The 57,671-nt window shown below is 35.1% G+C and carries 44 protein-coding genes (1 of these 44 cut by a window edge); 28 read left to right on the forward strand and 16 right to left on the reverse strand.

All coding sequences use genetic code 11. The annotated features are described in order from the left end of the window. The coding region (locus B0A67_RS25455) for a hypothetical protein (protein ID WP_242670893.1) at positions 1-265 on the forward strand (265 nt) is incomplete at its 5' end. 67 nt (positions 266-332) lie between these two features. On the opposite strand, the gene B0A67_RS00200 is transcribed toward B0A67_RS25455, so the two are convergent. The 3 genes from B0A67_RS00200 to B0A67_RS00210 form a co-directional block, all read right to left on the reverse strand. Beyond that, a complete protein-coding gene (locus B0A67_RS00200; protein ID WP_072953438.1) occupies positions 333-1,520 on the reverse strand; it encodes a hypothetical protein in 1,188 nt (395 codons plus the stop codon). Positions 1,521-1,556: 36 nt separating this feature from the next. Further along, complete coding sequence (locus B0A67_RS00205; RefSeq protein ID WP_072953439.1) at positions 1,557-2,444, reverse strand: helix-turn-helix domain-containing protein; 888 nt, start codon at positions 2,442-2,444, stop codon at positions 1,557-1,559. 307 nt (positions 2,445-2,751) lie between these two features. Further along, positions 2,752-3,438, reverse strand: coding sequence for a hypothetical protein (locus tag B0A67_RS00210; RefSeq protein ID WP_123887303.1), 687 nt, complete (start codon positions 3,436-3,438; stop codon positions 2,752-2,754). A 333-nt stretch (positions 3,439-3,771) separates the two neighbouring features. Here B0A67_RS00210 and B0A67_RS00215 point away from each other — a divergent pair, with 333 nt between their 5' ends. Beyond that, entirely contained in the window at positions 3,772-5,454 is a 1,683-nt protein-coding gene (locus B0A67_RS00215) for a helix-turn-helix domain-containing protein (protein WP_072953444.1), read from the forward strand. A 107-nt stretch (positions 5,455-5,561) separates the two neighbouring features. Here B0A67_RS00215 and B0A67_RS00220 read toward each other — a convergent pair whose 3' ends face one another. The 3 genes from B0A67_RS00220 to B0A67_RS00230 form a co-directional block, all read right to left on the reverse strand. After that, complete coding sequence (locus tag B0A67_RS00220; RefSeq protein WP_072953446.1) at positions 5,562-6,176, reverse strand: HNH endonuclease; 615 nt, start codon at positions 6,174-6,176, stop codon at positions 5,562-5,564. A 1-nt stretch (position 6,177) separates the two neighbouring features. Further along, complete coding sequence (locus B0A67_RS00225; protein WP_072953448.1) at positions 6,178-7,329, reverse strand: AAA family ATPase; 1,152 nt, start codon at positions 7,327-7,329, stop codon at positions 6,178-6,180. Between the two features lie 69 nt (positions 7,330-7,398). Next, positions 7,399-8,223: a DUF6615 family protein gene (locus B0A67_RS00230; RefSeq protein ID WP_072953451.1), complete on the reverse strand. Its 825-nt coding sequence runs from the start codon at positions 8,221-8,223 to the stop codon at positions 7,399-7,401. An 886-nt stretch (positions 8,224-9,109) separates the two neighbouring features. Between B0A67_RS00230 and B0A67_RS00240 the strand changes: the two genes are divergently transcribed. Genes B0A67_RS00240 through B0A67_RS00250 form a run of 3 tightly spaced genes read left to right on the forward strand, consistent with a single transcriptional unit; the run spans position 9,110 to position 16,195 of the window. After that, positions 9,110-12,133 carry a SusC/RagA family TonB-linked outer membrane protein gene (locus B0A67_RS00240; protein ID WP_072953455.1) on the forward strand — a complete coding sequence of 1,008 codons (3,024 nt, stop codon included), beginning with the start codon at positions 9,110-9,112 and terminating at the stop codon, positions 12,131-12,133. A 10-nt stretch (positions 12,134-12,143) separates the two neighbouring features. After that, complete coding sequence (locus tag B0A67_RS00245) at positions 12,144-13,529, forward strand: RagB/SusD family nutrient uptake outer membrane protein (protein ID WP_072953457.1); 1,386 nt, start codon at positions 12,144-12,146, stop codon at positions 13,527-13,529. Positions 13,530-13,564: 35 nt separating this feature from the next. After that, positions 13,565-16,195 (forward strand): alpha/beta hydrolase family protein, encoded by a 2,631-nt coding sequence (locus tag B0A67_RS00250; RefSeq protein ID WP_084074394.1) that lies wholly within the window; start codon positions 13,565-13,567, stop codon positions 16,193-16,195. 58 nt (positions 16,196-16,253) lie between these two features. On the opposite strand, the gene B0A67_RS00255 is transcribed toward B0A67_RS00250, so the two are convergent. The 3 genes from B0A67_RS00255 to B0A67_RS00265 all read right to left on the reverse strand — a co-directional run bounded on the left by B0A67_RS00255 (position 16,254) and on the right by B0A67_RS00265 (position 18,600). Beyond that, positions 16,254-16,526, reverse strand: a complete 273-nt coding sequence (locus tag B0A67_RS00255; protein ID WP_072953461.1) for a hypothetical protein — start codon at positions 16,524-16,526, stop codon at positions 16,254-16,256. A 101-nt stretch (positions 16,527-16,627) separates the two neighbouring features. After that, positions 16,628-18,112, reverse strand: coding sequence for a MauE/DoxX family redox-associated membrane protein (locus B0A67_RS00260; RefSeq protein WP_072953463.1), 1,485 nt, complete (start codon positions 18,110-18,112; stop codon positions 16,628-16,630). A gap of 197 nt (positions 18,113-18,309) precedes the next feature. Continuing rightward, positions 18,310-18,600 carry a hypothetical protein gene (locus B0A67_RS00265; RefSeq protein WP_072953465.1) on the reverse strand — a complete coding sequence of 97 codons (291 nt, stop codon included), beginning with the start codon at positions 18,598-18,600 and terminating at the stop codon, positions 18,310-18,312. Positions 18,601-18,936: 336 nt separating this feature from the next. Between B0A67_RS00265 and B0A67_RS00270 the strand changes: the two genes are divergently transcribed. From B0A67_RS00270 to B0A67_RS00300, 7 genes are all read left to right on the forward strand, one after another. After that, positions 18,937-19,326: a plasmid mobilization protein gene (locus B0A67_RS00270; RefSeq protein WP_072953467.1), complete on the forward strand. Its 390-nt coding sequence runs from the start codon at positions 18,937-18,939 to the stop codon at positions 19,324-19,326. After that, positions 19,314-20,579, forward strand: coding sequence for a relaxase/mobilization nuclease domain-containing protein (locus B0A67_RS00275; RefSeq protein WP_072953469.1), 1,266 nt, complete (start codon positions 19,314-19,316; stop codon positions 20,577-20,579). Before B0A67_RS00270 ends, B0A67_RS00275 begins: the two co-directional genes overlap by 13 nt. Before the next feature lie 19 nt (positions 20,580-20,598). Continuing rightward, positions 20,599-22,590: a conjugal transfer protein MobC gene (gene mobC, locus B0A67_RS00280; RefSeq protein ID WP_072953471.1), complete on the forward strand. Its 1,992-nt coding sequence runs from the start codon at positions 20,599-20,601 to the stop codon at positions 22,588-22,590. A gap of 175 nt (positions 22,591-22,765) precedes the next feature. Next, positions 22,766-23,704, forward strand: a complete 939-nt coding sequence (gene gapS4a / locus B0A67_RS00285; RefSeq protein WP_072953473.1) for a GapS4a family protein — start codon at positions 22,766-22,768, stop codon at positions 23,702-23,704. A gap of 2 nt (positions 23,705-23,706) precedes the next feature. Further along, positions 23,707-24,810 (forward strand): GapS4b family protein, encoded by a 1,104-nt coding sequence (gene gapS4b, locus B0A67_RS00290; RefSeq protein ID WP_072953475.1) that lies wholly within the window; start codon positions 23,707-23,709, stop codon positions 24,808-24,810. Between the two features lie 34 nt (positions 24,811-24,844). Beyond that, a complete protein-coding gene (locus tag B0A67_RS00295) occupies positions 24,845-26,542 on the forward strand; it encodes a hypothetical protein (RefSeq protein ID WP_072953477.1) in 1,698 nt (565 codons plus the stop codon). Then, positions 26,535-27,551 carry a hypothetical protein gene (locus B0A67_RS00300; protein WP_123887305.1) on the forward strand — a complete coding sequence of 339 codons (1,017 nt, stop codon included), beginning with the start codon at positions 26,535-26,537 and terminating at the stop codon, positions 27,549-27,551. Before B0A67_RS00295 ends, B0A67_RS00300 begins: the two co-directional genes overlap by 8 nt. Before the next feature lie 7 nt (positions 27,552-27,558). Here B0A67_RS00300 and B0A67_RS00305 read toward each other — a convergent pair whose 3' ends face one another. Beyond that, positions 27,559-28,596: a hypothetical protein gene (locus B0A67_RS00305; protein WP_072953480.1), complete on the reverse strand. Its 1,038-nt coding sequence runs from the start codon at positions 28,594-28,596 to the stop codon at positions 27,559-27,561. A 170-nt stretch (positions 28,597-28,766) separates the two neighbouring features. On the opposite strand from B0A67_RS00305, the gene B0A67_RS00310 reads away from it, so the two are divergent. From B0A67_RS00310 to B0A67_RS00320, 3 genes are all read left to right on the forward strand, one after another. After that, on the forward strand, positions 28,767-29,057 hold the full coding sequence (locus B0A67_RS00310) for a DUF6965 family protein (protein ID WP_072953482.1): 291 nt from the start codon (positions 28,767-28,769) through the stop codon (positions 29,055-29,057). A gap of 311 nt (positions 29,058-29,368) precedes the next feature. After that, positions 29,369-30,550 carry a DNA polymerase IV gene (gene dinB, locus B0A67_RS00315; RefSeq protein WP_072953484.1) on the forward strand — a complete coding sequence of 394 codons (1,182 nt, stop codon included), beginning with the start codon at positions 29,369-29,371 and terminating at the stop codon, positions 30,548-30,550. 3 nt (positions 30,551-30,553) lie between these two features. After that, positions 30,554-33,610, forward strand: a complete 3,057-nt coding sequence (locus B0A67_RS00320) for a DNA polymerase III subunit alpha (RefSeq protein ID WP_072953486.1) — start codon at positions 30,554-30,556, stop codon at positions 33,608-33,610. Between the two features lie 5 nt (positions 33,611-33,615). Here B0A67_RS00320 and B0A67_RS00325 read toward each other — a convergent pair whose 3' ends face one another. From B0A67_RS00325 to B0A67_RS00350, 6 genes are all read right to left on the reverse strand, one after another. Further along, entirely contained in the window at positions 33,616-35,550 is a 1,935-nt protein-coding gene (locus B0A67_RS00325) for a hypothetical protein (protein ID WP_123887307.1), read from the reverse strand. A 145-nt stretch (positions 35,551-35,695) separates the two neighbouring features. Then, positions 35,696-36,514: a hypothetical protein gene (locus tag B0A67_RS00330; RefSeq protein WP_072953490.1), complete on the reverse strand. Its 819-nt coding sequence runs from the start codon at positions 36,512-36,514 to the stop codon at positions 35,696-35,698. Continuing rightward, on the reverse strand, positions 36,514-36,993 hold the full coding sequence (locus B0A67_RS00335) for a hypothetical protein (RefSeq protein WP_072953492.1): 480 nt from the start codon (positions 36,991-36,993) through the stop codon (positions 36,514-36,516). The genes B0A67_RS00330 and B0A67_RS00335 overlap by 1 nt, the downstream gene beginning before the upstream one ends. Beyond that, positions 36,990-39,266, reverse strand: coding sequence for a UvrD-helicase domain-containing protein (locus B0A67_RS00340; protein ID WP_207557284.1), 2,277 nt, complete (start codon positions 39,264-39,266; stop codon positions 36,990-36,992). The genes B0A67_RS00335 and B0A67_RS00340 overlap by 4 nt, the downstream gene beginning before the upstream one ends. Further along, on the reverse strand, positions 39,253-41,070 hold the full coding sequence (locus B0A67_RS00345) for an ATP-dependent nuclease (RefSeq protein ID WP_072953496.1): 1,818 nt from the start codon (positions 41,068-41,070) through the stop codon (positions 39,253-39,255). Before B0A67_RS00345 ends, B0A67_RS00340 begins: the two co-directional genes overlap by 14 nt. 532 nt (positions 41,071-41,602) lie before the next feature. After that, complete coding sequence (locus B0A67_RS00350; protein ID WP_072953499.1) at positions 41,603-45,871, reverse strand: hypothetical protein; 4,269 nt, start codon at positions 45,869-45,871, stop codon at positions 41,603-41,605. Positions 45,872-46,278: 407 nt separating this feature from the next. On the opposite strand from B0A67_RS00350, the gene B0A67_RS00355 reads away from it, so the two are divergent. The 13 genes from B0A67_RS00355 to B0A67_RS00415 form a co-directional block, all read left to right on the forward strand. Further along, positions 46,279-46,671 (forward strand): single-stranded DNA-binding protein, encoded by a 393-nt coding sequence (locus B0A67_RS00355; RefSeq protein ID WP_072953501.1) that lies wholly within the window; start codon positions 46,279-46,281, stop codon positions 46,669-46,671. Positions 46,672-46,715: 44 nt separating this feature from the next. Further along, a complete protein-coding gene (locus B0A67_RS00360; protein ID WP_072953503.1) occupies positions 46,716-47,078 on the forward strand; it encodes a DUF7222 domain-containing protein in 363 nt (120 codons plus the stop codon). A 23-nt stretch (positions 47,079-47,101) separates the two neighbouring features. After that, the gene (locus B0A67_RS00365; protein ID WP_072953505.1) at positions 47,102-47,488 is read left to right on the forward strand and encodes a PcfK-like family protein; all 387 of its coding nucleotides are present in this window, start codon (positions 47,102-47,104) and stop codon (positions 47,486-47,488) included. Beyond that, entirely contained in the window at positions 47,485-48,792 is a 1,308-nt protein-coding gene (locus B0A67_RS00370) for a PcfJ domain-containing protein (protein WP_072953507.1), read from the forward strand. The genes B0A67_RS00365 and B0A67_RS00370 overlap by 4 nt, the downstream gene beginning before the upstream one ends. A gap of 274 nt (positions 48,793-49,066) precedes the next feature. Beyond that, entirely contained in the window at positions 49,067-49,438 is a 372-nt protein-coding gene (locus tag B0A67_RS24755; protein ID WP_035690951.1) for a hypothetical protein, read from the forward strand. 149 nt (positions 49,439-49,587) lie between these two features. Next, complete coding sequence (locus tag B0A67_RS00380; protein WP_008463764.1) at positions 49,588-50,439, forward strand: DUF3347 domain-containing protein; 852 nt, start codon at positions 49,588-49,590, stop codon at positions 50,437-50,439. Positions 50,440-50,687: 248 nt separating this feature from the next. Beyond that, entirely contained in the window at positions 50,688-51,524 is an 837-nt protein-coding gene (locus B0A67_RS00385) for a hypothetical protein (protein ID WP_242670894.1), read from the forward strand. A gap of 131 nt (positions 51,525-51,655) precedes the next feature. Next, positions 51,656-52,348, forward strand: a complete 693-nt coding sequence (locus tag B0A67_RS00390) for a DUF3347 domain-containing protein (RefSeq protein ID WP_072953509.1) — start codon at positions 51,656-51,658, stop codon at positions 52,346-52,348. Positions 52,349-52,587: 239 nt separating this feature from the next. Then, positions 52,588-53,100 carry a DUF3347 domain-containing protein gene (locus tag B0A67_RS00395; protein WP_008463761.1) on the forward strand — a complete coding sequence of 171 codons (513 nt, stop codon included), beginning with the start codon at positions 52,588-52,590 and terminating at the stop codon, positions 53,098-53,100. Between the two features lies 1 nt (position 53,101). After that, positions 53,102-53,572, forward strand: a complete 471-nt coding sequence (locus B0A67_RS00400; protein ID WP_008463760.1) for a heme-binding domain-containing protein — start codon at positions 53,102-53,104, stop codon at positions 53,570-53,572. A gap of 4 nt (positions 53,573-53,576) precedes the next feature. Next, complete coding sequence (locus B0A67_RS25270) at positions 53,577-54,887, forward strand: efflux RND transporter permease subunit (protein WP_008463756.1); 1,311 nt, start codon at positions 53,577-53,579, stop codon at positions 54,885-54,887. Next, complete coding sequence (locus B0A67_RS25275) at positions 54,874-56,808, forward strand: efflux RND transporter permease subunit (protein WP_072954201.1); 1,935 nt, start codon at positions 54,874-54,876, stop codon at positions 56,806-56,808. Before B0A67_RS25270 ends, B0A67_RS25275 begins: the two co-directional genes overlap by 14 nt. Beyond that, on the forward strand, positions 56,792-57,671 hold the 5' portion of the coding sequence (locus tag B0A67_RS00415) for a TolC family protein (protein ID WP_240475519.1). 371 nt of this gene lie beyond the right edge of the window; 880 of the gene's 1,251 nt are visible here — the first part of the coding sequence; its start codon is at positions 56,792-56,794; its stop codon lies off the right edge, out of view. Before B0A67_RS25275 ends, B0A67_RS00415 begins: the two co-directional genes overlap by 17 nt.

Raw genomic sequence — 57,671 nt, forward strand, 5'->3', positions numbered from 1 at the left:
TATTATTTCTACAGGGTATTCTATAACTGAAAAAGTTTTGTGCTACTTTCTCATAGCTTTAATTAATTTATTATTGCGTCTTTCCGCTCTCGAATTTTGCAGTGAAACAACCGCCCAAATCGCTGCAGGTATCCAGCCGATTAAAGTAATCTGCAAAATAAGGCACAACAGTGCAGTCAGAATCTTTCCTCTGAGAACAAAGGAAATACACGGAAAAAATATGGCTATTAAGGTCATGCTACTAAGGTTTTATAATGTGTCGTAAATAATAAAATTTGTTACTCAATTTATTGTTTTCTCAATTGAGAATTATTTCTTTTTAAAATCATTCACTAATATGAATTTATTTTTTTAATAAGCCTTTCCAGCGTTTGTACAGCTATATCCTTGTCACGTTCCTCTGCATTATATGATTTGCTTCTAACAGATTGATAAGAAAGCTCTCTCTTAAAAGGAGTTGATAAATAAGGAACGATCATCTTAAAAAAATGATTCATAGAACGTGCTTTAACTATTCTTGACTCATCAGCAGCTCTAAGTATCAAGGCAATCTGATCTGCAGATAAATCACATTCTAGTTTATTGTCTGTTGAGTCACCCGAAAACTTAATACTAGCAACGTCTTCCTGTTCAACTTTAAGTTCAATATCTAACTTTTTGTTCAAATAATTAATTTCTTGCACAAACCAGTTTTCTACTACATTTTTTATGTTACTCCTGTTGGGGTCAAATGACACTTTTTCGTTGGAATAAATTCTGTCAAATTCTTTTTGAAAGAAAAGCAATTTCGTAATGCGATGTGCTAAAGGTTCAGTTTCTAATTCACTATTTATTTGTTCAATAATATAGTCAACATACTCTGCGCTGTTAAAATTCTTCTCAATTAAGACTTTATCAATTTCTGAAAATATAATTTCGTCATTAATACATCCAATATTTTTAATCCCCTTCAGTAGCTCCTTTTGGTACAAAAGCTGACGATAAGTTATCTTTTTTCCTGAAAATGACTTCAAAAACTGGGATAAGTTTCTAATAATAATTTTCAAAATGATGCTGCTTTCCGAAGCTTTTGTTGAAAGTTTCCTTAATTTCATTTCAAGTTCATTTCTTGATAGCATCAAATAAGTAATCGGCACTCTTTCATCAAGGCTTAAATAACTAAGGAATCTATTTTCGACCAGTGACAGAATTTCTTCCAATTTAGACCGGAGTAGATTAAAGACAATCGACAATTCAGAAGTGTCCTGAAAAATTGTTTTCTGGTTTTCAATAACTGTATCGAGTAGATATACAATTGTCGAGTGATATTTTCGCACCTGCAGACGAACCTCTCTTTTTTTGCGCAGGAGAAAAATTTCCTTTTTCAACGCGTTTTGTATATTCTTTGATTCTTTTTCTATATGTTCTGAAATAATTATAAAGTCCTGCTTAGAAAATTTTTTAAGTAACGGATTATTTATATTTAATGTTTGTGTTATCAATGAGTCAAACCATTCTAGAGGATATATTTTGTTCATCATAGTATTGTTTAATTTAAAAAATTAATACAACGAAAACTAACGATGCTTGAATCTCTCGATAGAATTCGAACGATACTCAGTTGGGGTTAAAGATGTGTGATTTTTGAAAAAAAAGCTGAAGCTTGAAATACTGTGAAATTCTAATTCCTCAGAAATTTTACTTACACTTAGATGTGAGTCCTCTAGTAGGTTTTTGGCCTCGATAATAATTGTCTCTGCAATAAGTTCTTTTGCAGTTTTACCTGTTAGTTGTTTAACTATTTTATTTAAGTGTCCTGGGGTAACAAACATTATTCCAGCATAATAATTGACATAATGTTGTTTTTTTGAGTGAATTGATAATAAGGCTAGAAATTGAATCATCAAACTTTCTTTTCTTGAAAAGTTTAATGCTGAATCTGATGTATATTTTGAAAAAATTAGCTTCAATTCATATAGAAATAAATTAAAACTGATTCTTTGCAGTTCGTAATCAAAACCATTATTTTTTTTATCCTTGTTAACAAAATAAATGAGTCTGTATATCAGAGATAAAACCAAAAACTCTTTCTCTTCAAGAGGAAATCTTATCGAAGTATTTCTAATAAAGAAATAGAACGACTCAACAAGCTCTTTTTTCAGGCAGTTTTTGATTGCAAATTCGGATGAAAAAGAAATTAGATAAAATTGAAGCTTTTTTTGTATTTCAATCAGAGTGAAATTAGAGTTTTTAGGAATCACTAAGAGATCCCATGGACATAAATCTTGAATCCCCTCCATTAACTGAATTTTAAAGTTGCCTGATTTTATTAAAAGAATTGATAAATTTTTAGTGGTGAATGTTTCTTCACTAGCTGTTCTTACTATATATTTTTTTATAACATGAATATCCAATCCATCATGTGGCACTTCATTTAAATCAATATTAATTAAATCTTTAAGCATAAGCAGTTCGAGTTCGGAATTCAATAGATTAATACGTTGTATATTTACCGCTCATTTTTAAATGAGTTTTCCATCAGAATTATTGAAAGAAAGTACAAGTTCAAAAGACAGGTCAGAAATAATAAATAGGCTAATTTTCTAGGGTCTATAACTTTTCTGCCACCTTTAATTATGTAGCCAACTATTTCATCATAACCAAAAAGCGTTATGATGAAATAAAGGCTCACAAGATTAAATATGATCAACAGTGTATACAAAATAATTCTTGGTTTCATAAAATTGTTATAAATGTTAATCAAGAGGAAAGCTAAATTAAGTTCTGCAATAGCGCGATTATGGAAATAATCGATGCATCATTTGTCGAAAAGAATTTTCTTGCAGGTTTATTTCCTGCGGATAGATCCCAGTCTTTATCTTTCCGTTCAGCCTCAGAATATAACGAATATCTGGAAATTGAAGTTATTGTCAGTATAGTTTCCGATTCATCCTCGTCAAAAGAGCTGCTGTCAATAATAGTTTCTTCGTATCCAACAATATAATTGTAGGATGTCGTAAAATCTAATTGTCTATGATTGATTAAACCTTGAAGGAAATTAATGAGAGTACCTTTTGCAGTACTTGTTAGCTGGCTATTCTGTACAATATTGATCATACAGTTATCGGGATCAGCCATTATTGATTCTACAATTGAGTCGTTAAATATAATTTTGCTTTTTTGAGTATTTTTCTTCTCAATATGCGATTTAAGATAGCGTATTTGCAAAGACATTTGATCTATTGAATTTGGAAATTGATTATTACTTTGATAATCTACCAGAACATCATAATATGCTTTTCCTTTGAAGTCAAAATAATTTCTTTGATTTTCTGGATTCATTTTGAGATTTGGTACTGTCTCATCAGAGTTTTCGATTAAAAGTGGATCGAAATCAGAATCATTAGAACACGATGCTAAAAGGCATAAAATTGCAGTAAGAAATAAAAAATTTTTCATGATAGGATTTGTTTGAAGGTTGAATGAGAATTTCTTCTCAGTCCATTTCATCCGGATAAGCAGAACTTTTTTCAGCACGATACTGAACATTTTGCTTTTGAATTCATGGCAAATCTATTCTGTTGAAAAATTTCCCGCAACTTGTTATGTATGGATTTTCCGAAAAGTATGTATGGATTTTCCGAAAATCCATACATACTTTTACGAATTTTAATACATTAAACTTCAATACTTTATATTATATTTGAGTTAAGATATTGTAAGATAATATCGCTATAGTAATTATTCTCCTACGGTAGTTGTTAATTAATTATTCTCCAAAACTCCTTATGTATGAAGTGCTATCAATTACTTTTATTTTTATTATTCTTTTCTCAATGTTTACAAGCCCAAAAAAAAGGTTTTCAAATTCCCGATTCTTTAAAAAATAAGAATTACAAGTATCTTGATGAAAAAATTGATGAGTTTGCGAAAGACAGCTCAAAAGCCTTTATTTATTTACATACTTATTTGAGAAAAGCCAAAAGCGAAAAAAACTGTGAAGAAGAAGTAACAGGTTATCAAAACTTACTGCATGCGTCGTCCGAAAAATTACGAACTGTTTATGCCGACAGCATGATATACGCAGCTAAAAAATCTGGAAGTGACATTCTAATTGGTTCTTCTTTTTTAACTAAAGGTATCGTGTACTATAGTTTGAAGAGACATAATTCAGCTTTAGACAATTATATAATTGCAAATAGCTTTATTTCAAAAACAAGTAACGATTACTTAAAGTATAAATTAAAGTATCATATTGCTTTGACAAAACTCTATTTAGGATATTATGACGAAGCTATCTCTTTATTGAAAGAATGTATATTTTACTTTAAAAAAGACAAACCAAGACCCTATTTAAATTCACTCCATTCATTAGGTCTATGTTATAATAGAAAAGGTAACTACGGATTATGTTCTGAAACTAATGCCTTGGGATTAGAAGAATCAAAAGATTTGGGGATTAAAGAAGTAGAAATTTATTTTATACATTCAGAAGGGATTAATGAATACTTCGAGAAAAACTATACATCCTCTATAAAAAACATCCAATCTACTATAAAAGAACTGAAAGAAAAAAAAGACTTTGGCAATGAGTCAGCAGGGTACTTTTATATTGGAAAAAGTTACTGGGAACTAAGAAAATTTGACTTGGCTATACCCTATTTTAAAAAAGTGGATTATCTATTTAATACTAAAGGTTACATTCGTCCTGACATCAGAGAAATGTATGAGCTTCTTATCAATTACTACAAATCAAGTGAAAACCCAAAACTGCAGCTCTATTACATTGACCAGCTATTGAAAGCTGACCGCATCTTAAATGATACCTTTAAATATTTAGTTGGAAAAATAAACAAAGAATACCAAACGCAGGAACTACTCTTTGAAAAAGAAAACATACAGGCCCAGCTTACAAAGAAAGATCAAAATTACTCAGTTCTTGTAGTGTTCACTTTAATATTGTTTCTTGGTATTCTTTTTCTTTCTTATCGGTCTATTAGAAATAGAAAGTTATACAAAAAAAAGTTTGATGAACTGATGCTGAAAAATAGTAAAACTGACTTTCTAAACAAAGCAAGACCCCGTAATGAAAAACCTGCTATTTTGGATATTAGTCCTGAAACAGAATCAACAATTTTAAAACAACTTGAAAAATTTGAAAAAGAAAAAAGATATATAGAAAAGGATTGGAATCTTACAAAACTATCAGCAGCCTTTAATTCAAATCCAAGGTATTTATCGAATATTATACGACACTACCGTGATAAAGCTTTTACAGAGTACATTAATGATCTTAGAATCGATTTTATTATTGATCTTCTCCAAACCGACAAACAAGCACGTCTATTTACAAATAAAGCATTAGCTGATGAAGCTGGTTTCAGCAGTACCCAGCTTTTTGTAAATGTTTTTAAAGCTAAGACTGGAATGCCAACAGCTTTTTTTATAGAGCAGCTCAGAAAGGAGATTATATAGTTCGTTATTAAAAAATAATTCTTTAATCGATACGAATGTTGATATATATTTTATGACAAAAGTACCTTCACTATTTTCAATTCAAAATTTGTAATATTAGTAATCTATTATAGTTTTGATAAAACAGTCAATAAACTTTGACGTAAATAATTTGAAAACTTTTCTGAAAGAACACTTTTTTCAGAAATTCCTTGCGCTCTATTAAAAGTATCAATCTCAAAATCCTTTAATTTAAAATAATTGTAGGTATAGGCACCTTTATCTTGCGTTTTAATGACATATTTATTTAAATATTTGTTTCCAACTCTATTGGTAACAATCACTAAATGGTCAGTATAAATATCTAAATTAGGATGAATAAATTTATAATGTTCAGATCGATAATAATCAGTACCCATAGCAACTAAATCGACAACGAAATCAGTTTTTTGACCTTTTGAAGTTAAATTACATTTTTTGCATGCAACATTAACATTTAATTCATCAAAAGTAATACTACGAAATCTACCCTTAGGCAATATATGCTCAACGTCTATACTAATTCTATGTACTCCATTGAAAATTGATGCACAATAACAGCATTGATAAAAATCTCCAACTAGATAATAATTCTTTATTTTAGTTCTTATTCCTACAACTAGATCATCATCCCAACCTTTTCCACCTGGTAAAAGCGCTTGATTAATCGCAACTAGTTCGTCATCTGTATAATCTAAAGGCATTTTATGATATTTCTTTTAATATTTGATCACTCATCTCTAAGACTTGGCGTAAGGCTTTCTTTTGTTCGTTATCATATGAACTTTCAATAAGCTCTAAAACTTCCTTCCTAAATTGTCCGATTCCAATTTTTTTTAAAGCTAACAAATTTAGTTTTTCAACGAGATACTCAGATAAATATCGATTTTGTGGAGCTGTTATATCAAAATATTCTTGATATATTTCCTCTACATTGACTTTCTCTTCCTTATTTAAAATAAATTCTCCATTAATACCTTTAAAGATGTTAATATCTTTTGCATGTAATTCCGCACCATTAATAATTAATGGTGAATGAGTTGCAACAACTATTTTAGGTTCAAAAAAATAAAACAATTCATCTAGCCTCCTTATATATTCAATTTGCCATTTAGGATGTAGGCTGTTTTCTGGTTCGTCAATTAATATCACAGTGGTATCATCTATTGTAGCAGTAATAAACAGAAGTGTAGTAATCAAAGATAATTCACCTGAACTAGCACCTGCCAGTGGAATCAAGGTTCCCTTCTTAGAAAGATATACATCTATTCCTTTTATAAGTTTTAAAGACTTGAGTTCTTTTTCGAATGAAAATATCTGAATTAAAAAAGAATTAGTTAAATCATCAAAATTATTTACATAGAAATTTACAGGAACAATTTTACTATTATGAAAATTTTCATCAATAAATCTATTTAAGAAAAATAAAAAAATCTCCTTTAAATCTGGTGCGAGATTTGAAGCAATAATCTTCTCTCGGAATTCCAAGTCTAGTCCTTTTATTCCAAAACCTACAATTGGATCATAACCAATATAGTCCAATGTTATTCCTATGTTTCTTAATCGCTTTGAATCGTCTTGGTTTAACTCTTTCAATGTATTTATCAGTGTCTTTTGAGCTAAATTCTTTCCTGATGATGCGCGCAAAGCTTTTTGCTTTTTATTTCTTGAAGAAAATTTGTCATAAATACTATTCGCGATTGCAATCACTTGCATATTTTGCGACAAATAAAAATACGAGATATCATTTAATAACGAACTTTTACCACTTCCATTTTCTCCAATTAATATGCTAATATCTTGGTTTTTATATTTTGGAAGCAGTAACTTAGGAGGTATTTTACTATAGTGTATCATATTTTAAACCGATTGCAATTATATACTTTTATGTCTTATAGATTAATAATTTAGGCTATTTTAAAAGTTTTAAACTTTCAGAAAACCGTCAGCTCCGATTCTCATTTCACTTTTACTCAAAATTATTCTAGCAAATGGATTCCATCCGTCTTTATGTATTATTTCATTGCTATCTTCTACAGTTTGCCTATTTTTCATTTGTTCTACTGTTATAAAGCCGGTTAATCCACCTGGGTTAAACAAACTCTCAAAATGATTATCCATATCGATTTCATCTAAATTATATAATTTGCTACCATTGACATACTGATAATTACAACATGACAGAAAACGCCATGGTCTTCCGAACGGCTTAGGATTATTGGCTGTACCTAAAGTTCCAGTTTTATAACTTTCACAATGATTTTTAATATCTTGTATAGACATAATTGCACAACCAAATTGTTTTTCATCATATTGGCCGGCACAATCATAATCTATTTTTTTATAGGTGGGACAGCCATTATACATCAAATAATAAGCATCACATTTAACTGTTCTAGAAAATTCATCTAAAGTATCATATTGTTTTCTACCTGTATTGCCAGAATCTCTATTAAGATGCATAAATCGACAATCTATTTCCATCATTTTTGCTTGCAATAAGACCCTGAAGAACTGTGATTGACCATTGTCTATATATAGCTCTAAATCACTACCCGTATTAACTTCATCTAGCGATTTCTGGGCAAATACCGTAAATGTCATATTATTTTCAATGTAGTTTTGAATTTCATCCAAAACTATAATTCTTGAGATACCTTCCTCATTCAACCTGTTGTCTCTCAAATGATTTCTACAAATTTTATCCCAAATTATTTCAGAAATGTTTTTAAAAAGGTCACATTTGCTCATAAATTAATTTTGTTACAAACATAGATAATCATTCTTGTTTTAAATTACGCTTTTACGTAAAAACAGAATATTATTATTCATTGAACTAAGTACATTATGCGATTAAAAAAAAAGATGCTAAAGCATCTCCTCTGATTATTTTTCTATTAATTTAAAGAATTCCGAAATTTTAATATTTTTCGCTTCACAAATTTTACTTAAAGTATTTACGGGAATATTATAATTGAATTGATTATTGTTTAGAGCGGTATTTTTTATTTTTCTTACGATGCTCTCTTCTATTCCATGATCTAATCCGAAGGCACGCTGAGACTTATAAGTTTCAATCCAGTTCTTATAAATATACTTACATATTATTTTACTTGTGTCGCCCATAGTAACAAAGAAAAGCTAATAGAAAAAAAATAATGCGTACGAAAATGCGCATTTTAAAATATTTTGTTATATTTGTAATGAAATACATATTTTTGCGATACTTCATAAAAAAATATTTGAAGCATTCGCTTTGAATCTTGCTTAGAAAAACTGGACACTTTTTTAGCGCGCAAGATGATAAGTGCAAATGCCTACGCTTAAAAGTGCGTGGGCTCACTTATTTGTGCGCAGGTAGTCCAGTAAATCCTTCTAAACAATAAGTCGAGTTCCACGTCACTTTATTAAGCGACGATTCTTCTTAAAATTCATAGCACCTCTTCTTTGTTTAATTTGACATTCGCTTTTAAGTCAAACATTTTAATTAACATAGCCACTGAATTAAACAATACTTTAATACTGATGTACTAAGCAATTTTGCTTCATACAAAAATAGCTCTCTATCTCGTCGCCAAACTAACATAGAGAGCTTTTAGCTAGTCAAATCCATATTTAACTAACCAATCCCAATATTATGAATTATTTTTCATTTTACAAGGATGGGAAAGCACTTTATTGCCTTATTTTAATAGGTCTCTCATTGTGTTTCTCATCAGTTTATGCCGGAAATCCAGTCCGGTCAAATACCAATAAATTGCAGCAGAATCAAATTAAAGGAACTGTGACCGATGGTTCTGGCCCTCTGCCCGGGGTAACTATTGTCGTCAAAAATAGAAGCGGAACCGGAGCAGTTACAGATTACAGCGGACAATACGAGATCTCTGCATCGCCAACTGATACTCTTGTTGTGTCTTTTATCGGTTTCAAAAAAACTTTAATTCCAGTAAATGGACGATCTAAAATTGATGTCGTCCTAAAATATGATACTACAACACTACAGGAAGTAAGGGTTAATGCAGGTTACTATTCTGTAAAGGAAAGTGAGCGCACTGGAAGCATAGCCAGAATAACATCTAAAGATATTGAATCCCAGCCTGTCACCAATGTTCTCGCAACCATGCAGGGACGGATGGCTGGAGTAAGTGTTGTTCAGTCAACAGGAGTTCCGGGTGGCGGTTTTGACATTAAAATTAGGGGACAAAACAGTCTTCGCAGTGATGCTAATACGCCGTTGTATATAATTGACGGGGTTCCGTTTTCATCAGAAGCAGTGGGATCTTATATAACAAATACCGCTTTTCCTTCGCCTGTAAGTCCCCTTAACAGCATTAATCCAGATACTATCGAAAGTATTGAAGTACTTAAAGATGCTGATGCGACAGCCATTTATGGTTCTCGCGGAGCAAATGGTGTTGTGCTTATAACCACCAAAAAAGGTCGGACGGGAAAAACCGAATTCAATATAACCGCTAGTACCGGATTTGGAAAGGTAACAAGGTTTCTTAAACTCATGAATACCCAACAATATATATCTATGCGCAAGCAGGCTTTTGTTAACGATGGTATTACTGAATATAATTCATGGGACTATGATGTTAATGGAACTTGGGACCAGAATCGATATACAGACTGGCAGAGAGAACTCCTCGGAGGAACAGCTATGATAAATAATGTTAATGGGACTGTATCTGGAGGCTCAGAAAACACTCAATTCCTTGCGGGGGGTAACTATTATTCTGAATCAACTGTTTTTCCCGGTACCTTTCTGTATAAAAAAGGAGGAGCACAAATCAGTATGAATCACAAATCCGCCGACCAGAAATTTCGCTTTAATTTTTCTGCTGTTTATAATTCACAAAATAACAATCAGCCATCTTATGATTTTACTTATGATGCACGTTCGCTTCCTCCTAATGCTCCTGCTCTCTATGATACCGCAGGTAATCTAAACTGGGAAGACAACACCTTTGACAATCCGCTTCGAAATCTTAATACTAAATTAGAGTCAGTAACTAATGATCTTACCGCTAGCGCTCTGCTCTCTTACGAAGTATTAAAAAATCTTACTTTAAAAAGCAGTTTTGGATTTACAGACTTAGGCAGTAAGGAAACACGCGTTGTGCCATCTACTACATTAAACCCTGCTTTTAATCCAACTAGTGCCAATTCATCAATATTTGTAAATAATACCGATCGCAGTTCATGGATTATTGAACCACAGATAAGCTGGGGTGATAACACCTCTATAGGGAAAATGGAAATCCTGCTAGGCTCGACATTTCAAAGTCAGACAACCAATAGACTACAGCAGTCGGCAACTGGATTTAGCTCAAATAGTCTTATTTATAATCTGGCTGCCGCCAAAACGGTTCGCATGCTCTTAAATGACGAAACGCTCTATAAATATCAGGCAGTTTTTGCCCGTTTTAATTACAACTGGGAGCAAAAATATATTATCAATTTAACTGCACGAAGGGATGGTTCAAGCCGTTTTGGTCCGGGTCGCCAATTTGCAAATTTTGGTGCTGTAGGCGCTGCATGGCTTTTTTCCAAAGAAAATTTTTTAAAAGATGCTTCATGGCTGAGCTTTGGAAAACTGCGTGCCAGTTACGGAACAACGGGTAACGACCAGATTGGAGATTATCAGTTCTTAGATACCTACACTACCTCCGGTGTTTTATACAATGGTGTTATTGGTCTAAAGCCTTCACGTCTTTTTAATGAAGATTTTGGCTGGGAAACCAATAAAAAACTTGAAGCCGCTCTTGAACTTGGGTTTATTCAGGATCGAATTTTTGTTACCTCTGCATGGTATCGAAACCGCTCTTCAAATCAGCTTGTTGGTATACCAATTTCGGGTGTAACCGGATTTACTGTACTGCAGGCGAATTTAGATGCAACAGTTGAAAATTCTGGATTTGAATTTACTTTGCGGACAGACAATATAAAATCAAAAAATTTTAGCTGGACTACGAATTTAAATTTTACCGCTTCCAAAAATAGATTAATCAGTTTTCCCAGACTTGAGAGTTCTTCCTACAGTCAAATATACAGAATAGGAAAACCGCTTAACATTGCAATGCTTTACCAGCTAAATGGAGTTAATCCTCAAACTGGCGTCTACAACTTTCAAGATCTTAATAACGACGGAATTATATCATATCCGGAAGACCGTCAAAACACAGCAGATCTTAACCCGAAGTATTATGGCGGTTTGCAAAATCAATTGGTTTATAAACGCCTAACCCTTGACTTTTTATTTCAGTTTGTGAAACAGAAAAACAGAACCTATCCAATGGGACCTGCAGGTATGATGAGCAATCAGCAGCAGCGAATAAGTAATGCATGGATGAATCCGGGTGATTCTGTTCCATACCAAATTTACACAACAGGTTATAATAATGATGCTTTAACAGCCGATTATCTGTACACAGACAGTAATGGATCCATTACTGACGCTTCTTTTATACGTCTTAAAAATGTTTCGCTCATGTATGATCTTCCGGTAAATTTAAAAGAGAGCCGAATAAGATTACTGCTGCAGGGACAGAACCTGCTGACTTTTACTAAATATCCAGATGGTGACCCCGAATTTACCTCATACGGTTTTCTTCCTCCCTTGAGAGTTATTTCTGCTGGAGTACAACTAACTTTTTAAAAAACAGATTATGAAGACATTATTTAATACATATAAATCCCTGCTGTTGTTCTTTGCAAGCTGTCTTGCATTTTCCTGTGATTCTTTTGTTGAGGTAGAACAGCCTCAATCACAATTACCAAGTAGTGCTGTATTTGAAGATTACAGTACGGCAACCGCCGCACTTACAGATATCTATTCTAACATTAGGGACAAGGGTATTCTGACAGGTTCTGCTTTCGGAATTTCAAATACTGCAGGCTGTTATGCCGACGAGATTACCAGTACCCAAAACCCCAGCAACAGCAGTCTGCCTTTTTATAACAACAGTCTTCTGCCTTCTAATACAACAATTGCTTCGCAATGGAACGGTACATACAACCAGATATATTCTGCAAATGCTGTCCTAGAAGGTTGTGAGAAAAGCAAAGTTCTAACAGATATTCAGAAAAAACAGCTCAAAGGAGAATCATATTTCGTTCGTGCTCTGCTTCATTTTTATCTGGTCAATCTATTCGGAGATATCCCCTACATCATTACTACAGATTACAAAACAAACAGTACGATGTCTAGAACGCCTGTAGAGCATGTATATCAAAAAATTACCTCCGATCTGGAAAATGCGGTAAGTCTTCTGCCTGTAAATCAGATCGTCCCACAGAAGGTCCGTCCTAATAAAACTGCTGCAGAAGCACTTCTTGCACGAATTTATCTTTTCCGAAACATGTATCCCGAAGCTTCTAATATGGCTTCAGCAGTTTTAAACCAGTCAGGAACATACAATCTTGAAAGTATAGAAAATGTATTTTTAATATCCTCAAAGGAAACTATCTGGCAGCTGCAATCAGGGGCAGCTGGACTAAATACACTGCAGGCTTCTTTTTTTACTTTTTCTAGTGCTCCGCCTCCGCTTGTTTCTTTGAATAATGACCTAGTGAATAAATTTCCAACTGGAGATCTTAGAAAAACAAAATGGGTTAAAGCTGTCTCAAGTTCTGCTGGTACATGGTATCATGCATATAAATACAAAGAAAACAATGCCACTTCCACTTCAAAAGAATATGCTGTTCTACTGCGCCTGGCTGAACAATATCTCATCCGATCTGAGGCAAGAGCTTTTCAAGGAGATTTAATAGGTGCGAAAGAGGACTTAAATCTGATCCGCAGACGCGCCGGCCTATCTGATACTCCCGCTCTATCTAAAGACGAAATTATAAATGCAGTACTTGAAGAAAGACGCTGGGAGCTATTTACGGAATACGGACATCGTTTTATGGATTTAAAACGCCTCGGAAAACTTGATAGTACCTTAAATAGCTTAAAACAAGGCTGGAATACTGATGACAGATTATTTCCAATACCACAGACAGAATTTAGCACGAATCCTAATTTGGGAAATCAAAATCCGGGATACTAATAATAAATCGATCAAACTAAATAAAATAAAATAAAATGCCAATTTCCAACCATTTTATATCCCGAGGCAGATTTTTGCTTTCATTTTTTATTTTGCCATTAGTAGGCTGTCCCCTATGGGGACAGCAATGGCAGAAAAAACAATTAAAATCCGAAGATTATCATCTGTGGAGCACAATGGATTTGCAAAAATCCTCCGAGGACGGTAATTGGATTAGTTATTCATTAAATTATGAACAGGATATAGACACATTATTCATACGCAGTGTTTTGAATAGCAAAACATACAGTTTTACTAAAGGATATAAAACCACCTTTTTGAACAACAAATATTTTGTCTGTGCGAGTGAAGGAAGTCTTAAACTGCTTAATCTTCGAAATGGAAATATCAACATTACAAAGGATGCAGTTGAGTATGTAGTCAGCCGTACCTGCAATAGATTAATAATTCTGCAGAAATCTGCTGAAGGAAAAAATATATTATTAATCAAATCTTTTTCAGGGCAAGTAATTAGTCAAATTGAAAACATAACCCAATTTGCACTAAGTCCAAAAGGACAGTATCTTCTTTATTGTGTTTCGTTTCAAAAACACAGTTATCTGAAGCTTTTAAATTTAAAGAAGCTTACTCTGGATCATGTAATTTTAGAAATAGATCAAAGCATTTCTTTTCAATCATCATGGCAGAAAGACGATAATGCATTTACTTTTATAACTGTACCTGACGATAGATCACCTCATGTACTTTATTATTATAATCTGCACAACCGCGCTCTTAAAAAATTTAATCCTTCAGCTTTTTCATCGTTTCCTGAACACACTAGCCTAACAGCAGATAATTTCCGAAAAATTCTAATTTCAAGGGACTCAAAGAGAATATTCTTTGCAATAAAAAAGGATAAAGTAGTAATCGAAAATCATAAGAAAAAAAATGTTGAAATTTGGAATGCAAACGATAAATGGATTAATCCGCAGCAGAATAAAGAAGGCAGTTTTGCGTACATGACACAGCTTGCTGTCTGGCTGCCTCTGGAGAATCGTTTTAGCCAGCTCACGTCCAAGGAACTGCCCCAAATAATGATTAGCGGAAAACAGGATTATGCATTGCTCTCAAATCCAGAACAATATGAACCACAGTTTGACTACAATGGTCCCAGAGATTATTTTATTATGGATCTGAATAACTTTGAAAAGAAACTTTTTCTTAAAAAACAGGAGGGTGAAAATGCAGTTGTAATTCCTTCACCAGCTGGAAAATACATCAGTTACTTCAAGAATGACAACTGGTGGATATATGACATATCAAAACAGACTCACCTTAATTTAACTCAAAAAACTGGTGTCAAATTTAAAGCAAAAGAGATTATTCTTGCGCCCGAATCTCCATGTGGAATTGCCGGATGGACAGCCGACGATAAAGAAATAATTATTTACGACCAATATGATTTATGGTTCTTTGATTCCTCTGGAAAAAACTATAAGAGACTAACACATGGCAGGGAGTCAAGTACGGTTTTCCGTGTCGCATCTTCATCTTCGAAGTATTTAATAAACAACCTTTATGACGGGTTAAATTCATCAGTTATATCAATTTCAAAAGATATTTATCTTACTGCGGCAGGTCAGGATGGTAAAACAGGATTTTACAGTTGGACTACTCAAAAAAGTGAAGAGAAATTATTTTATAATGATAGTTATACAGATCAGTTTAGGACAAATGATGATGGAAAAATTTTCTTTTTCAGTGAAGAGAAATTTAATCTTCCTCCCCGTGTGATAACTTTCCGAAATAAAAAAGCACAGATTGTTTTTCAAAGCAATCCGCATTTTGAAAAATATCATTGGGGCAGGTCTGAACTTATAGAGTTTTATAATTCTAAAAAAGAGCGTCTTCAAAGTGTGTTATTATTTCCGGCGAATTATGATGCCACCCGAAAATACCCCATGATTGTTTACATTTATGAAAAGCAGTCGCATCTTGTGCACAGGTATAAAAATCCTTCCGAATTTAATTTAAATGGTTTTAATCCTTCTGTTTTGACATCAAAGGGCTATTTTGTACTTCTGCCTGATATTAAACTCGAAAAAATGCGGCCTGGAATTTCGGCACTAGACTGTGTTACTGCGGCTGTTAAAAAAGTAGAATCAATGAATATTGTTAAACAGGACAAAATTGGACTTGCAGGCCATTCTTTCGGGGGCTATGAAGCTTCCTTCATAGTCACCCAGACACCAATGTTTGCAGCTGTTGTAGCAAGCGGAGCCATAACTGATTTAAACAGTTTTTATTATACTGTGGGACAACAATCAGGAAAACCAAATATGTGGCGGTTCAAAACCTACCAGTGGAATATGGATAAAGCACCTTACGAAATTCCTACACAATATGATCAAAATTCACCCATCAGATTTGCCGACAAAGTGCAGACACCTGTACTTTTATGGACTGGGAAAGATGACCAGATAGTAGATCCAAAACAAAGCATTGAATTTTATCTGGCCCTGAGAAGGGCATCAAAAAAAAGTATTATGCTTTTGTATCCGAAAGAAAACCATCTGCTGTCCATTCCTGAAAACCAGAAAGATATTACCCTTAAAATGATGCAGTGGTTTGACTACTTTTTAAAAGATGATATTTCAACGAACTGGATTAAAGAAGGCATATAAAAAAAGCAGTGCAGTATCTGTACTGCACTGCTCTTTCTCCTAATTTGAGAGCCCTTATTTAAGGACGATACAGCGGTTGAATACAATTATTATCGCTGTCTTTGTCGTAGGCAATAGCTCCACTTGTACCGTTTACACGGCAAAGAAAAGCGCTCAAATTGTCACTACATTGAACTTGAACATCTGTACACTCGTTATTGTTATCAGCTGGATAACCAATTTTAGGTGCTGCAGAAGATACTTCCTGCATAGATGTTGTGAAGAATGCACCTGCTACTGCTAAAACAACTGCCCCGGCGCGGGCAGTTTTGTTTAAAAATACTGCTTTCATAATGTAATAATTAATTTGTTTGTATGATCTACTCTTTTCTACAGGTTTTCGATCTCACTCCTGTTACCTGCGCTGGTATATTTTTAATATATTCTTTCAACTTAAAGTTCCTTTATAAGGATTGGCTGCAATTCGTAAACCACCAGATCTGTTCCTATTATTGCATATAAATAGTTAGCCGATACATGAAGATAAATCAACTTATCAGACTTTGTTTTATAAACGGGAAAACTCATCAGATAGGTTTTCTTTTCTAAATCGTAAACATCTATTATAAATGATTTCTTCCAGAGTTCATCATTCTCATATTTTCCTTTAACCTGCGAGTTTACAAAAAGAAGATTTCCATTTATAGCTGCATGGGCATTCACAGCCTGTGCAGGTGATGAAATTTCCCTTACAGAACCATTCTTGGTGTAGGCCACTTTTAAATTTACTTTCGAAATTGTATCTATTGTATGATTTCTTGATTCGAGATTTCCATCTGGGTTAATAATAAAAAATTCATTTCTGTAATAATAAAGATATATTCCCTTGTTCATTTTTCTGCTGTAAAGCAACACACCGTCAGTATCAAAAATCCCATCAATCTGTTTCTGCAATAATTCTCTGTAATATTTTATCTTACTATCAGATTGTGTGTAGATTCCCAGAATATTATCTAATGTTTTAGGATCATTTGACCGTAAAAATATTCCGCCTGAATTCATTGGTGCGTACGTAGTGAAATATGACATTTTTTTATATTCCTTAGTAATTTCCCAGTCAATAGTTTTTCCTTTATAAAGCTTTGCAATTGACCCGTCTGACAGATAAAATAAAGAATCACACACTAAAATTTTTACGGTATTAAAAAGCACATTTTTTTTAGGATTGAAAACTATTTTTATTTTCTTCGAAGATTTCAGTTCTGCATCAAATTCACTTAGATATAGCGGAGTGCTGTAATTTCCCAAATACAATTTATTACCAGAATTGCCCGCAAAATAATAGGAATTGTATTTTAGGTCATACGAATTTTTAAATACCGCCGGGTGGTTAGGAAACCTTCTTGTAAATGGATTTTCGTAATGCATTATTCTCTCAGACTGAAGATATAAAATCACCACAATAGCAGTACTGGAAAGTACAGGAATAATAATTTTGAGGACATTCTTTTTATATGTATTTTGCTCTAAAACAAGTATTGCAATTAAGGCAAGCAGGATAAAAATTATATTAAAAACCAAATGAGTATTCCAGCTCATTTTTTCTAATACACCTCCGCATGAACAGGGAATGAACGAACTATAATGTAGAATAATAAAAATGTAGACGCTGAACATAACCATAAGGTTCAATGCCATATATAATCCTGTTTTTTTTAAACGTGGCAGCAGCAGCAAAGCTGCAATTAAAAGTTCTGTTGCAGGAACAAATCTGGCTATCCAAAATGCAAATGCGCTGAGCAATGGCGATTTGCCTACCTGCACTTCAAAGCTTTCCAATTCAATAATTTTACTGACTGCTGCATAAACGAAAAGTATGACATGTGCGATACAGACAAATTCAATAAAAAAATTTTTAATACTACATTCCGATTTCATGCTACTTTATTTTATATAGTTCAAAAAAATCAAACTCTTACGATTAACATACAGCAAATTTAGGACGCGATTTTTAAACAGCAGTTATTAGAATCAAGCCAAAGTTTTATAAAATCAGGCAATTTTTCATACAAAAAAGCAGCTTAACAGATATATCGGATATTTGTTAAGCTGCTCTCTTTCTAACACATTGTTTCTTATTGCTTAGAGGTATCTCCTAGAAGGTTAAGCTTTTCATTCAGCTCCACCAGACCTGCTTTTTGCAGACATTCCTCTGAGAGGTTTTCAAGCTCTGAAAGGCTCTCTTTAGAAGTGCCTGACAAAAGACTTATGCCGTCCTTTTCTGCAGCAATTCCTTCTTTAATAACATGGGAAAGCAATAGAACATTCTTTCGCGAAATCTTTAAATCTATCTTTACCGTTTCTCCCATTCCCGGACTACTCAATACCGTATCGAATATCCTTACTACATCATTTTTTGTAAACATAATTTCAGCGTTTTTGATTAATACTAACACTTTGTAAAAATAAAAAGTCCCTTTGAAATTATTCGCTTCAAAATCTGGTGATGATTGTCTGCTGGCTCTACCTTTATTAACTTCGTCTAAGCAATTGAAAAAAAAATTGTCTTTATCTGTTTTAAAGGTTAGTTAAATAAAACTGTTTACATAATTATTTTAAGTATCATAAAGACTGCCGTTTTTGTGCAGTCGGCCAGATGTCCGGTTGTATCACAACCGATATCTGGCTGCCTATTCGCTCGGAACTCGCTGGCAGAGACTTTTTAAGGATGAAAACTGTGTTAGAAATGAAAAGGATAAAAAATGAAAGAGAAAAACACCAACCGGACCAAATGGATTCATCTGCGTCTGACACCTGACGAAATGAAACTTTTAAAAGACAGATTTAATAAATCACTCTGTCCAAAACTTAGTGATTATGCCCGTAAAAATCTGCTTGGAAAACCTGTTATTTTAAAGTACCGCAATCAGTCCGTAGATGATTTGGCATTGGAAATCTCAAAGCTTAGAACAGAAATTAATGCTGTTGGAAACAATTATAATCAGGCAGTAAAAAAACTGCATTCGCTTCAGCAGATTTCTGAATTTCAAAACTGGATTTTGTCATCGCAGGAAGATAAAAACAAGTTGTTTGAATCAATCGAGACAATAAAAATATCCATGCACAAATTCATTGAAAAATGGTTGCCGTAATTAAAACAGGACAGTCAGTTCGTCGTGTTTTTCATTACAATGAGAACAAAGTTTCCGAGGGCACAGCAAGATGTATTGGTGCTGAAAATTACCCGGCGGACCATGATAAGATGACCTCGTCATTTAAAGTAAATTATTTGGTTCGTACACTTGAATTAAACGAAAATGTGAAGCGGGGAAGTGTGCATATTTCGCTCAATTTTCATCCATCGGAAAAAGATCTGAACGCTGAAAAATTAATGGATATTGCCCAGAACTATATGTCTGAAATCGGCTTCGAAGAGCAGCCTTATTTAGTCTATCAGCATTTCGATGCTGCGCACCCGCACATTCATATAGTTTCTGTAAAAGTAAAATCAGACGGCAAAAGAATTGATATGCAGAATATCGGAAGAAACCAGTCAGAAACTGCACGTATTAAAATCGAAAAAGACTTTAATCTCATAAAAGCACAGGGCAGGGAAAAAGAAATATATAATGAGCTCAAGCCTATTGATACAGTGGGTGTACAATATGGTAAAATACAATCAAAAAAAGCTGTTTCAAGAGTACTTGATTTTGTTCTGGACAATTATCAGTTTAAAAGTCTTGCCCAGCTAAACGCAGTGCTTAATCTTTATAATGTTTCTGCTAGTCGAGGCTCTGAAAAATCAAGGACATTTAAGGCCGGCGGTCTTATTTACAGGATAATCGACAGCAATGGAAAATATAGCGGGGTACCGATAAAAGCAAGTGATTTTAACAATAAGCCGACACTTAAATTTCTGGAGAAAAAGTTTGAAGAAAATAAACTAAAAAATAACAGACCTGGTATTCGTATTAAAAATGTCATCAGGAATATTTTCCAAGATGATAGGCCTACTCTATCCCAGCTTGAATCTGAATTGGATAAGATAGGCATCAGTATGGTAAAACGCCTTTCAGCCGAAGGATCCTTATACGGACTTACCTATGTTGACCATATTACAAAACATGTTTGTAACGGAAGTGAGCTTGGAAAAGAATTCTCTGCCGCAGCAATCTCTAAGAACTGCAGTACATCAGAAAATGAAATTAAAAACAGACCACATTCACCCGAAGTAAAAACACTTTTGGAAATACAGGAAATACTTCACTTGAAGAAAATTTCTGTAAATGGTCTGCAGGACCTCATACAAGTACTCACTGAAAAAGAATTTTACTCTGGACATATACCGAAAGAATTCAAAAGAAAAAAGAAAAACAGAAAAAGAAAAGGTCTTTCCAATAATTAATCATTTAAAATTTACAGTTATGAACACAGGGGAAAATGAACAGGCACTGAGAAAAATTTTAGATATGTCACGCCTTATCAGCATCATACTTTTAGGAATTCATTTTTATTATTACGGCTATCAAGTCTGTAAGCAGATTGGTCTTGTTTCACAATTCAGCGACAAAATTCTTGAAAATATTTATAAAGCGGGATTATTCAGTTTTTTTCACAAATCAAAACTGCTCGCGCTCCTATTTATTTTTATATCTCTTTTGGGGGCAAAAGGGAGAAAAGACGAAAAACTGAAACTTAAAACAGCTCTGCTTTTTCTCATTGCAGGAATACTTTTCTATTTTGCGAGCTGGTTTATTTTGCAGGTCCAGTACAATATAAAAATTGTTTTTCTGCTTTACGTGATAACAACATCTTTGGGCTTGCTTTTTATCATTACTGCAGGCACCTTACTTACAAGGATTATAAGGCGAAGTTTAAACTCACGTGATATTTTCAACAAGGAAAATGAGACCTTTCCACAGGAGGAAAGACTTCTTGAGAATGAGTATTCCGTTAATCTTCCAGCCCAGTATTATCTTCGTGATAAAATCCGAAAAAGCTGGATCAATATCATAAATCCTTTCAGGGGAGTTCTGGTCTGCGGATCACCAGGATCCGGAAAATCTTATTTTGTTATACGTCATATAATCACCCAGCATATCGGAAAAGGGTTTAGTATGTTTGTCTATGATTTTAAGTTTGATGACCTGACCAAAATCGTTTACAATGCCTATTTAAAAAATAGACATTTATACAAAGTGATGCCTGAATTTTATGTAATTAATTTTGATGATCTCACCCGCACACACAGGTGCAATCCCCTCGACCCTGCATCCATGACAGACATTACCGACGCGGCAGAATCTGCTCGTACAATTCTCCTAGGGCTTAACCGCGAATGGATTAAAAAACAGGGTGATTTTTTTGTTGAATCGCCAATTAATTTCCTTACCGCAGTAATCTGGTATCTCAGAAAATTCAACGATGGCGAATTCTGCACCCTGCCCCATGTGATTGAACTTATGCAGCTGGATTATAAAATCCTCTTCACCCTTCTGCGTTCTGAAAAAGAAATTGAGGTGCTTATCAATCCATTTGTCAGTGCATTTTTGAACGATGCCTCTGAGCAGCTTGAGGGACAAATTGCGTCAGCTAAAATTTCAATGGCAAGGCTTTCTTCTCCCCAGCTTTACTATGTGCTTTCCGGAAATGATTTTACACTTGACATTAATAATCCCGACGCTCCAAAAATTGTCTGCATGGGAAATAATCCACAGAAAATCCAGACCTATGGCGCTGTACTTTCGCTCTATACCAGCCGGCTGATAAAGCTTGCAAACCGTAAAGACAAATTAAAAAGTAGCCTGATTTTTGATGAGTTTCCAACCGTATACCTCAACAATATTGACAGTCTAATTGCTACTGCACGAAGCAACAAAGTAAGTACAACTTTGGGCATACAGGACTTCAGCCAGCTGAAAAAAGATTACGGCCGTGAGCAGGCAGATGTGATTATGAACATCACTGGAAATATTATTTCTGGACAGGTTACCGGAGATACCGCCAAACAGCTTTCTGAACGTTTTGGGAAAATAATGCAGGATCGCGAAAGCCTTTCTATTAATAGTTCTGATACTTCTATCAGCCGTTCCAGACAGCTCGAATCCGCTGTGCCGGCATCTAAAATAGCATCACTTAGCTCAGGCGAATTTGTAGGTATGTGTGCTGATAATCCTGATTGCAAGATTGAACTAAAAACATTCCACTGTAAAATTTTAAATGATCATAATGCGCTGCAAAAAGAGACAGACAGTTACAAAGAAATTGAGCCAATACGAATTCTTGACGGTGTACGCATCAATCGAAATTATACACAGATCAGAGAAGACATTACTGAACTGTCTGAATCTGAAATGGACCGCATTTCAGAAAGCATTCACCTAAGACACCTCATCATCAAGAAAAAGAAATCTTAAGTCACCTAAAAACCAACAGCTTATTAATTTCTGGATTTACTTTACGGAAAACCACATTGTTTTCTAAGTATAAGTTTACAAATACGTTAATAACTTTCTCACTTTAAACCTATTTCCAGTGCATAAAAATTACAATATTGGCTTAAATTAGCAGGCAAACAAAACACGTAAAAGAATGGGAGAATGGTCAAAAACAGTTGGCGAAAAAGGTGAAAAGGTAGTGGACTTTTTCTTCAAAGATATACTTGGGTATAACTCGGTAAGTTCCAATGAGACAATCGGCTGCATAAAAGGAACAAAACATAAATCCAAAACAGCAAAAGGAGATAAAACTACTCATGGCATTGATGCCCTAATAAGCGTAAAAAGTCCGCTTGAAGACAAATTATTAGATATTGTGGCTATCTCTTCGAAATATACTGCGGATGAATATCCCAAAAACCCGAAAGCTAAATTTAAAGAACATTTCGAGGACTTAGCCTTTACATTGGAATGCTTCAAAAATTCCAAATTATATGCAGAAACAAACTATAAATTTGGAGGAGTGACCAGAACCGAAATCACTGGCGTTCTAGTGTGGCTTTCAGACAAGAGTCCCAAAGACTATGAACTTATTCCTAAAATTTCAAATGTACAGATTGATACAGATCTAATCTTTGACAAAATTATAGTCATAGATAATGACAGGATTAATTTTCTATACCAGACAATATATAGGGCAAAAGAAGTTTTTGGTGTAGAAAATGTAAAATTTGTATATCACAATAGCAGTTTAAATGTCATTGGGCTAAATTCAATGAGCTACGGAGATTTCATGCCGATACAATATGTATTCTCCGATATTATCCCCTTAAGAATTGAAAAAGGATCTGATGTGGAATTCATTATCTTCTGTAAAGACGGTTTTTCCAGTGATAATCTTTCCAAACTGCTTTCTTTTGCAAACAGTTTTGATCACTTGGCCTCGGCGAAGAGGACTATCTTATCATTCCCTGATTACAATGAACTGCATCATAAAAGCATAATTGAAAGCGAGCTATTCAAATTCCCAAAATACAACTTTAATCAAAATCTGCTGGTTAATTTATATCCATCTGATTTCAGAAATAAATAAAAATGGAAAAAGATTTTTTACCGCAAGGAGACCACGTAAGACAATTGCTTGTCAACGCTACCATAACGACATCAAACATTAATAGTTTACTAAGAGATAAAGGTGTTTTTCTGGGACACATCGAGAAAAATAATTCTATTCCTCTATTAATGAAAACCCTCATAAGCCCATCAGACTTTCGAGATTTACATGAGGCCCAGAAGAAAAAAGAAGATACGATTAAATTCAGAACTGCTACAATTAAGTGTACAAGCGAAGTTGATCTTTCAAAGGTATTTTCTAATTCTGTAGACTTAGGAAGCAAAATAAAAGAGGCGCATAAATATGAACCCAATTTTAAGCTGTTAGGAACACCAACTTTTTATTTAGAAGATGATACTGCTGTTTTTGACTACAAGATTGAACGAGATAACTATCTGGAAAATTGGACCAGCAACAAAACAGAACATGCGGGAAAAGTATTCGTTAAAAAATCGAAAGGGGGAACACTTGAATTATCAGTTGAGCAAAACTCAACATCTAAGGAAACCATTCTTATAAATGAGCTAATAGTTGGGGAGGTAAAAAAACTTCTGAAAAATGAAAGTTTTATTAAACCGGATGAGGATTTTATCCGAATCAAATTTAAAGACTTTACCAATGCGCAAAGAATTCAGTTCTTTTATTCCTTTACTAAAGATTTCTGCATCTATCTAAAGTTTCTATCCATAACTGATATTGACCTTTATCTGGACGAAGACCAAGAGTCCCACAAAGACATCAAAGCATTGGTTGATGAAATTGATTCATTGAAGATTAATGGTCGAGGGCTTCAAAACAATCCTCTCCTGAAAAACAATCTTTACCATGACAAACTAATTGTTGCATCAATCTCGCTAAAATTTAGTTTTGATATCAGGGGCGTCAAAGGTAATGCCAGTTTAATAATAGCATTTCCAGATTACATCTCGAAAAAATCGGCAGATGCAGAACTTCAGATTTCTTTAAATTTTACGATTGAAAAGGAACATAAGCGCAGTACGACAGAAACGCAGTTAAGAAAAGAAATTTATGCTTTCGTCGAAAAACATAAAATAGCAAACTATACCTTATTCAAATCATCTTAAGCCATTTAATTGAACCCATTAAAAAAAAGGTAAAATGATAAATATTAACCAGCTGTTAGAATTCAAAGATGTATTTCCTGAGGAAAAGCCTCAGCAAGTTGTCAATTATTTAAAAAAAATTTCGAAAGAGACATTGCTTAAATCTATCGGTTTCTTTAATACAAAGCCTCTTCCAAATTATGATAATTTTTTCAGCAATCCTGGCATTCATAAGGAAATATCCATCAAAGTCAACAGTTATATATTTATAAACCGAATCAATAAAAAACCTCATGTCCTTAATAAAATAAGTGCCTTAAAATTTGCAGAAATTGTCTTATCCAATTCTCAAATGCTACTTGAAGACAATACCAATGATTCCCCTGATGACGACGAAGTAAATTTATTCAAAGCATTTCTCTGCATCAATACAGAAGTTATAAAAAAACAGGTGTTGGATAATGTAAATGATGAAAACTTTGAAAAAATAGTGGATTTCAGCATAATCTTTACCTTTCCCTCTGCTGATTTGGCCATTACTGAAAATGACGATTTGGAATTTTTACATTTGCTTTATGCCACTTTTTATAAGGTTGAGAGTCTTTTCGCCTTTCTTAATTCCAAACCCGAATATGCAAACATAAAAGAAGGGTTTATTAAATCTTTTAATGTTTCAACTGAAGCGGAATTTATTGATCAGATGACATTTCTCTTCGGGCAATTGATGCGTTTGAAAGGAACCAACAGCTATTTGTGGAATGTCGAAGATAAGGATGCGCAAGCATTTCTAGACTCAATGGTATCAGACGATATCGCTCCGGATGAAGATTTCACGCACATAAAAAATAGTCCGATCTATAAGGCCGGTGATAATCTTTACTCAATTGTCCATTACTTTTTCGTAGTGGATAAATTTTACAAAAGCGCAAAATTCAAACTTAAAGAATTGTATGAAAAGGATCTACCTTTAAAAGCTTCGCATGGCAACTTCTTCAGCTTTTTTAACAGTGAATTTTCTGAAAGCTTTCTAATGAAAAACATCTTGGATGAAATATTTTCACAAGAACATTTCATAAAAAAACCGCAGAGAGAAAAAGAACTTCCTGGAGAACCTGATTATTATGTTCGCCAAGACAATGAAGTTTTTATTTTCGAGAATAAGGACGTGTTAATTGCGAAAGGCATAAAAGCATCGGCCAATATAGAACAGATAAATGCTGTCCTAAAGACAAAATTTTTAGCTGACGGCACAAAGAAAGTAGGTATCGGCCAGCTCGTCACAACAATTGCTGAGATTGGCAGCGAAAAATTTAGGTTCGATGATTTTGTAAATTCAGCAAAAGCACTTACCATATACCCTATTTTACTGGTCCACGATAGAATTTTCCAAACTTTAGGAATTAACTACAGACTTAATCAATGGTTTAAGGAACAGTGCGCAAGCAGACTCGGCGGTCTGAATGAAACTTTCAATATTAAAAGTCTTACTGTTTTAGATATAGACACTTTAATTCTCTGGCTTCCCTATTTTCAGATAAAGGATGAAAATTTCAAGAAAATGCTGGACTTGCATTTAGACAAAATGAATTACACAAAGGAGGTGATTAATGCTAAAAGCCAAGCTGAATTGCTGCATCGAGCGAATGAAAATATCACGGAACAGCTATCCCCAATTTCTAGAAGAATAATTTCCTATAAAATGGATAAAGAAAAGTTTATTGACAGATTCAGAAATGTATTTAAAAATGAATAACCCAAAGCGCATTTTAAGGATTTTTTTCGAAGGATTCTCTACAGTGGCCAAATCATACAGTAAATGCATCCTTTTGATGCGCGAATGCGATTTTTCAAAATCATACCTTTATGAAACCATTTCCAGCAGAAACTTCGTTGTGTGCTCTGAAATAATAATTGATCTTCTTATTGAATCCCGATGCGAAGAAAATGGCGGAGATTTATGGAAGGCATACCTAATTGCCAATAATGAGGGATATTCTTTTCAAAGTTTTGAAGAACCCAGATTTTCAAAACTGTATTTCTATGATATTCCCCGATTTTCTGAGTCCGATTTTGAAAACATTATTGAGCACTTTGGCGGAAGCAAAATTGCAGAAACTACATCTATGACTCCTGATTTTATACTTGGAAATATTGCAATTGAACTAAAGGACCTGCAAAAGGAAAGCCTGTTTAATGATGACAGGAGGACAAGCATTGCGAAAATCTTCAAAACTGACAGCAGATTTTCTATAAACATTAATTTTTCAAACCTTGACCCTGAATGCCAAAAAATATATAAGCGCACAATTGCAAATTCAATAAAAAATGTAATAAGCAAAGCCTCGAAACAAATAAAAGAATTTCAAAAAATTAAATCGATAGACTCTTCTGGCGTATTTATACTTAATACCGGCTATTTTAGCCTCGATCATAGCCTGCTCAAAGAAATTGTTCAAGAAACAATTTCAAAAGACACAAAAACTATTAAATTTGCCTATATTTTCACGCAAAGCGTTTATCATAATGCCGTAGGAGATTTGCAGACAGATTATAAACAGGATTTAATCGGCATAATGCCAGATAAGCTTGACGGTATATACGAGGCATGTCTTAAGATTATTAATCAAAAAATGTCAAGCATATTTCAGGCAGCTAAAAACAGCAGCCCTACGGCAAGTCCGCAATATCCAATATCTTTCTTTGCCGACAATAAAATCTTTTATTGGACACCTCCCCGCATTGAACCATCCATAAAAATATGAAAAAGAATTACTCATTGGAAAGAAATTCCCCCCTCTCGTTAAAAAGAAAACTATAATGCCCCATCTTTATCTCTTGCAGAACTTTTAGATTATGGTCGTTAAGCTCTACTTTAATTGAAATATAGTGATGGAGTAAAAATGATCGATCCTCAATAACAGTCTGCTCCTCTTTAAGTTCCCATAAAGGCGGAAGCTGCGCAAAAATTGTATATTTTCCTTCACCATTATCTCTAATTAGAGATTTAAAAGCAGGTCTGTTTTTTAAATTAATATTTATAGCATTTAAATGTGCGATAATTTCACGAATCTGGTAACTATTAAGGGAGCCTTTTAATTTCCTGAGATCGTTCCACACATTCAAAGAACCGCGACAGTCGTCTATTACTATAATCATACAGAAACTGCCTATACGTATCATCGCAACCTTACCGTAAGGTGTATCAATATAGTCAAATAAATTATCATGCTCAAAATCTGCGATAGGAAAAATAAGCATTGTACCGTAGACTTCAGGTGAAATTTCAGCTCCCGTATAAAAGCTTCTAATTAGACAATGGATATGGTGCATATCCTCCCAGTAGTGATGGTCCCCAATTTTACCATCGTTAAATCTTTTATCGCGATTCATTTCCAACGTTCTATCCTTCAAATGCGTTTTAAAAAAAATCAAAGCAAGCCAATTGAATAAAAGGGCGGCCTTTTCCCGATCATCAGATAGCTCTTTTCGTATATCTACAAAATCTTTTTTAAGTAGTTCACTTATTGGAACTTCAAATGTCTCCCCTAACTTGGAATTGCAATCTTTACAACAGGGTATTTTATACTGCCCGTAATTGAATTTAGTGCCGTTTGGAAGGGTAATTCTTTTTTTGTGCAGTCCAAATCTATGCAATACCCAGTTGGGAATGATATGTTCATCATTAAACTCTTTTGAAGACGCTTCTGCTCCACAAATGAAACAGCAATTTCCTTCTACTATTTTTGCCTTAAAATCCTCGAAGGAAAAAAAGATAGTTTTCTCTTCAGTGTTTATTACTGTTTTCATTAAATTAATTAATTATGCTGATTTCTTTTTAGAAATAAATATTGGCAATTGTACAAAATTTAACTCATTTTTCTCACAGTCAAGGAATACTTTATTTATATGTTTTTCTATTCCAACCTGAAAGCTCCAAAGTTTGCCTAGTGTCCGGCTTTTGTCTAATTTTGGTCCCTATGAATCATGAAGAAATTAAACGTTATTTTGAGGCCAGTCCTCCGCCGAAAGAAGTCCAATTGACACCGTGGGCCAACATTACCGATACCCAGGTTTTTCTAAAGAGCTGCTACAGCACTATCAGAAACTTTAACGGACCGGTGGACCGATGTCCGGCATGGTGGCACCTTAGGGATTTTTATATTCTCATGAAAAAATCCGCCCAGAAGGCTACTGTGGAAAAAATAGAGGAAACCCCATTTGAAGAAATCTCAGGTGAAGAATCTTCAGAAACTGAAACCGCTGTTTAAAATTATTTATTAAGAGACTACCGAATAAAAGACAGCCCCGCATTATTGCTGCGGGGCTGTCTTTTATTTATCTGATTTATAACTCCAAAACAGCAGCATTTAAATTCTATTTAAGGATTGTATTAAAAAATAACTTCATAAAAAATGACGATGCGTAAATTCTGAATAAACGATTTCCGGCTTAAAAAAGCACTCTTTTCAAATCCCTGAAAAATAAGGATTTTAGAATTTTGTTATTATTTATAACATTAAAATAAAAAAATTTGATACAATCTGTTACTAATTTTGATTTGTATAAAAATGAACAGATGATGAGCAGAGCAATTGTACATATCGACATGAACACGTTTTTCGTATCCTGCGAAAGACTCACCAATTCCGAACTTAACGGGATACCGCTGATCATCGGCGGTGGGGAAAGAGGCGTAGTGGCTTCGTGTTCGTACGAGGCCAGAAAATTCGGTGTTCGGTCCGCCATGCCCATCCACATGGCAATGAAACTTTGCCCGCAGGCCAAAATAATGAAAGGGGACATGGAACTGTATTCCCGCCTGTCCCATGACATTACCGAAATTATTCAGGAAAAAGCGCCGGTGGTGGAAAAAGCCAGCATCGATGAATTTTATCTCGACATTACCGGTATGGACAAGTTCTACGGCAGCTACAAATGGACTGATGAACTTGCCAAGCGGATTACCACACAAACAGGTCTGCCCCTCACCTTTGCACTTTCTGTCAATAAGACCGTATCGAAAATCGGAACGGGCGAAGGCAAACAGAAACAGAACCTGGAGATTCCCGAGCATCTGGTACAGCAGTTTTTAAACCCGCTTTCCATCCGCAAAATTCCGATGGTTGGGGAACAAACCTTTCAGACGCTCTCGCGGATCGGAATCCGAACCATCCGCACGCTTTCAGAAATGCCTTCTGATGTGCTTCAGCAGATGATCGGCAAAAATGGCATAGAACTCTGGAAAAAAGCCAATGGCATCGACAACAATCCAGTGGAACCTTATACAGAAAGAAAGTCCATTTCAACCGAGCATACCTTTACGCAGGACACAATTGACATTCCTAAACTCAACAGGATACTTTTGGGAATGGTGGAAAAATTGGCTTTTCAGCTTCGCTCCGAAGAATGGCTTACCTCAACGGTAACGGTTAAAATCAGATATGCCAATTTTGATACTGAAACAAAGCAGTGCCGGGTGCAATATACCTCAGCCGATCATATCCTTACCAAGACCGTTCAGGAACTTTTCGATAAGCTCTACCAGCGTCGTATGCGTCTTCGCCTTATAGGAGTGCGTTTCAGCGGACTTGTAAGGGGTACTTATCAGATCGATCTCTTTCACGATACTGAAGAAATGCTGGCCTTATATCAGGCTATGGACCGAATGAAAAGCCGTTATGGTTTTGATGCCGTAATGCGGTGCGCTGGTGCTTCTTTCAAACCCAATACTAAAAATGAAATTTTAAAACGTAAACCATAAGTCATGTACCTTAACTGTCATTCCTTCCACTCCTTGCGTTACGGCACGATTCCTTTGGAAGAATTGGTCGAGCAGGCAGTTTCCTTCGGTGTTAAAGCTATGGCTCTTACTGATGTAAATACTGTTACAGGAATTTATGATTTTATTAAATCCTGCCAGCAGGCAGGAATCAAACCTTTGATAGGAATGGAATTCCGTTGGGGATTTTCGTTGTGCTATGTTGGACTTGCTAAAAATGCAGCAGGTCTGGCGGAAATGAACCGTTTTCTGACCCGCCATAATTTTGACAATACACCCCTTCCTTTTCCAGCACCTGAATTTAAGGATGTATTTATAATTTATACTACTGAAAATCTGCCAGACGTTTTAAAAGAAAATGAATATATTGGCATTCGTCCTGAAGAATTGCAGAAACTGATTTTGACTGACCTCAAAAACAGGATTGGTAAAATGGTGGTGCTCCAGCCGGTCACATTCCGTACCAGGACAGAATATAATCTGCACAGAATTCTTTGCGCAGTTGACCGCAATATAATTCTTTCAAGACTCTCACCTGATGACCACTGCCGGGAATCTGAGGTAATGATTGCCTCTGATACTTTAGCTTCTTATTATGAAAATTACCCGCAGATCATCTCAAATACAGAGAAAATTATAGAACAGTGCAATTTTGAGTTTGATTTTAAAACACCCAAAAATAAAAAGTATTACACCAGCAGTAAAAAGGATGATATGAAGCTGCTTAACACTCTCGCTGAGCAGGGCCTTGTATGGCGCTACGGCAGAAATAACATTAAAGCAGAAGCAAGAATGAAAAAAGAATTGACTGTAATTGACCAGCTTAAATTCAGTGATTATTTTTTAATTACTTGGGATATTATCCGCTACAGCAATTCTCAGGGATTTATGCATATCGGAAGAGGAAGCGGTGCAAACAGCATTATTGCTTACTGCCTTGGGATTACTGACATCTGCCCTCTGGAACTGGATCTTTATTTTGAGCGTTTCCTGAACCTTAACCGCAAAAGCCCTCCTGATTTTGACATTGACTGGTCATGGAAAGAACGTGATACCATACTGGAATATATTTTCTCACGTTATGGCTCTGATCACGTCGCCTTTTGTGGTACAAACGTGGAATTCAAATACCGGTCAATCTTTAGAGAGGTCGGCAAAGTTTTCGGTCTTCCGAAGGAAGAGCTGGATGCACTCGCTAAAAACCCTATGGATCTGCACCCTACAAATAAAGTAGTCCGACAAGTGCAGCAGTATGGTATGCTGTTGGAAAAATACCCCAACCAGAGAAGCATGCACTCCTGCGGGATATTGATATCTGAAGAACCTATTACCAATTATACGCCTCTTGAAATGCCTCCCAAAGGTTTTCCTATTGTGCTTTTTGATATGCATACCGCTGAGGACATTGGACTTGAGAAATTTGATATTCTATCCCAGCGTGGTATTGGGCATATTGACGATACGGTAAAACTTATAGAGAAAAACAAAGGTATCCGTCTGAATATCCGTGATACATCCATTTCGAAAAACGAAAAGAGCTGCAATGATTTTTTAGGTATCGGAAGAACTATAGGATGTTTTTACATCGAAAGTCCTGCAATGAGAGGGCTGCTTAGAAGACTTAAATGTGACAATTACAAAACCCTTGTAGCTGCATCGTCAATCATACGTCCTGGTGTTGCCCAGTCCGGTATGATGAAAGAATATATTTTCCGTCATAATAATCCGTCGCGTTTCGAATATTTCCATTCTGTTTTTGAAGAGCAATTGGGAGAAACCTATGGCATTATGGTCTATCAGGAGGATGTTATCAAAATTGCACTTCATTACGGAGGTCTTCCCGCGGCTGACGGCGATATACTGCGCCGTGCTATGTCTGGAAAAGGACGCTCCAAAGCTGCGCTTCAGAAAGTCAAAGATAATTTCTTTGAATGCTGCCAGCGTCAAGGACATCCTTTGAAACTCAGCGAGGAAATATACCGCCAGATTGAGTCTTTTGCCGGATACTCATTCTGCAAGGCACACTCTGCATCTTACGCTGTAGAAAGCTATCAGAGCCTTTACCTCAAAGTGCATTATCCCGTAGAATTTATGACTGCAGTAATAAATAATCAGGGTGGTTTTTACCGTACCGAGGTTTATGTCCATGAAGCAAAGATGTCTGGAGCAATAATTCATAATCCTTGCGTAAATAAGAGTGAGTATGAAACCACACTTTACGGCAGTCATATCTATCTGGGTTTTATGCATCTTCAGGGGCTTGAAGCCAAAATTGCCGTTTTCATTCAGCAGGAAAGAGAAAAAAATGGGGATTACCTTTCATTAGAAGATTTTATAAACCGTGTTCCTGTCGGTATTGAAGGACTCCAGATTTTAATTTTTATTGGTGCACTGCGCTTTACAGGAAAAACAAAAAACCAGTTGTTGATAACAGCAAGGCTGATAATGGTCAATTTTAAACCCGAAAACAGAAATTTAATGCTGCTTCAGGAGCCTATAAAGAAATTTGAGCTTCCGGTTCTGGAGCGCTCCCCTTTTGAAGATGCCTTCGATGAAATAGAGCTCTTAAGTTTTCCTGTATCCTGCTCCCCTTTTGATTTATTGCAGACAAAATTCAGAGGTGATGTAATGGCAAAGGATTTATTGATGTATCATAAGAAAACTGTCCGTATGCTCGCCTATCTCATCTCACGCAAGCACGTCCCTACAAAGATGGGGGCTATGTATTTCGGAACTTGGATTGATGCCGATGGAGAATTTTTCGATACTGTACATTTTACAGACAGTCTTGCGAAATATCCATTTCAGGGAGGAGGCTGTTATTTATTATTAGGGAATGTTGAGATAGATTATCACTTCCCTACTATTACTGTAACCAAAATGGCAAAAATGCCCTTTATTGCTGACCCCAGATATTCAAATACCAATGACAGACAATATAAAGTGCATGAGCAGATTCGTGAAGATGTAAGTATGACGCATCGTAAACCTTATCCACAGGAACATGAGATTAATCTGCCGAGAAATAAAATGAAAAATTAACGTTATTAAGCATTTATCAGGTTCAAAGTTTTTGCATGCGCTTCGACCCTTAAATCATCTTCTATTTTTAAAATGAGCAAAACCATTAATTTAAGCAGTATGCGATAGTCATTTTTTTGCTCCTCCTCATCATGGCTGTTTGTCGCATGTACATACTTATTTCGAAGCCAAAGACCATTAGAGAACCGGTTATTTAAATAGTAATTGAAAAAATCACGCTCAGCTTTAGTGAATAATGCTCCAGAAAAAGCAACAATTTTTAGCTTTTCCATTCTATCTATTTCTTTTCTGATATAATCAGGAAAGTGATAATAGTTTATAACATCGTTATTGTCCAGAATTCCTAGAACAATAAAAAAAGTGTAATTTTTAGGTTTTACCACACCATTTAAATCAGCTATCAGATAGTCATCAGCAATGAATTTATCTATAACTTCTTTTTCATAACTGTCAAAATTTTTTATCATCATATTTTCTGAAATAATCAATTCATAGAAACAGCTGTATTTTTTACCATATTTTTGATAATCAAAAAGAATACTGCTTGTATTAAAAAAATAATTTCTAAGTTTTGAATATTCATTTCCTTCAGGGTATACATATTTTTTCTTTACCCGCGAAGGTATCTTTTCAAAACCAGAAGTTTTGGTAGTAACCTGTAAAAGCTCATAGTCAATACTACCTTCAAGAACAAACAACCGGTATTGCTCAATTAAAGACTCAAACTCAGGCACTATCAACCTGATCTTTTCCAGTGGAGTGCTTATTGAATTGGGAAGGTATAATCTAAAAGTATCCACTTCAAACTTTGAATTAAGATAATCATTTACAAAGTATTGAAGAACATCTTCTATACGTATATCAATGGATTCCAAGAAATATCTATAAAGCTCAAATTTCAATTCTCCTGTTAATGTTCTATCACGAAAATCAAAACTTATTAGAAATTCATTTTTAGATTTCATAAAAATCCTATCGAATGTATCAATTCTTGACGATTTAATTACCATATCAATACACCCCTGAAAATCAATAAAACCAAATATGTTTCTGTAATTCTTGAAAAGATCCTCCTTACCTGTTTTTTCCCTTAATTTCTTAACACTGTAAGAGTAAATCTGTCTTTCTCCTTCCATGATTATCTTTTCTATTTCAAGCTGATCTTCGCTAAGACATGCTCCTTTTGCAACTGTCGTAACATGAGCCTTTTTAAAGTGTTCAGCATTAAGTTTTTTTGAGAGCCTTTTTGCTTTAAGCCTTAATTTGTCACTTATTTTAAGAAATTCAGAATCTTTACTGCTTTCAACCAGACGGACATAATTTAGATTTACATCTTCTATATCCAGATACTTGTCTATTAAAAGCTCCCGATCGTGAAGACTGAAGGATTTGGGAAAATATTTTTCCTTCTGCTCACGGTCATGCTCCTGTTCGTAATAACTTAAAAGATTTTCAGCATTTTTTTCATCAGCTAGCAGATAAGCTTTTATTTCTGGCTCAAAAAATGCTACGATTCTGCTACAGTAAAGAATATCATTGATATCAAATCTTCTTTTCTTAAACAAGGTTAGAAGATCAGCTGTCGTAATTTTTTCATAAATCTTAAACTTGTTAACAAGCATCCAGAATGATTCATGATAATCATATTTAATATCATCATAAAATGAAACAATCAATTCTGATGTAAGGCCTGTAAAATAAAGATTGATTTGCTTTTTAAATTCCTTAATCAGTTTTTTGTACATTTCTGTCTTCTTATCATCCCAATCTTTATGAAAAAATCCATTATCAATATATTCACAGATATGCTGAAGTTCAAGTACATCATTTATAGTATAAAGTGATTTAATATGTCTTCCATTTTCAAGAAATTCATTTATTTTGCCCATCATGGGATAAGATGCAAGGTCTTCTCTTGAAAAAAATATTATTCGTTCCATAAAATTGAATCTTATTATTATATTAATGGTATTGCTGGACAACATTTTCGTATTCAGTTTAGTAAAGTACGAAGATTTTATATTTTTTTTTCAGAAAAAACAAATTAAAAGAGCTTTCAAAATCATAAGTTTAATTAAAAAAACATTAAAAAGGCAGGTCAATTTCATCAATTACTGCATCAGTAGAAAGACTGCTAAATATTTTAGGGTTTAATGATCCTATTTTATTTATATTAACTGAATTATACGCAGTGAAATTTATTAACCCGTTTTCAAAGAGATCAAAAAACAAATTAACACCGTATCTTTTTTCAAGGCTATGTTTTATTTTATCTGTATGAATATTTCCTTTTCCTGAAATCATTAAAGAAGGCGACAAATGCTTAGGGGCTTCAATATGCCATCCCTTTGATAGTGAATGGGATTTTAGTTCGTTGAATAGTCCTATAAAATTAAAAAGCAGTTCTGGAAAAGGAGTAAAGTTCTTAACTTCACAGAAAGTCTGGAGATCTTTATTCGCTACGTAACAAAACTTCTTTGTAGAATTTTTTACCAGATAATGGTCATTCTCTGAAATTATTGAATCTTTATTTATTACCGAAATATCAGGAGTAAGATATATGTCATCCTGAAAGCCAGACTGAACGGTTAAATTATGGTGAATTTCAAAACAAATCTTCATCTGAAAATTTTCATTATCTACAGGACAAGATATTTCAAAAAATGAAAAATTTTCGGGATAACCGTTGGGCGAAAGTTTATACTTAAACTTTCTTGCGATAAGATTTTTTACTTTAAGTTCAAAACCATGATTCTGGTAGTACCTTACAATATAATTGTAACAGCTCATTTCAAAATAGTCACTTATCCTGCTACCCTGATTAGAAATGAAAGTTTTATTTCTTCTTAAAAAATCATTTATTTCATTCTCAAAATCTTCTACTTTTTTAAATGGATTTGGCATTATTCTATTTTGTTGTTATCATCTTCAGCATTATTGTGAGTATTGTTCGCTTCATTGTTGTCAAGGTGCCATTTTAAATTCTTTATTTTTCTCAATAAGTCTTTCGTTTCTACAGTAGTTAAAATATCATGTGTGAGGGAATATTTTTCCAGCAATACATTAAAATTTATCACTATTGCAGCGATACGATTCTTCTCTGCTTCTGTTAATTTATAAGTCCCTATTTTTATTGCGTCCGCTTCACTGTTCCTGAAAACAGTCCCTGCAAATTTGACAGCGCCGTCCATATTTGAAATTACCCTTTTATAAAATATTGCCAATGCAACTACTAATTCGATGGTTTTTGAGAAAGAAATAAGATTTTTATACGCATCTCTGTTCTGGAGTATAAAGTTAATCTCCCGCATTCTATTATAGTATTCATTATACATCGGATTGGATATTTCTCTTGGCAATCTGCTGCAAAATTTTTCAATCATATTCTATCTATATCAATTAAATCATCGATTATAACCCAACCAGCTTCTTTAATTTTATCAATATCATTTTTTATATTTTCCTTTAAAACTGCAAAGCATAATAAATGAGTTGGCCTTGAAAAACCAACATACATCATTTTTAATGCCTGTTTAGCTCTGCTATCTTTACCAACCCGATAAGAATGAAACTCATTAAATAATGGATTTGGCAATAATTCTTCTTTTTTAGTTTTTGTAGCCAATTTTGAAGCAACCTTTAACCTTTGTGTCTCATATTCATGATATGATGATTCAATGTACATTGTTGCACAATGAGTCTGTCCTTTTACTGCGTGGATTGAAGACAAATTAAATTCATTAATTGAATTTTTATTAGATTTTACTAAATAATCACCCTGCCCAATTACATGCTTTGTTTCAATAAACTCTTTTGACTTAAGAATCGATCTTGACTTACTAGTATCGAAGTTATCCCAATTTAATTTTATAAATTCAGATTCTATAAACTTTTTAATTTCTTGATACACTAAATCAATGTCATTATTCGAAACAATTTTAAAGCACCATAAATATAAATTTGATTTAAACCTATTATAATATTCATCGCCCTGACTTTTCATAAAGTCTATAATATTAGACTTTCTAAAATATCTTTTCTTCTCAAAGTCAATATAAATTCCTTCTAACCTTAATATTCTTGAAAATGCATTCAAAATGGATTTTCTTATAGCCTCCATGGTTAACTTTTCTCTGTCAAAGAGCGTCAAGTGCTTATACAAAGAATCAAAATCTTCTTTCTTTTGCTTTGTTTCTTTTGAATAATTTGGAAAAATATCTTTAAGTCTAATTTTCTCATTTCCGATATTTTGTTCATCATTATTCCATTCTGTACTCCAACTAATTATATGGTAACCATTCTTTGATGCACTTGAAGTTTCATTAAGTTTAAAATCTTTAATTAGCTGTGCAAATCTATCTTCAAGTTTATCTTTTGATTCGTTATTAAAAATTATCAAGTGCGGTTTGATTGGAGTATTTAATTTAGCCAATCCGTTAACAACAAATTTTTTAGTTCCATCTTTATCTGTATGTGGATCTAATGTATAATAATTAACAATATTGGCTATCTCTTCCGTTAAACGATTAGATCCAGTTAAATAAATCGGATTCCTGGGAATCCAATCACAATTATCTTTTATTATCTTACCTGAGCTATATATGGATTGATTAATATCCCCAATTCTTTGGATTACAGTATTTGAGCTCTCAGAAAAAAATATGCTGTCTATTAAATCAATTTGGTATCTTTCTAGATCCTGCATTTCGTCTATAAAAACATACTTAAAACGCAATTGAAGTATTTCTTTTATCTGAGGGTTCTTATGAATATACCATTCTGCAAAAGAAAATGAATCTTTATATCTCAAAGAACCTTCTCTATAAAGTATTTCAAATAATTCAAGTAAAATTTTACCTGAATCTGTATTAAATCCTAAAGAAGTATTTTCGTAAATAAACTTTTCTTCAAGAAAATTTAATCTATAAATTAATCCTCTTGAATGTTTTTCTAAATTAACTGAGTCTAATGCTTTCTTATTTACACTAACGATTATACTTTTTAGTGCCTCAGAGATTTGATCGTTATGCGCAATATCCTTGCATTTTTTATAAATCAGAACATTTTTATTAGTTAAAATATTAATAGATTTAAGATTTTTTATTATCTCAAGAGCCTCTTTCTTTTCAATATGAAGTTCGTTTATTAATAAATTTGTGCTTATTAATGCTTCTCTAGAATATATTTGATTAAAGAAATTACCATATAAAGTATTTTTAAAAGGCAATTTTTTTGATAAACTAATTAGTTTATCTGAAGGAATATCATCTTCATTTTTCCTTATGTATGAACCATACTTCTCAAAACAAGCTTGATTTGCTAAAAATCGGTTCGTAAAACTTTGCACAGTACCTATAAAATTGGGATATTCGAAGAGTTGATGACAGTCTTTTTTAAGTTTTTTTTCAATCTCATATACGGCTTGATTGGTATGTGCTAGAACTAGAATCCCTGAACCGTCTACAAAAGGCATATTTTGAGCTATACAATACAGTTTTGCCATTAAAGCTGTAGTTTTGCCACTGCCGGGAACTGCTAGTAAATCACATGTAGTAAAATTTTTTATAAATGGAATTCTCTCTTCATCATCAAAATCATTACCATCAATAAAAATATCTTGCGCTAATTTAATATGCTCATCTTTAACTTTTACCATAACTGCATGCATGTTTAATAGCGTCAATTAAGTATTTCAAATATTCGTCAGTTTCATTAATGGCTAAATGTTTTTGTTTAATTATTCCATTAGCTAATTCAGATGCAATTTTCACCTTTTCAATTCCACTTGTACTATCTTCTTTTTTTAATTTTGAAATTAATTTATCTTGAAATTCAGACTTAAATATTCCATTTTTATCTTTTCTAAATTCTTCAGTTCCCGAATGAACAAGACTGACAGCCTCCTTGAAAAGTTCTGATAAAGTAGATGATTTAAACAAACACCATTCTAAGGTCCATTCTTTTGCCAACTCCAAAGTTATGTTGGTCTTCTCTAATTCACTTTTCAATAAAACTAAATTTTGATTTTTTGTTTGCACTCTTTTATTTTCTTCATTGATAGGCTTGAAAACTCCTTTTCCATCCGGTCTATTATCTAAATCTGTTACAATAGCAACTGGCACTTTCATTTCTTTATCATCCTTTCTTAAAAATATTTTCGCAAAATGTAAATAAGCAGTTGAAGCTACGTTAACAACCGAAACTTCTCTTGCTGTCAAGTCATATCCCATTTTCTGTGCAAGCGCCGGTATCAAAATTTCTTCCGACCAGCCTTCCACTAAGATGACTCCTTTTGCAAAAAACAGATTTGATTTAGTAGTATCTAAAAACCTTTCTAAATACTTATAATTATCTTTTCCTAGCTTAGTGTAATTATCTGCCAGAGGAAAAACAGTATTATCTTTACATATTATTAATGACTTTAAATGAAGCTTTGACGCTATATTTGGACTGTGAGTAGTCAAGATAAATTGAATTCCATTATCAGCTTCTTCACTTAAAGCCTCAATAATTTTCATTTGTGCCTGTGGATGAAGATGAGCTTCAAGTTCTTCAATCAAACATAATTTCAAACCCTCCCATTCACGTTTCAAATGTAATAACTCTGCCGCCATAAAAAGTCTATTCATACTCCCTAAGCCAAGATTATTTCTATCTACAATACCTAGATTAAGTTTCTCTAATATATTCTTAATCTCAGGCTTCCCTAATGAAAACAAAGAAATAGTTTTATCATCAATAAATTTTTCTAAAAAATTATCAATTGTTGCCTTTATCTGTAAGTTATACTTTTTATCACTATCTGTTCCCTTGAAACGATTTTCAATCTTCTTATTAATTTCTTTGAAATCAGTTTCAAACTCATGGTCAATTCCTTTTTCTTTATAAAACAGTTTATGCTTTTGCAATATTTCAGAAAGTCTTGAATTCTTTTTGGCGGTCAATTCACTATCTGCATCTCGTAAAGCTTTTAAATATGTACATTTTAAGTATTCTCTGGCTTCGGCATTTAGCAAATTACCTATACCATCCATTCCCGCTTTCACATCTGATGGAATTACTCTATTATCTCTAACTTCCGCTTGATAATTTAGAATAAGTTTTGGTCTTATCTGCTTAACCATTTTACCGTTAATATCTACTTCTTCTTCTCCCCAGCCAGACCATTCTATAAAATGTTTTCCTTCCTTATCAGAAATACCGGAAAAATGGATTTCAATTTTTAATTTATCAGTCCCTTGATAAAAATCGCTATCCTCAACCTTTATCCATTCATATGCATGAGTTTTTAAAACCAGTTTAATTGCATCTAAAATGGTAGATTTACCAGAATCATTCTCTCCGATTAAAACATTTAAACCTTTATTTAATGAAACCACTAAGTCTGCTTCTCTATTTAAATCAGAAGATTTTGTTCCGTACTTTCTAAAATTCCATAATTTTATTTCACTTATAAACATTTATATTTCTAGATTAGATTATAAATTACCTGTTTCCACTACAATTCTGAGCAAAACAGAACGTCTACACAAATATGAATTATTATTTTAATTCCTCTTTACGGAAAACCGTATTATAGAACAAAATTCAGCATATCCAAAAGTAAAAAATTAGTAAAAACTTGCTTGCACGTACATATACCTAATTTATCAAATTGGCTTTTAAAAATTTTAAAAAAAATGACAATTACTCATTAAAAGTGTTATCAGAAAATAGCACCATTAAAACAAGTTGATTAAATGTTTAAATCATTATCTAATGCATCATTTTACTCAAACAAATAATTTTGAATAAATCAATAGAGTCGCCTTTGAAGAAAATAATTCTGTCAAATATTGCCGTAAGGCCTATGTAATGCATCAAACTTTAAAAACTGCCCATCTTCCTGATGTTTTCACTTCCCTTTCCTCCTTGCTGTATTTTACAACATTCTGCATCCTCTAGATATGCCCTTTATTCCAGCTTTCTTTTTTCGTTTATTTCATAACAAACTTATTCCCTATAGATTTCAAGTGATTGGAAAACCGGAAAATTTTTCAATCCGCTTTCAGCATGAAGGTCACGCATATTATTTATATTCCCTAAACTGAAATTGCGTTCTCCCCAGATTCCCCACACCAAAGTGCAATTCTTAGAATTCAGAAAATTATCTAACAAATCCTTTCGGATATAAACCAAATTGTATTTGTTATTATAGTCTTTATTATAATTGATTTCCTGTGATGCTAAACGGTTATTAGAGTCTTTTAGGTTAAATGTATCCGGTTCATTAACTAGCTCAAGCTTTTTAAACAGCTCTTTTGAAATAACTGTTCTATGTCCTGAGCTATTTGCGCTGCTATCACTTGAAAATGCATATTCCATAACCGGCAGAAGAATTTCAAACTTCTTTTTTATCTGCTTGGTAACTTCAATTTCTTCAGGATATTCCATCTCGAATGTATCAAAATTAAATTGCGGATTATAATCTGGATGATCTTTTTTTACCGTGTACGTTTTGGTATCTTCAATAAAAGATAAATCAACATAATTGCCATATACTGCGCCATCGAAAAGATACATTTCACCAGCAAAACAATCGTGGTTTTCCCTTTTCTCCGGAAGCCATCTTCCTCTGAAATTCTGCTTATCCAGCCTTAACAAAGCGTCATCCAAATCTTTGTTTTTTATTATAAGTGCCCTGATGAATATAAAGCGCTCCCTTTGGATTTCTTTATCTTCCTGGGATATGAATCCATCCATACAGATCCATTCGCCTGGTTCTCCGTTTAGGCCCTTAACTTCAAGATATTTTGTGACATCTGCACCTCCTCCACTTCTATACCACTCCATCAGACTACGATTCCTATCACCGAGATAATCCGTATCAACAAATTTTGATTCATCATCTTTCAAGTCTTCAGGAAAACTCAAATCAATATCAGGATTGATTATCCTGAAATCTCCATATTCGTTTTTAAGCAGCCCCTCATCATCCCTTAAGCCGGCAAGCTCATAAAAAGCAATCCATGAATACTTTTTTCCGTACCGTTCTATTTTAGCTCTTGTTCCCCTGCTTGTATGTTCCATTCTTTGTATCCTGCTGTCCATTTCTTTGAATATCAGCCCATCCCATCCAAGCTGGAAAATACGCCAGTAGATCTGTCGGCGTACCTTCTTCTTACTGTCTGGATCATCATAATTCCTTCCGTCATCTACGATCTGCCCGATAGTATAGTTGCTGAAATCCATATAAATAGGATCATTGAAATTGCCTTTTTGCTTTTCATAATCAAATTCACCCCAATCTCTTATGCCTCCTGTCTTATAAGGTGCTCTCATGTTATTCTGTTCTGACTCATTAAGCAGATCAGGAAAATATTTCAATGCAGTTTCAATGCTCATAGCCGCATAGCTTCGGGCAAGATAATGGGTAGTCCCATGTGGTGCATCTTCTGAAAAAATTAGACTGTACAGCATTTGGCCTACAGGTTTTAAGTGCTGTTCTTTAAATTTACGATCCATGTTGTTATGCTCTGCAAGTATCACTCCATACATTGCTCCAAGAGTTCTTTCCCATACATAAGGGTCGTTTACAGCCAAAGAATAGGAAACAAGTTCGGTAAACTCCATTGGAAATCGTCTGCCGTAATAATAAAGTGCCCTTGTAGCATGATCACGCATATCTCTGTTTGTAACTGTCAGCATCCACATCAGCTTTCGAGCAGCAATATGAACACGATCCGATATAACCTCTTTTTCTCTTATTGATTTTTCTATATGATTAATATAACTGTAGTAGTTCCCTTCTTCCTCAGGATAATAACTGCCTCTGCACTTCTCGGTCCAGTAAATATCTCTAAAGGCTACATTCATAGAGCGAAGAAGATCGGATAGAAACAGGAAATTTAGCGGATGCTCGATAACTAGTTCAGTAGTGTCAAAAAGGTCGATTAAAGACCATGTTCTCGAAGTATCTTGAAAAGCTGTGGCAACCATTTTTTTTGCCAAGGTCTCATATGGCAGAATAATATCAGCATTCAAATCAAATAAGGCTTCCACTGTATATTTTGAGAGCGAATAAGATTCACTGATCAGCGATTCTAGTCCAAAACGCTTGATTGCCAGTATGCAGAAGGAACGCAGAATATCATCATATAGGGCATGTTTACGATTTTCTCCAAGAAGTGAAATTGCAAATTTTTCACTTTTTATAAGAGCCTTAACTTCAATGCCGTCCTTGACAGTTTCTAAAATGCTTTTGGCAATAAGATAACCGTTAAGCAGATCATAGGTAAATGCCACAACTTCCTTTCCATCCCAATCCCTGAAGATCAGTAGATCTTCACCTTCAAAAGCATGTAGGGTCTCAGTATCAAGAACAGCAGGTACAACATCTTGAAGCGGTACATCCCTTTTATCACTATTCCAAAGTACGTCAGAAATTTTATTAAGTATATCTTTTGTAAAAGATTTACTGTAGCGGAACTCACGGCCAAGCCTCCCAACAATATTTTCATTGCATTTTTGGAGATATTCCTCAAAAATATCAAACATATCTTCATTTTGAAATGACACAGTTTCTCCCTTTTTGGCTTCACAAAAAATTGTGAGATATAAAGGTTCTGTGAAATGGGATATCCTATCTGAATTGTTCTGCAGCGTAATACCGTAATGATCAAAATATCTTTCCGTAGCTTCGTTGACATTGTAATTTGTAAAGCCATCCACCTCCACCTTCAAACTCCACTTTCCGTCGGGATAGGACAGATAGCCTTTAGGAAAGAGCACTTCTTCATAAGAGCTGCGATAGGTGGCTATCAAAAGAATATTAGAAAAATTCAGCCTGATTTCGTTAGCCAGCTCTTCTATGCCTGATACCCAAATATCTTTCCAATAAGCCGATTCATTAAGACCGTCAATGGCAAGTACAAGTTTAGTCTTATGCACACGTGCACATATTTCAAGTGCTCCAAAAAAATCCTTTACATTCCAGTCACTTGGAATATCCAGCAGCTGTTTCATCTGTTCCTTCACAGGAAGATTAGACCTGAACTGGCTGCCAAAAAGAAAAAGTGCAGGCTTTCCGCCATCTATCTGCTTGCGCACCGTATCAACTGCTAGATGGGTTTTTCCTTTTGAGGCATTTCCCGAAATATAGGTTTCAGTTTCATTCACTGATTGAAGCATCGCAAAGATATTTATGTAAGCATCAAAATTTCTAATTGTAAAATACGGCCCCAGCAGACAGTTTCGACAGTCGCGTATTTTTTGTTTAATTGAGTGATCCGATTCTTTACGCTCAGCATCCCAGCTTATATCCGCAACAGCTTCATCTCTGCTAAGGATAGAATATTCATTATAATAAACTTGAAATTCCTGTACAAAATTGTCTATCTCTTTAAGCAATGAATTAAGTTCGTAACGTTCCTTCTCCTGTAAAATTATAACAGCAGCTCTAAGCAGTACATTTCCTCTTTCTATTAACGTTACGTGGCTGTCAACAAGTACAAATTTGCTTATCTTTTTTACTGTCTTCTCAAAACCAGTAGAAACATCGTACCCCCTGATCTTCTTAATATCGTCTTCATAATCAATTTTAAATCTATCGATATCCAGATGAGCAGCCCTATCCAGTATGAGTTCAGCTAAAGAATTTCCTCCTATAAACCTTGAAATTTCTTCGTCAGCTGAACCGTTAATGTGAAGTTTCTCTAAATATTTTGATTTAATAACCCTTGATTCTCTAACGATATCAAACTTTTCTTTGAACCAATCGTAATCAAGAATTTTATCGGCAAAAAAATATCTTTGAACATTAGGATATTTTCTTAAGTAATTCAGTATTTCACTGTCTCCCCAATGGATCAATTCTGGATTGCATAAAGATGATAAAACTGGTTTTCCTTTGTATTTCAGTTCCCCGCAACTATCAAACCATAATTTCTCCGAAGGTGTCATGGAAAGCTTACTGCATAAAAACCATTTTTTTAATCTGGAGCCATGTACATCAGCAGCTTTCTGCAGTGATTTTTTAATCTGTTCCTGTCTTCCGCTTTCACTAAAACGTCCGAAAAATTTACACTGCCATCCCCAGATATCACCGTTTGCAAACTCCAGATAGAATTCAACTCCATCTCCGCCGCCGCTGTCATCAATTGAATTTAGTCTTGCTTTAGAGGAATACAATTCAAAGACAATTTGATAACATAATTCTTCAAAACTTTTCTTTTTATCGTCCTCGTAAGGTTTAAGGTGTTCCCAGTTAATCAGGTTGCTCATTGACTGACTATAATTTAATGGTTAAATAAAATGGAGTGCTTAGCTACTCAAATATAATTATTGGCTCCTTACAAAACTACAAAATTGGATTACAAAAAAAATTAATCAGTGAAAAAGAACGATAATTTATTACAGGCCTTATTATGATATGTAAACATTGTATACATATTATGATTTTCAATTCAAAACGGGTTAAAAGGGCAGCCAAGATAGTGCCCGCCGTATGCTGCATGCGCATAATGGCGCCGCTTTCGCTTGCCACCCTTCGGGACTTATAGCACTCCGCATCCTCATAACCGGTCACTTGATTCTTGCTTTCTTTTTTCCCGTTTTTTCTTTTGAAAACAATTTTTAGGAATGCAGGGAGAAAGAAATTTTAAACAACAGTAACGCTAAAATTTAAAATCATGGAAATCACAGGACGTATTACAAAAGATGCTCTAGCCCGCAAAGTGGGAAATGAAAAACAGGTCGTTAACTTCTCCATTGCCATCAATGACAGCTACAAACCCAAAGGAAGCACCGAGTACAAACACATTACAACCTTTATTGACTGCTCCTATTGGCTCAATGCAAAGCTTGCCCAGTGGCTTAAAAAAGGGGCGCTTGTTCAGCTGTTCGGGCGTGTGGGGATTAGCACCTATATCGGTCACGACGGCTCGGCTATGGGGTCTTTGACCTTTCACATCAACAGTCTTAAGATTTTGGCTTTTGCCAAAAAAGAGGATGGGTCTGCGGGCGCAGTTATCACGCCGAAAAAACAAAATTCATCAGAAGAGCCTGATGACCTGCCTTTCTAAGGCAGGGTTCTAATTGTATTTATAAACGCCAAAAAAATCACATTATGAAAGCCTTAGACAAAAACGAGTATACGGACTACGATGTAAGCCATGTATTCAACGAAATCATTTTAAGCCATTTGGATAGCTATAACGGAAAGAAAAAACAGCAGTTGAAGTCTTTCCTCGAAGACTTACAGAAAGGGGGCTGTATCAGCGGTATGATAGGGGAATTTATCTACCACAACGACTGCAAAGCTTTTTACATCAAACACCTTGAAGATTTGGAAGGAATTAGGAATGATTTGGAAGAAGTATTTGGAGAGCCTGTTGCCAACCGCTATAAACTGCCCCATTACACTTTTTTATGCTGGCTCTGCTTTGAGGAGTACTGCTACGGCATTTACAGAGACGTCTTTGAACAATAGCTATTAATCAAACTTTTTCCATCATGAAACCATCTGAAGACTTTAAAACTGCTATAGAGAATTATCTCAATACAACTGCGCAGGGCGATTCAGCCTTTGCCCAAAGCCTTGCCAAAGAAACCAAAAACATCGAGAGCTGTTGCAGTTACATTTTTGGCGAGGTCAAAAAAACAGGATTGTGCGCCTTTGACAATCAGGAAATCTTTGATATGGCGGTCAAATATTACAGCGATGACAGTATTGGTGCGCCTGCACCTATCAACTGTAAAGTGGTCGTAAATCAGCCCGTAAAGGCTGATTTATTCAACTCTGCTCCTGCAATGAATCCACAGGTCTCAAGACCCGAAACTGTACCTGTACAAACAACAGTAAAACCTGCACAGAAAACCTTAACGCTTTTTGACTTATGAAACCACGTACAGCCATAGAAAAACAGATAGTCGCACTAAGCGAATCCCTTGCACCCATCGCCCCAGAAATGTACTCTTGGGCTGAGCAGTCCATTTTTCTGAAATGGGGCGTTTTATCACGTGGAAAGTTCCACTGTCTGGACTGTGGAAACGCTTGGAAACCCGAATCCGAAAAACAGTCTGCGAAATTTACGGCTTGCTTAGCCTGTAAAGGAAAACTTAAAATGCACGGTTGCAATCAAGTGCATTTCAAGGAAATAGAATACAGCGCAGTAGTAACTTGTCTTTCGGATTTTCAAATAGTGCGCATCATTTGTTCGACCAAACAGATGAAGAAGAACTGTCTGCCCTCCTATTCCCATACCGAAGTGATGCAGCATTGGATAAACCCAAAAGGCGAAGTGCGCACCATGTCACGCAGTACAAATGTTTTTTCGCACGCATACGATGCATGGCAGTATTATTCGCCCCTTGAAATCCGCCCAAAGGATTTTCAGGACTCTCCCAAGTACCGAATCAACCCCTACAGGTTTTATCCACGCTTGAAAGTGCTTCCCGTATTGAAACGAAATGGCTTTAAGACAAGTTTTTATGAGGTAGCACCTCAGGTGTTGCTTTCATCATTATTAAAAGACCACTGTGCTGAAACTCTGCTGAAAACTAGGCAGATTTCATGGCTCCGCTATTACCTTGAATCTCCCCATCAGCATGTCCTGCGCAACTGGCAGGCCGTAAAAATATGTCTTAAAAAGAATTATACAGTTTCCGATTTTGGAATTTGGGAGGATTATATCGAACTTTTGCGTTGGTTTAAAAAAGACATAACCTCCGCCCTGCTCGTCTGTCCTGCTGATTTACACTTGGAGCATGACAGATTGGTGGAGAAAAAACAGCAGTTGCTGAGAAAAAAATATCTTGTGAAAATGCGTGCGGAAATAGAAAAAGCGCAAGGTCTGTATGCTGAGGAGAAAAAACAGTTTTTCGGGTTATGCTTTTCAGGGGCAGGAATTACTATTTCAGTATTGGAGAATGTTTCTGAATTTATGACCGAAGGCGACAGCCTGAGACACTGTGTTTTTACCAATGAGTATTTCAAAAAGATAGATTCCCTGCTCTTCTCTGCACGCATTGACAACAAACCAATCGAAACTATAGAGGTTTCTCTTTCTAAAATGGAAATAGCACAGTGCCGTGGTTTGAGGAATCACAATTCAAAACATCATAAAGCTATTTTCAGTTTGATGAAAAAAAACCTTTATCAGATTCGCTCCCGAATGAAAAAGAAGAAAGCAGAACAATGCTAAAAGCGGAAAAACCGAAGAACTTTCGGTTTTTCCGCTTTATAACATTTCAGACACTGAAATTTTCCTTGCTGATTTATAGCAATCTTCCTCTTAGATTGTTCAAATCAAAAAAAAATAATTACTGTTCAATAGCGTACTGCCTTCAATGCAGACTATTAAACAGGGGAAGAAAAATCCATTTCTAAATAAACTATGAAAAAATAACAATTTTAACATTTCATTTATAAACAGAGATATTTTTATAATTATCTTTGTTTACGATTTTACATGTCTTATGAAAAGATTCCACATCATAGTAATTATTACCTTAGGTTTCTTCTTGATGCCAATGGCTACTTTTGCTTGTGGAAAACTTTCTGGAAAGATTTCTTATACTAAAGAAGCTTCCAAAAATCATGACAATGATTGCTGCTCGAAAGATGGCAGTCATTCCAAAAAAAATAATGATGGCTGCTGCGGTCATAAATGTGGGCACAAGTCATGCGGTTGTGTCTCAATCTGTAACGGAGGAATTACTTTCTTTAACCAACTTGACTTTAAAAACATCACTATAAGTGTTTTTTCTAAAAAACAAAAATTCCACAGTTCAGAAACCTCCATTCTCTCTGGTTTCTATACTATCTGGCTTATCCCTAAAATAAGCTAAATACCTTTTTTGACAGCCATACGTGTGTCAAAAAAGGAAGCCTAACTGCTTCATTTTTTTATTTTTCGCTTTTTGTAGAATAATTCTCTATACAATTCTTGTATGCAATTATTTCTCAAAAGCAATATTCACTTCAAATACATTTTAAAATGAAATCAATTCAAAAAGGATTGATGGCAATCACTCTATTGCTGTCAGTCATAGTGTTTGGCGCACCTATAAAAAATGCAAAAAACATAAATGCAAAAATTTATGGTAATTGTTTAATGTGCAAAACTGCTATTGAAAAAGCAGGAAACATCAAAAATATCGCTTCGGTAAACTGGAATGAAAACACCAAAATAGCGGCTATTACCTATGATGAGAAGAAAACAAATCAGGATGAAGTCCTGAAAAGAATTGCCTTAGCAGGATATGACAGCGACCAGTTCTTAGCTCCTGGTGACGCCTATGCAAAACTTCCACAATGCTGCCAATATGAAAGAACAAATATGGCGGCTCCAATAAAAAAATCCGAAATGGATATGGGTAAAATGGATCATTCACAGCATACAGCCGCAGTTCCTGCAGATGCACAAGAAAACAGTCCTTTTAAAGCAATTTTCGACAGCTACTTTGATGTAAAAGATGCTTTGGTGAAAACAGATGCTAAAACTGCCGCATTGAAATCTAAAGAGCTCCTTACTGCAATCAATGCTATTAAAATGGAGAACCTAAAGCCAAAAGAACATACTGCATGGATGAATGCAATGAAAAGTTTAGCTTCAGATGCCACAAATATTTCTGAAAACCAAGATGTAAAAAAGCAAAGGGAATCCTTTAAAAGCCTTTCCAAAAACACGTACGATCTTATAAAAACTGCTGATCAGCCGCAGCCGGTTTATTATAATCATTGTCCAATGGTTGATGCGAATTGGCTCAGCAAAGAAAGCGGCATCAAGAATCCGTATTACGGTTCACAGATGTTAAGCTGTGGATCAACTATAGAAACAATCAAATAATCCCAAATCAAAAAATGAAAAATATAATAACCGTTAGTTCAATGCTTGGAGTTTTAATTTTAGGGACCGTTTCGCTGTTTTCTTGCAGTAAAATGGATGATATGAATATGTCCGATCCAAAACTGAATATAAACTATCCTGCCGCTTATGTGGTCAATGGTCAGGACGGCACAATTTCAGTAATCAAATTGGAAACTAATGAAGTTACAGAAACCTTAAGCCTAATGGGCAGCGGCAACGATATGATCATGTGGCCGCACCACATTTCTTTACATTCCAATCATCTGGCTATCGGTGTACCCGGAATGGACTTCTCTGCAGGCCATACCGCAGGTATGGGAGGAATGACAGGTAAACTCCTTGTAATTGACCCAGCCAGTGGGGCAACAGTAAAAAATATCAGCCTGCCAATGATGAACCACAACACAATATACAGCCCAAATGGTTCAGAAATCTGGGTGCCGCAAATGGACATCAATGGAAAAGTTCTGGTTTATGACGCCTTAACATACGCATTGAAAAGCACCATTGCAGTTGGCATGATGCCCGCTGAGCTTACCTTTTCTTCTGATGGGACTAAGGCTTATATTGCTAATGGAGATGACAATACTGTGTCAGTTATAAATACCGCAACCAAGCAGGTTACAGCCACAGTTGCTGTGGGAAAAAACCCTGTGGGTGCCTGGACAGGAACTGACGCCAGAATGTATGTTGATAATGAAGACGGGCAATCTATCTCGGTAATCAATGTGGCAACCGATGCCGTAGGCCAAACCATTGATCTAGGATTTATGCCTGGAATAGCGTCTCACAATGGAAATAAGAAAGAACTTTGGGTAAGTGATCCTGTCAATGCAAAAGTCCATTATTGGACCTGGGACCAGACTAAGATGATGTGGGTTCATGGAGGTGTATTCACTACTGGTGCCGGTGCACATGCTATAACATTTACAGCAGATGGAAATACTGCCTATGTGACCAATCAGACCGCCAATACGGTCTCTGTTGTTAATGTATCAAACCATACGGTCTCTAAAACGATTAATGTCGGTAGAAAACCCAACGGATTGGTGCTGAAAATATAAATCTGATATAAAGGCATTTAAAAGGCAAAATAGAGATTGGATTTGCAATCAAAAAAAGAATAATTCTTATAACACTCAAACAAAGGAATGTTAGACAAAAAAACATTCATTAGAGATAAAAACTAAAAAAAATGAAAAAACTAATTTTCTCAACCCTTGTAATGGCAATTGTACTTACAGCTTGTAATTCAAAAAACAAAGAAACTGCAGCTCCTGAAGCGGCTTCCGGGACAGCTCAGAATGACTCGCAATTGTATGCCTGTTCCATGCATCCTGAAATTACAGGAAAAAAAGGAGACAAATGTTCCAAATGCGGAATGGAATTAACCGAGCCAGTAAAGGAAACGGCCGGAAAAAGTGCAGAAGTAGAAACAGCCCAGACTGCTCAAGGAACATTTTCTATAAACGAAATCGTGAGTAATTATCTGTCCCTAAAAAATGCATTAATCAAAGATGATACAAAAGGAGCTGCAGATGCAGGCAAGGCATTATATGCAGTTTTTAACAGTGTAAATCCCAATTCGATAGATGCGAAATTAAAAGCAGAATATCTTGATATTGCTGATGATGCCAAAGAACACGCAGAACATATTGGAGCTAACGGCGGAAATATTGAACACCAGAGAGAGCATTTTGCCGTGTTAAGTAAAGACATGAATGATTTGATAAAATCTTTCAAATCAGAACAAAAATTGTATCAGGACTTTTGTCCTATGTATGATGGCGGAAAAGGAGCTATTTGGATAAGCGAAACCAAGGAGATCAAAAACCCATATCAAGGAAAAAAAATGTTAACCTGTGGTTCTATGAAAAAAGAACTATAGTACAGCTAAGTACTAATAAATTTATCGGGCTGTTTACATAATGACCACTCAATTTTCTCGTGACTAATGATGTTCATAATTTATTGAAATGTATCTAATTTTTTTAGACTACGCCGTGCGATACTCTTTGCTGAATATTCACTTATTTCCCATGTGTTTATTGTGTAGACAGTCCAATAGATATTTAGAAAAAAAATCAATAGCAACCTATTTTTTAAACAATTTAAAATATAATTAAAATGAAAAATACAATTCTTTCAGCCATATTAATGGTATGCGTAATGGTTTCTGGCAATGCGCAAAGCAAAAAAACAGAAGCAAAATTTTCAACTCAGCAAATTGTTGCAGATTATTTAGCGTTAAAAAATGCACTCGCAAAAGATGACAGCAACGGGGCCGCTAAAGCTGGCAAGGCACTGTATTCGGCTTTCAAAACCACAAATGTAAAATCGATAAATCCAAAATCCAAAGCTGAATATCTTGATATAGCTGACGATGCCAAAGAGCATGCAGAACATATTGGGGCCAATGGCGGTAATATTGAGCATCAAAGAGAGCATTTCGCTCTATTGAGTAAAGACATAAATGATTTGATCAAAACTTTTGGAGCTGCAAAAACACTATATCAGGATTCTTGCCCTATGTATGATGGTGGAAAAGGAGCTATCTGGATCAGTGAAACAAAAGAGATAAAAAACCCTTACTATGGTTCTAAAATGCTTACCTGCGGTTCAATGAAAAAACAATTGTAAAATGAAACGGTTCATCAGAAAGATTCTTTTTATTGGGTTAATTATTTTTCTACTGATGCAATTGTATCAGCCTGCCCGCAATTCCGATTACGGGCAGGTTTTACCAATTCACATTTCAAAAGTCTATCCCATTCCCAAAAATATACAAACGATTCTTAAGACTTCTTGTTACGATTGTCACAGCAGCAACACGCAATATCCATGGTACTCCTACATCCAGCCGGCACGTACCTTTATGGAAGGACATATCAAGGAAGGAAAAGAAAATTTGAATTTCAGCCAATGGGGAAGTTATTCGAAACGAAAACAGGAAAATAAATTAGACCGAATTGCCAAGCAGATAAAAGCCAATCAAATGCCTTTGGCTTCCTATACGCTGATCCATAAAGATGCAGTACTGAATACTGTTCAGAAAGAACAGCTACTCAATTGGATTGAAAAAGTAAGTGATAGTCTTTCAAAAATAAATTAAATCTATGGTACACAAATTAATAGAATGGTCCCTGCGCAACCGTTTCATCATATTACTATTATCAGCAGGAATATTTGTTTGGGGTATTATCTCTATTCAAAAAAATCCTATTGATGCTATTCCAGATCTATCTGAAAATCAGGTAATCGTTTTTACAGAATGGATGGGACGTGCTCCACAGCTCGTTGAAGACCAGATCACCTATCCCTTGGTTACCAACCTTCAGGGATTGCCTAAAATTAAATATGTAAGGGCTGCTTCCATGTTTGGAATGAGTTTTATCTATGTCATTTTTGAGGATGATGTTGATGTATACTGGGCAAGATCAAGAGTACTGGAAAGGCTCAGTACAATTAGCAGCACCCTGCCCAAAGGAGTTGCACCGCAATTGGGACCCGATGGAACCGGAGTTGGCCATATACTCTGGTATACTTTGGACGCTCCCGGCATTGACCTTGGCGAACAAAGGGCACTGCAGGACTGGTATGTCAAATTTGCTTTGCAAAATGTCCCCGGAGTAAGTGAAATTGCTTCTTTTGGAGGATTTCAAAAAGAATACCAGGTTACCATTGATCCAAACAAACTGCTATATTATAAGCTGTCTGTCCCTGAGGTTATAAGCGCCGTACGAGCCAATAATAACGAAAGCGGCGGAAGAAAATTCGACATGAGTGATATTGGCTATATCATTAAGACATCCGGTTATCTGAAATCCATAAAAGAAATTGAGGATATTCCACTGAAAAACCAGAATGGTATCCCTATAAAAGTCAGCGATATAGGAACAGTCCAGATGAGCGGAGAAACCCGATTGGGAATCTTTGATCATAATGGTACAGGCGAAGCTGTTGGAGGCATCGTCGTGATGCGTTACGGTGAAAACGCCGATGCCGTTATTGATAATGTGAAAGAAAAGATGAAAGAAGTCGCAAAAGGGCTTCCTAAAGGGGTAAAATTCAATATTGTATATGACCGAGGGCATCTGATCAAAGAGTCTATTGATTCGGTTAAGCGCACCTTAATTGAAGAGATGATTGTGGTTTCGCTTATCGTTATTATTTTTCTTTTCCATTGGCGCAGCGCATTAAGTATCATAATCCAGATCCCAATTACAATTGCCGCGAGTTTCATACTTCTAAATGCCTTTGGAATATCCTCCAATATCATGTCCCTTACCGGTATCGCACTTGCCATTGGGGTAATAGTTGACAACGGTATTATTATGAGTGAAAATGCCTACCAGCATCTCTCACAACGGTATGCACAATGGGAATCCGAACAAAAAACTGAAACAAACTCTGATGAAAAGAATTAAAAATATATTTCGCAAAAAAACACAGTGGATATCCGAAGAGGAAAGGCTTAAAGTAATTGAGAAAAGCAGCAAGCAGGTTTCTCGCGGGGTATTCTTTGCCACCATAATTATAATTACTTCTTTCCTGCCTGTATTTATGCTTACCGGACAGGAAGGAAAGCTATTCCATCCCTTGGCTTATACAAAAACTTTCATACTGATTGTGGATGCCTTGTTGGTACTTACATTAGCTCCGGTACTGATCTCTTTTTTTATGAAAGGGAAATTCCGTCCAACTGATGCACATCCCGTAAATCGTTTTTTGGAAAAAGGTTATGAGCCTATCATACGCTGGGTCCTAAAATGGAGAAAAACAACCCTTACGTTTAATATTTTGGCGTTATTGATTTCCATTCCATTATTGATGCGGCTGGGAACAGAGTTCATGCCCCCACTGGATGAGCAGAGCATTTTATTTATGCCTGTTACCCTGCCTGATGTATCCAATGGAGAAATCAAACGCATCTTGCAGGTACAGGATAAAATAATAAAATCAGTTCCCGAAGTAGAAAGTGTTTTAGGCAAAGCCGGACGGGCTAATACAGCTACCGATAATTCCCCAATGAGCATGATTGAGACCATTATCATGCTAAAACCAAAATCAGAATGGCGTAAAGGAATAGACAAAAAAGACATTATTAAGGAACTCGATACCAAACTGCAGATCCCGGGTGTGGTAAACGGTTGGACACAGCCTATCATCAACCGTATCAATATGCTCGCTACAGGAATTCGTACCGACGTGGGTATTAAAGTCTACGGTCAAAATCTCGATACCATTGCGCGAGTATCAGAAAGAGTAAAAATGGCTTTAGAGGGAACCCCTGGAGTGTCTGACTTATTTGTGGATCCTATTACTGGTGGCAAATACCTGGATGTTGATGTCAATCGTTCCGAACTGGCCCGTTATGGACTCACTGTAGATGACGTAAACCAAACCGTGGAATTTGCCTTAGGAGGAGCGTCCATCGGCAATACCGTTGAAGGACGAAGACGATTTTCAATAAGCGTTCGTATGGCACAGGACTATAGAAATAGCGTAGAACGCATTAAACGCATTCCCCTGCAGTCTCCAACCTTTGGAGAGGTGCCCCTATCTTCTGTTGCCGATATTAAATTCGTAGATGGCCCTCCAATGATTAGTTCAGAAAATGCACTCCTTCGCGGGGCAGTCATGTTCAACATACGTGATCGTGATATGGGGGGAACCGTACAGGAAGCTATGAAAAAATTAGAAAGTGCCAAAAATATACTTCCCGAAGGGTACTTTATAGAATGGAGCGGACAATATGAGAACCTGATCAGCGGAGAAAAGACCCTTAAAATCATTGCACCGATAGTATTGCTTATTATTTTCTTCTCCCTCTATTTTGCCTTTAATTCCCTTAGAGAAGCCTTCTTAAGTCTTATAACAGTGCCTTTTGCTTTGATTGGAGGTGCCTATATAATTTTTTTCTGGGATGTCAATCTATCAGTGGCAGTAGCTGTAGGTTTTATAGCCTTGTTTGGTATTGCCGTGGAAACCGGAATTGTGATGGTTATCTATCTCAATGATGCAATGGAGCAGCTTATCAAGGCCAAAGGTAATTCAAGAGAAACCATTACTAAAGACGATCTCAGAGAATATGTGGTACACGGCGCCGCAAAGAGATTACGCCCAAAACTAATGACCGTCTGTGTCTCATTATTTGGATTAGTGCCTGTCCTTTGGTCCAATGGTGTCGGAATGGATGTAATGAAACCAATCGTATTGCCTATGATTGGCGGCGTATTTACCTCTGCCGTACATATCTTATTAGTAACCCCGCTTATTTTCCTAATGTCTAAAGAATATGAATTACGAAAATATGGCAAACTTGAAGTACATGATGTCAAACATTAAAATACTGGCAGTACTATTGCTTTTACTGCCATTACAGCTATTGAGCCAGACCCAACAGGTCTTGTCTCTTGATACAATCCTTCACAGGATTGATAAAAAAAACGTGCTCCTGCAAAGCTATAGCCTAAAGGCTGAAGGGTACAAATATAGTGCTGATGCCGCAACGGCATGGATGGCACCAATGGTGGGTGTTGGGACATTTATGACACCCTATCCTTTTCAGGAAGTTATGGATGACCGCGACAAAGGATCTTTAATGTTCAGAGTTGAACAAGATATCCCCAATATAGGAAAGCTAAACAAGAAGAAAAAATTTATCCAGTCCCAAGGAAATATTGAGAACGCTACGCGGACCGTTACCCTTAACGACTATAAAGCGCAGGCCAAACAGCTCTACTACAGCTGGATGGTAGCCGAAGAGCGAATGAAAGTTTTGGATCAGAACGAAAAGATAATGTTGACCATGAAAAAGATTGAGGAAGTACGCTATCCTTACAATCAGTCGCAATTGGGTAATGTATACAAGATTGACGCAAGGATTGAAGAGAACAAAAATATGATCCGCATGCAGGAAGGTGAAATCGCAAAAGCAAGAGCATGGCTCAACAGCTTGATGAACCAGCCTGGCAATGCTGATTTTTCAATCGACACAAGTATTATTCCTGTCTTCAACCCTGCTTTGCACGACACCACAAGTCTTGCTGCTGTGCGGGGAGATATTAAAAAGATGGATGCGGGAATTGAATCGATGCAGCTCAGTATTCAGGCGATGAAAGCGGAGAAAAATCCCTCTTTTAAAATCCAGTTTGACCACATGAATTCTTTCGATAAAATGATGCCCAAAGCCTATTCGGTAATGGCAA

Source organism: Flavobacterium aquidurense (assembly GCF_002217195.1).
In the GTDB taxonomy this organism is placed as follows: domain Bacteria; phylum Bacteroidota; class Bacteroidia; order Flavobacteriales; family Flavobacteriaceae; genus Flavobacterium; species Flavobacterium frigidimaris.

What these genes read in the sequence shown, in the direction of transcription:
- B0A67_RS00200 (WP_072953438.1), bottom strand. Translation starts at nt 1,520, where the DNA reads ATGATGAACAAAATATATCCTCTAGAATGGTTTGACTCATTGATAACA.
- B0A67_RS00205 (WP_072953439.1), bottom strand. Translation starts at nt 2,444, where the DNA reads ATGCTTAAAGATTTAATTAATATTGATTTAAATGAAGTGCCACATGAT.
- B0A67_RS00210 (WP_123887303.1), bottom strand. Translation starts at nt 3,438, where the DNA reads ATGAAAAATTTTTTATTTCTTACTGCAATTTTATGCCTTTTAGCATCG.
- B0A67_RS00215 (WP_072953444.1), top strand. Translation starts at nt 3,772, where the DNA reads ATGAAGTGCTATCAATTACTTTTATTTTTATTATTCTTTTCTCAATGT.
- B0A67_RS00220 (WP_072953446.1), bottom strand. Translation starts at nt 6,176, where the DNA reads ATGCCTTTAGATTATACAGATGACGAACTAGTTGCGATTAATCAAGCG.
- B0A67_RS00225 (WP_072953448.1), bottom strand. Translation starts at nt 7,329, where the DNA reads ATGATACACTATAGTAAAATACCTCCTAAGTTACTGCTTCCAAAATAT.
- B0A67_RS00230 (WP_072953451.1), bottom strand. Translation starts at nt 8,223, where the DNA reads ATGAGCAAATGTGACCTTTTTAAAAACATTTCTGAAATAATTTGGGAT.
- B0A67_RS00240 (WP_072953455.1), top strand. Translation starts at nt 9,110, where the DNA reads ATGAATTATTTTTCATTTTACAAGGATGGGAAAGCACTTTATTGCCTT.
- B0A67_RS00245 (WP_072953457.1), top strand. Translation starts at nt 12,144, where the DNA reads ATGAAGACATTATTTAATACATATAAATCCCTGCTGTTGTTCTTTGCA.
- B0A67_RS00250 (WP_084074394.1), top strand. Translation starts at nt 13,565, where the DNA reads ATGCCAATTTCCAACCATTTTATATCCCGAGGCAGATTTTTGCTTTCA.
- B0A67_RS00255 (WP_072953461.1), bottom strand. Translation starts at nt 16,526, where the DNA reads ATGAAAGCAGTATTTTTAAACAAAACTGCCCGCGCCGGGGCAGTTGTT.
- B0A67_RS00260 (WP_072953463.1), bottom strand. Translation starts at nt 18,112, where the DNA reads ATGAAATCGGAATGTAGTATTAAAAATTTTTTTATTGAATTTGTCTGT.
- B0A67_RS00265 (WP_072953465.1), bottom strand. Translation starts at nt 18,600, where the DNA reads ATGTTTACAAAAAATGATGTAGTAAGGATATTCGATACGGTATTGAGT.
- B0A67_RS00270 (WP_072953467.1), top strand. Translation starts at nt 18,937, where the DNA reads ATGAAAGAGAAAAACACCAACCGGACCAAATGGATTCATCTGCGTCTG.
- B0A67_RS00275 (WP_072953469.1), top strand. Translation starts at nt 19,314, where the DNA reads ATGGTTGCCGTAATTAAAACAGGACAGTCAGTTCGTCGTGTTTTTCAT.
- mobC (WP_072953471.1), top strand. Translation starts at nt 20,599, where the DNA reads ATGAACACAGGGGAAAATGAACAGGCACTGAGAAAAATTTTAGATATG.
- gapS4a (WP_072953473.1), top strand. Translation starts at nt 22,766, where the DNA reads ATGGGAGAATGGTCAAAAACAGTTGGCGAAAAAGGTGAAAAGGTAGTG.
- gapS4b (WP_072953475.1), top strand. Translation starts at nt 23,707, where the DNA reads ATGGAAAAAGATTTTTTACCGCAAGGAGACCACGTAAGACAATTGCTT.
- B0A67_RS00295 (WP_072953477.1), top strand. Translation starts at nt 24,845, where the DNA reads ATGATAAATATTAACCAGCTGTTAGAATTCAAAGATGTATTTCCTGAG.
- B0A67_RS00300 (WP_123887305.1), top strand. Translation starts at nt 26,535, where the DNA reads ATGAATAACCCAAAGCGCATTTTAAGGATTTTTTTCGAAGGATTCTCT.
- B0A67_RS00305 (WP_072953480.1), bottom strand. Translation starts at nt 28,596, where the DNA reads ATGAAAACAGTAATAAACACTGAAGAGAAAACTATCTTTTTTTCCTTC.
- B0A67_RS00310 (WP_072953482.1), top strand. Translation starts at nt 28,767, where the DNA reads ATGAATCATGAAGAAATTAAACGTTATTTTGAGGCCAGTCCTCCGCCG.
- dinB (WP_072953484.1), top strand. Translation starts at nt 29,369, where the DNA reads ATGAGCAGAGCAATTGTACATATCGACATGAACACGTTTTTCGTATCC.
- B0A67_RS00320 (WP_072953486.1), top strand. Translation starts at nt 30,554, where the DNA reads ATGTACCTTAACTGTCATTCCTTCCACTCCTTGCGTTACGGCACGATT.
- B0A67_RS00325 (WP_123887307.1), bottom strand. Translation starts at nt 35,550, where the DNA reads ATGGAACGAATAATATTTTTTTCAAGAGAAGACCTTGCATCTTATCCC.
- B0A67_RS00330 (WP_072953490.1), bottom strand. Translation starts at nt 36,514, where the DNA reads ATGCCAAATCCATTTAAAAAAGTAGAAGATTTTGAGAATGAAATAAAT.
- B0A67_RS00335 (WP_072953492.1), bottom strand. Translation starts at nt 36,993, where the DNA reads ATGATTGAAAAATTTTGCAGCAGATTGCCAAGAGAAATATCCAATCCG.
- B0A67_RS00340 (WP_207557284.1), bottom strand. Translation starts at nt 39,266, where the DNA reads ATGGTAAAAGTTAAAGATGAGCATATTAAATTAGCGCAAGATATTTTT.
- B0A67_RS00345 (WP_072953496.1), bottom strand. Translation starts at nt 41,070, where the DNA reads ATGTTTATAAGTGAAATAAAATTATGGAATTTTAGAAAGTACGGAACA.
- B0A67_RS00350 (WP_072953499.1), bottom strand. Translation starts at nt 45,871, where the DNA reads ATGAGCAACCTGATTAACTGGGAACACCTTAAACCTTACGAGGACGAT.
- B0A67_RS00355 (WP_072953501.1), top strand. Translation starts at nt 46,279, where the DNA reads ATGGAAATCACAGGACGTATTACAAAAGATGCTCTAGCCCGCAAAGTG.
- B0A67_RS00360 (WP_072953503.1), top strand. Translation starts at nt 46,716, where the DNA reads ATGAAAGCCTTAGACAAAAACGAGTATACGGACTACGATGTAAGCCAT.
- B0A67_RS00365 (WP_072953505.1), top strand. Translation starts at nt 47,102, where the DNA reads ATGAAACCATCTGAAGACTTTAAAACTGCTATAGAGAATTATCTCAAT.
- B0A67_RS00370 (WP_072953507.1), top strand. Translation starts at nt 47,485, where the DNA reads ATGAAACCACGTACAGCCATAGAAAAACAGATAGTCGCACTAAGCGAA.
- B0A67_RS24755 (WP_035690951.1), top strand. Translation starts at nt 49,067, where the DNA reads ATGAAAAGATTCCACATCATAGTAATTATTACCTTAGGTTTCTTCTTG.
- B0A67_RS00380 (WP_008463764.1), top strand. Translation starts at nt 49,588, where the DNA reads ATGAAATCAATTCAAAAAGGATTGATGGCAATCACTCTATTGCTGTCA.
- B0A67_RS00385 (WP_242670894.1), top strand. Translation starts at nt 50,688, where the DNA reads ATGTGGCCGCACCACATTTCTTTACATTCCAATCATCTGGCTATCGGT.
- B0A67_RS00390 (WP_072953509.1), top strand. Translation starts at nt 51,656, where the DNA reads ATGAAAAAACTAATTTTCTCAACCCTTGTAATGGCAATTGTACTTACA.
- B0A67_RS00395 (WP_008463761.1), top strand. Translation starts at nt 52,588, where the DNA reads ATGAAAAATACAATTCTTTCAGCCATATTAATGGTATGCGTAATGGTT.
- B0A67_RS00400 (WP_008463760.1), top strand. Translation starts at nt 53,102, where the DNA reads ATGAAACGGTTCATCAGAAAGATTCTTTTTATTGGGTTAATTATTTTT.
- B0A67_RS25270 (WP_008463756.1), top strand. Translation starts at nt 53,577, where the DNA reads ATGGTACACAAATTAATAGAATGGTCCCTGCGCAACCGTTTCATCATA.
- B0A67_RS25275 (WP_072954201.1), top strand. Translation starts at nt 54,874, where the DNA reads ATGAAAAGAATTAAAAATATATTTCGCAAAAAAACACAGTGGATATCC.